The following is a 57,671-nucleotide window of genomic DNA, read 5'->3' on the forward strand; positions in this document are numbered from 1 at the left end:
CGGCATAGAGCCCGACTTTATGCCAATGGCCAAGGGGTTGTCCTCCGGCTACATCCCGGTTGCGGCGGTGGGCGTCCATGACCGCATCTTCGACGTGATTGAAAAGGGCGGACTGTGGCCGCATGGCTATACCTATTCCGGCCATCCCGTGGCCTGCGCCGTGGCTTTGGCCAATATCGGGATCATCAAACGCGAAGGTCTGGTCGGGCGCGTACGTGACGATATCGGCCCATATTTCCAATCCCGGCTGGAAGACCTGGCGCAGAACCATCCACTGGTTGGTGAACGCCGCGGCGTCGGCCTGATGGCGGCACTGCAACTGGTGCGCAACAAGGCGACGCGTGAAGTCTGTACCCCAGAGGACAACGCCGCCATCTTCTGTCGCGAGACCTGTTACGACAAGGGGCTCATCGCGCGCGCCGTCGGGCAATCCATGGTGATGAGCCCGCCCCTGACCATAACTCGGAACGAAATTGACGAGATGGTCGCCATCCTGACCCGCGCGCTTGATGCCACGGCCCAAAAGCTTGGATATATCTGACATGACGTCTCCGCATAACCTGTCCTCCGCCGGCGCCAAACTGTTGTTCGAGACCTCAGCCTTTGCCGAGGGGCTGGGCATGAGACATCGAACCACTGCCACCTTCGCGGTCATCAATCCGGCGGATGACAGCCATATCGCCGATGTGCCCGATATGGGCGCGGCGGAAGCCGAGGCGGCGGTAGTCGCTGCGAAGTCAGCCTTTGCCGACTGGTCTGCCCTGACGGCGCGGGCCCGGGCCGATATCCTTAGGCGTTGGTACGACCTGATCCTCCAAAGCAAGGATGCGCTGGCTGAACTCCTCACTCTTGAGCAGGGTAAGCCGCTGGCCGAGGCTCTCGGCGAAATCGTCTTCGGTGCGCAGTTCATCGAGTGGTTCGCCGAAGAGGGTAAGCGCCTCTATGGCGACATCATCCCGAGCCATGCGTCGGACAAGCGCTGCCTGGTGCTGAAACAGCCGATCGGCGTGGTGGGTGCCATCACGCCGTGGAATTTCCCAAGCTCGATGATCACACGCAAGGTGTCGCCGGCGCTGGCGGCGGGCTGTACCATCGTCATCAAGCCAGCCGAGGATACGCCCTTATCGGCGCTCGCGCTGCAAATGCTGGCCGAGGCCGCCGGCTTTCCGCACGGTGCCCTGTCGGTTGTGACCGCCAAACGTGCAGAAGACGTTGCCGATGTGCTGACTACGCACCCGGACGTGCGCAAGATATCCTTCACTGGCTCGACCCGCGTTGGCAAGCTGCTGATGCAGCAATGTTCTGGCACGGTGAAGAAGCTGTCGCTCGAACTGGGCGGTAATTCGCCCTTTATCGTGTTTGACGATGCTGATCTCGACGCGGCCGTGGCGGGGGCGATTGTCACCAAGTTCCGCAATGCCGGTCAGGCCTGTGTCGCTGCCAACCGCATCTATGTCCAGTCGGGTGTCATGGCGGAATTTGCCGCACGGCTGAAGGCGGCTATCGCGGACATGCCGGTTGGGCCGGGCTTGGAAGCGGGCACACGCATTGGGCCGCTGATCAACCAGGCTGCCGTCGATAAGGTCGGCAGTCTGGTGAAGGATGCCGTCGAGAAGGGCGCCTATCTGGCGCTCGGCGGCGCCCTGCATGAACGTGGCGGCCAGTATTTTGCCCCGACCTTGCTAACGGGGGCTACGCGGGAGATGGACATATTCAGCACCGAGATTTTCGGTCCCGTGGCGGCGCTTTATTCCTTTGAGACCGAGGCTGAGGTTATCGCACTGGCAAATGACACCCCCTATGGCCTGGCCGCCTATTACTGGACGCGCGACATTGGTCGGGTCTTCCGTGTGGGTGAGGCGCTGGAATATGGCCTGCTGGGCGCGAACGAAGTCCTGACTTCCAATCCGGCCACGCCTTTCGGAGGCATGAAGGAATCCGGTCTGGGTCGTGAGGGTTCCAAATACGGCCTCGAAGACTTTATCGAGATCAAGTACCTCGCCTTGGGTGGAATCTAGGGGCGGCATCTAACTTCTTAAATTACGGACACAAATCATGACCACCAATGCCGAACTATATACCCGCCGTATCGTTGCCATTCCTAAAGGCGTGGTCAACGGTCTTCAGGTGTTTGCCGCCCGGGCTGAAAATGCCGAGATATGGGATATCGAAGGTCGTCGTTATATCGACTTCGCCGCTGGCATCGCGGTTTGCAATACAGGCCACCGTCACCCGAAAGTGGTCGCGGCGGTTGAAGCCCAGCTTAAGGCGTTCAGCCACACTGCGTTTCAGGTCATGCCCTATGAAGGCTATGTCGCACTGGCCGAACGGCTGAATGCCATCGCGCCCATTGCGGCCCCCACCAAGACCATCTTCTTCAATACCGGCGCCGAGGCGGTTGAGAATGCGGTGAAAATTGCCCGCGCCGCCACCGGCCGCACTGGCATCATCGCCTTTTCCGGCGCCTTCCATGGCCGCACCCTGATGACCACGGCACTCACTGGCAAGGTGGCGCCCTATAAAAAGCGGTTCGGCACCCTGCCTGCTGAGATCTGGCGCGTCCCGTTCCCGGTGTCACAATACGGTGTGACTGTCGAAGACAGTCTCAAGATGCTCGACAGTATCCTGCGAACCGACGCCGATCCCGATCAGGTGGCAGCGATCATCATCGAGCCGGTCCAGGGCGAGGGTGGTTTTCATATCGCCCCACCGGAACTGCTCAATGCCTTACGTAAGGTGTGCGATGAGCATGGCATTCTGCTGATCGCCGACGAGGTCCAGACCGGCTTCGCACGTACCGGCAGGATGTTCGCCATGCAGCACAGTGGCGTCGAACCCGACCTGATGACCATGGCCAAGGCGCTGGGCGGCGGTTTCCCGATTTCGGGTGTCGTCGGACGGGCGGAGATAATGGATACGGTGGATGGCGGCGGTCTGGGCTCGACCTATGGCGGCGCGCCTCTCAGTTGTGCGGCGTCGCTGGCCGTTCTGGACGTCATCGAAGAAGAAAATCTCGTGGCGCGTGCCACTGCTATCGGTGAGCGCCTGCGCAATCGCTTTACGCAGTGGTCGCAGCGTAATGATCTCCAGCCGGTCACGAATATACGCGGCCTCGGTGCCATGAACGCCTTTGACCTGCCGGATGCGACCACGGTCAAGACCGTCATCGGCAAGGCCTTTGAGGCGGGCTTGATCCAAATTTCCTGCGGGGTCTTTGGTGAAACCCTGCGGTTCTTGCCACCCTTAACTATCTCAGACGCCCTGATCGATGAGGGACTGGATGTGTTGGAAGGCGCACTTGTCCGATGACTGAGGGGCTGCTTAGGCAAAAAACAGCCATCATCGGCTGCGGCCTGATTGGTGACAGCTGGGCGGCCCTTATGACCGCTCACGGCCACGACGTTGCCGCTTGGGATCCGTCTCCGACGGCGCTGGCCGATTTCGAGAAACGAGTTGAAAAAGCCCGCCAGCAAGTGTGGCAACTGATGCCGACAGGGAGACCCGATACCGGTCGCCTGACCCTCACCGATGAGCTGGAAACAGCGCTTGTCGGTGCGACATGGGTGCAGGAAAATGCGCCGGAAAAGCTGGAACTCAAGCAGGACCTTTACGCGCAGATCGAGGCGGCTGTCGGCGATGAGGTTGTCATTGCCAGCAGTACCTCGTCCCTGACCTGGTCAGAGCTTACGGTCGGGATGAAGCGACCGCAACGCCTGATTACGGCGCATCCGTTCAATCCGCCGCATCTGATGCCGCTGGTGGAAATCTACGCCCGCGATGAGGATATCCGCGCCCGCAGCGTAACCTTCTATGCCGGCATGGACCGCCAGCCGGTGGTTCTGAAACGCGACGCCGTGGGGCATATCGCCAACCGGCTGGCTTCAGCCTTGTGGCGCGAGGCGGTCAATATCGTGGCCGAGGACATAGCCGATGTCAGCGCAGTGGATGCCGCTTTGGTGCACGGGCCCGGTCTTCGCTGGTCGGTGGTCGGCGCGCATATGGCCTATCACCTGGGGGGTGGCGTTGGTGGCATGGAAGCTTATCTCAAACACCTCGGCCCCAGCCAGGAACGACGCTGGTTTGCCCTGGGTTCGCCCAAGCTGACGCCGGAGGTATGCGCAAAGCTGGTGGCGGGTGTCGCCGAGGAAGCCGCCGGACGCTCTGTCGATACTCTGGCCGGTGAACGCGATGCAGCGCTGATCCGCATCCTGAAGGTCAACCCATGACGGGGCCGGTGCGTATTGCCTTGATCCATGCCCTGGAAGAATCGGTCCTGCCTATTCGGGCGGCCTTCGCAAACCTGTGGCCGGAGGCTTATACCTTCGATCTGCTCGATACCTCACTGGCAGTCGATCTGGCGCATGCAGGTAAGCTGGATGACGCCATGATGACGCGTTTTCAGACCCTGGCTGACTATGCCCTGGCTAGCGAGGGCAAGGGTGGTCGGACCCAAGGCATACTTTTTACCTGTTCGGCCTTCGGTCCGGCGATCGAGGCGGTGAAAGCGCGCGTCTCAGTGCCGGTATTGCGGCCGAATGAAGCTGCCTTCGAAGCGGCGCTGGAGCTGGGGAACAGGATCGGTCTTGTCGTGACGTTCGCGCCGTCTCTGGACGCCCTCAAACGAGAACTGCTCGACATGGCGGCTGTCCGTGGTCGAAAAATCGATGTCCACGCTGTTCTGGCGGACGGCGCCTTGGCAGCTTTAAAATCCGGCGACGCAGACCGTCATGATCAACTGGCAGCGCACGCCGCCGCAAGCCTTGGCGATGTGGATGCGATCGTTCTGGGCCAGTTTTCTTTGGCGCGCGCTGGCTCGGCAATTGAGATCAGCACGGGTCGTCCTGTGGTTACCACGCCGGAAAGCTCAGTTGAGAGACTGCGGCGAAGGGTTTCTGACATCTGACGGGACAGCGACCGTCCCCGCAACCCGTTTCCCACACAAGTACGATGTTGAAATAAAGCATATGGCTAGTTTCAACGTTCAAAATCATGCCCAAGTTTCAGCATCGCGGTCTTACGCTGTTCGACGGCAGATGTTTCAAGCGCCTTTTGAGCTTCCGCCATCTCGGTCGTAGATCCTTGCCTGCAACGATCGGCGAAAGCTGTCCTGAATACATACGCATTTTTGAGCCTTGCAGATATGGCCTATTTACAGGCTTGCAAAAGGCAACGGCACAGGTTTATCTACATTAAGTCAGACAAAAAGCCCAGGTTAGGTTTCCTGGGGGAGAGCCGGATATACCGGTCGTCACACAGGGAAGAACCATATGCGGAATCCATTGCAAAATGTTAGCGCTACCTTTATTTTCGCGATCGCTTTATCAGGCGTCGTGCGCCCCGCTTTCGGGGAGCCCTCGGCGGTTGCGCAAGTATTTCCCGTTCGGGCGGGCATAGATGTCTCAAAGGTGTCGAGACCCATCAGCCGCTATGAATACGGCATGTTTATCGAGCCTATCGGACGCGCGATCGATCGCAGCCTGTGGGCCGAAATGCTGGATGACCGGAAGTTTTATTTCCCAATCGTTGCCGAAGGGCAGGACGCGCCGCCCAAACGGCCGTCGTTCACCGGCCCTGATCGCCATTGGCGCGCTGTCGGGCCGGCTGACTCCGTTAGCATGGACAAGACAGCGCCCTTTGTCGGCGACCAGAGTGCGAAAGTCGCGCTGGTCGGCGACAGTCCGCATGGCATCTCCCAGTCGGGTTTGAGCCTTGTCGCCGGGAAAGCCTATTCCGGTCGTATCGTGGTCTCTATTCCCTCTGGGGCAAAAATATCGGTGTCTTTGGTGTGGGGCGACGGGCCGGCCGATCGTCAGACGCTACGTTTGCCCGTCAGTGGCAGCGCATGGAAGACAGTGCCTGTCACCTTTACCGCCGGGGCGTCTTCTGACGCCGCACGTCTTGAAATTACGGGCACGGGACAGGGGAGCTTTCGTATCGGTGCCGTTTCTTTAATGCCCGCCGACAATCTGGACGGTTGGCGCGCCGACGCCGTACGGGAATTGCGGACACTGAAATCAGGGATGTGGCGCCTGCCGGGCGGCAATTATCTATCCAACTGGGACTGGCATGACGCCCTTGGGCCGCGCGATCAGCGGCGACCAATGTATGATCATTCCTGGAGCGCCATGCAGACAAATGACATCGGCATGGACGAATATATGACGCTTTGCGCCCTTATCGGCACGGAGCCCTATGTGACGGTGAATGCCGGTCTGGGCGACGCCAATTCGGCCGCCGAAGAAGTTGAATATCTCAACGGCCCGGCAACAAGCTATTGGGGGGGCAAGCGCGCGAAGAATGGGCACGCGGCGCCATACGGTATCAAATACTGGAATATCGGCAACGAGCCCTACGGGGACTGGCAAATCGGCAAGACATCGCTGGAATACTATACGATCAAGCACATCGACTTCGCTCAGAGGATGAAACGGGCGGACCCATCGATTACGCTTCTGGCTTCGGGTGCCATGCCGGACCAGCGCAAATGGCCCGGGGTCGACAAGGAGAATGCCAATCTACAGAGCATTTTACCGAAATTCGGCACCGAACTGGATTGGACGGGCGGGCTGATTGCCAATGCGTCGGGCTATTTTGATGGGATCACCGAGCACTGGTATGACACGGCGGAAAAGCGTCCGAACGCGCCGCCTGAGGACGAACTTCTGGAATTTGCCCGCCAGCCTTCCAACAATGTGCTGATGAAGGCGGAGGAGTGGAAGATTTACCGCTCCAAATATCCGGTGATCGACAAGAAGGACATGTTCCTGTCGATAGACGAATATGCCTATTTCCCGGCGGCGCCAAACCTCAAGACGTCCTTGGCCTATGCCATGGTGTTGCAGGAAATGCTGCGTCACACCGAGGCTATTCGTATGTCGGCCTTTACCATGGGCAGCAGTACCATGGACATTACGCCAACCCATGCCACGCTCAATTCGACCGGCAAGGTGTTCCAGTTTTATGGTCAGCATTTCGGCGAGGGGGTAATCCCGCTAGACGTCGTCGGCGACACACCCTGGCCGTCACCCAAGTATCCGGTCGGTTTCGACCACCCCCAGGTCGTAGCGGGCAGCTCGACCTGGCCCTTGGATGTCGTCGCCGGTTTGAGCCCCGACCGCAAAAAGCTGATCGTGGGTGTCGTCAATGCGACCACGGCGACGCGGCAGCTCGTCCTGGATTTGAAGGGCATCAACATCGCCGCGAATGGCAAGCTATACAGCTTGAGCGGCCCCAATCTCGAAGCGGCCAATGTCGTTGGGAAAGAGCCCGGCGTAACCATCCAGACTGTCGACATCGCTATGGTCGGTCGCGGGCTTCCCGTGCCGCCCACCTCGGCAGTCGTATATGAATTTGAAATCACAGGCCAATGAGGATCGTTATGAAACCCGTAAATATAGTTGCCGCAGTCGTTTGCCTGGCCTTGCTGGCTGGGCCGCTTCACGCCGCGCCGTCTGTCGGTGTCGAACGCATCACGGTCCACAGTGTATCACTGGAAGGCAATCTGGAAGGCGAGTCGGCGGACCGGACCGTCATCGTCTATCTGCCGCCGGACTATGCGACCAACCCCAAAAAACGCTATCCCGTTGTGTATGCGCTCCATGGGTATTCGATCAATAACGATATCTGGAGCAAGGAAATAAAGGCGCTGGAAAGCATCGAAGGCGCCTATGCGAACGGAACCCAGGGCATGATCATTGTATTGCCCAATTCGCAAACCCTGCACAATGGGTCCATGTATTCCAGTTCGGTGACTATTGGCGACTGGGAAGGCTTTATCACCCACGACCTCGTCAGCTATATCGACTCCCACTATCGCACGATTGCGGATCGGGCCAGTCGTGGCCTTGCAGGGCATTCCATGGGCGGTTACGGTACGCTGCGCCTCGGCATGAAATATCCCGATGTCTATGCCGCGCTCTATGCGATGAGCCCGTGCTGCCTGTCGGCCCGTGGCGCCCCATCGCCTGAGGATGCGGCCCAGCTTGAGGCATTGAAGTCGCCCGAAGAGAGCCAAAAGTTGGGGTTTTTCACGCGCGGAACCCTGGCTGTTTCAGCGGCCTGGGCGCCGAACCCAAAGAACCCGCCCTTCTATCTCGACTTGCCGACCAAGGGCGGGGTGCCCCAGCCTTCCGTTTTGAACCGCTGGGCGGCCAATGCCCCGCTGTCGATGGTTGACCAGTATATTTTCAATTTGCGCCGCTACAAGGCCATTGCCATCGACGTCGGCGATCGCGACGGCCTGAAAGTCGACGCCGAGGATATACACACCGTCATGCAAAATGGCGGCGTGGCGAATAGCTTCGAGATCTATTCCGGTGACCATGTGAGCGGCGTGGCGGATCGCTTCCAGAACCACGTCCTGCCCTTCTTTAGCAAGACGCTCTTCTTTACCCAGCCGGCGGCGAAATAGAGGCGGGCGGGAGTCAGTGGTGACGGTTGAACGCGGCATCGAACACCTGGAGTATGGCGCAGTTGGCAGTTCAGCACATAAAAAATACAGGGAAAAAGGGAAACGAAATGTCTAACATATTACGCTCATGCGCATCCGGATTGGTATTGGCGGCCTGCCTGGCTGTGAGCGCTGCCGCCACCGCCACCCGTGCGGAGACACTGGCGGCACCCCCAGAGTCGTCCATACGGCAAGAGGCGACGGAAAAGGCGGCGGCTTTGGTGGCGCAGTTGACCCTGGATGAAAAGGTGTCGCAGTTGTTGAACGTGGCGCCGTCCATCCCCAGGCTGAACATTCCCGCCTACAACTGGTGGACGGAATCTTTGCATGGCGCCATCGGCGCTGTCCCGACAACCAATTTCCCTGAACCCATCGGGCTGGCCGCGACATTCGACAGCCCCCTGATCAAGGACGTCGCCTCAGCGATCAGCGTAGAGGTTCGCGCGCTTCACACCCTGGGCCGCAAAACCGGACAGCTTGGCCATATCGGGACGGGGCTGGACACCTGGTCGCCCAACATCAATATCTTCAGAGATCCGCGTTGGGGGCGCGGCCAGGAAACCTACGGGGAAGATCCATATCTGACGGCGCAAATGGGGGTGTCCTTTGTGCAGGGTATGCAGGGCAACGATCCTGAAACACCGGATGTCATTGCCACGCCCAAACATTTCGCCGTTCACAGCGGGCCGGAATCGACCCGTCACGTCGCCAACGTCTTTGTGTCGCCGCACGACATGGAAGACACCTATCTGCCCGCCTTCCGAGCAGCGATTGTCGATGGTCACGCAGGCTCGATCATGTGCGCCTATAATCGCATCGACGGCCAGCCGGCGTGTGGCAACGACTTTCTCATGAAGGATCGTCTTAGAACGGCCTGGGGCTTTAAGGGGTATGTCGTTTCCGATTGCGACGCCGTTGTCGATATCGCCAACCACCACAAATATGCCTCCGATCCGGCCGCGGCTGTTGCCGTCGCCCTCAAGACCGGGGTGGACAATGAATGTAATGGCGCCACGCTATCGGATACGCCGGGCCTGGGCGAGCGTTACAAGGAGGCCTATGCGCGTGGTCTGATCAGCATGACCGATATCGACACGGCGTTGGTGCGTCTGTTTTCGGCTCGCTACCGCAATGGCGACCTGGCAGGATTGCCGGGCCGGTCCTTGTCTGCCACACCGGTGTCGGCCATAGGCACGCCAGACCATCAGGCGCTTGCGCTCAAGACCGCCATTGAAAGCCTGGTCCTCCTCAAGAATGACGGCGTACTGCCGCTCAGGCCCGACGTAAAGATTGCCCTCGTCGGCCCGCTTGCCGATGCAACGCGTGTTCTACGCGGCAATTATTCGTCTTCGCAAAGTGCGCCGCCCATATCCGTAGAAGCGGGCCTTAGCGCCGCGATGCCGAAAGCCGCCATCACCCTTGTGCCATTTGGCGCTTCAATAACGGATGGCGACCCGGCCCCAAATGCCGTCTTTTTGACGCCTTCGGGAAAGCCGGGGCTGAAAGCCGAATATTACAATGCGGCACCGCGTCCCGCCGGATCGGAGGCGACATCGGAGACGCAGTTTGAATCCCGGCCGCTGGCTACGCGCACGGACGTTAATCTGTCGTCGCGCGCCAGCGAAGTCGCCGGACTGTCCGAGCAGAACAAGGTTGTCTGGAGCGGATATTTCGTCGCGCCCGCAACAGGCACCTACCGTCTCGGCCTGACGGGCGTAATGGGCGCGATTGAGCTCGACGATGGCGTACGATTGGAGGCCAAGACCTATTCGCGCTGGGCCGAACCGTTGAAGCTTAAGACTGTGACGCTGCAAAAGGGCAAACGCTACCCGCTGCAGCTACAAACCCAGGCGGGGGTCAGCGCCCCATCCGGTCTGGTGTGGAAACGTATATCCGCCACCCCGGAAGCAGACCTGGCTGAGGGCATCAAAAACGCCGATGTCGTGGTCGCCGTTGTCGGTCTGACCTCCGATCTGGAAGGGGAGGAGATGCCGGTCAAGATCGAAGGGTTCGAGGGCGGTGACAAGACCTCGCTCGATATCCCGGCGGACCAGCGCCAGATGCTTGAGCAGGTCAAGGCATCTGGCAAACGCCTGATCGTCGTACTGATGAACGGCAGCCCGCTCGATCTGTCGTGGGCAAAGGAAAACGCTTCGGCCATCGTCGAAGCCTGGTATCCGGGTCAGGCTGGTGGTCGGGCTGTTGGCGATGTCCTGGCCGGGGCCGCGGATCCGGGCGGCCGCCTGCCGCTCACCTTCTACAGCAGCGTCAGCGATCTGCCGCCGTTCGACGACTATGCGATGAAGGGCCGGACCTATCGCTATTTCACTGGCAAGCCGGTCTATGGCTTTGGATATGGGCTCAGCTACACCCAATTCGCCTATGAGACGCTCCAAATTCAACCGGTCGGTGGCAAGGCGGAGGACGGCCTGACCGTCACCGTGAAGGTAAAAAATGTCGGGCCGCGTACCGGAAACGAAGTGGCGCAGCTCTATCTGACGCCGCCGGCGTTTGAGGGCGCACCACGGCTCGCCTTGCGCGGATTCCAACGTCTGTCCCTGAAGGCCGGAGAAAGCCGGATGCTCACCTTCACCTTGTCGCCTCGCGATCTGAGTTTTGTTGATCGTGACGGCCATCGCTCCGTCATGGCCGGGCGGTATCAGGTGTCCGTTGGCTCAGGTCAGCCCGAAGCGGGTATCGCTTACCAGGCTGGGGATGTTGTCATCGCTAGCGCCCGTTCCATACCGGAGTAGGACGGGGGGACCGCAACGCGTAATACAAATAAGTCAGGAAAATGCGATGATGAATAGAGCAGTTTGGGGGCTGGCAGCGGGCGTGTTTGGTCTTCCGGTATTGGCCTTGGCGGCCCCACAGTTCGATCCGCTCTATGGCGATCACGCCGTCATACAGCGCGGTCGGCCGGTGTCAATCAGCGGGACAAGCTTGCCCGGCGAGACGGTTTCTGTTCGTTTTGGCGCAAAGGTTGCCACCGCAGTCGCCGATTCCGATGGGCGCTTTGTTGCCGGCTTCGAACCCGTTGATACGCCTGGCTCGATAGCTCTTTCCGCAGAAGCGCCCTCCGGACAGGTTGTCGCCAAAGATGTTCAGATAGGGGATGTTTTTCTGTGTTCGGGGCAGTCCAACATGGAATTGCCGGTCAAGGGCGCACAGGATGCCTTTGGTCAGTCCTTTTCGTCCGCCGATCCGGACCTGCGCTTGATGACCGTCGAAAAGGCCGTCGCCTATACGCCGCGCGACGCCTTTGACCATCCTGCGGCCTGGCAGGTTGCGGGGCCGCAGACGGTCGCCGACTTTTCGGCCAACTGCTATTACATGGTCAAGACGCTGCGGCACAGCGAAGGCGTGCCGATTGGCGCCATCAACAGCAGTTGGGGCGGCACGCAGATCAGTCCGTGGATGGGTGAACGTGCCCTGGCCAGCGTGGGCCTGGGCGCGCGTTCCGATTTGCTGAAACTGTATGGCCGCGACCGTTCGGCGGCTGAACTGGCGGCAAATGGCCAGTGGGAGACGTGGTGGCGGCAGAATACGGGGGACACACCCGGTAAGGAACCGTGGCAGCCGAAAACGGCGCGGCAATGGAAGCCCGTGCCGGCGATCACTGTCTGGCAGAAATGGGGCGATCCCGCCCTGGCCAGCTATGTCGGCATGGTCTGGTTCCGTAGGGAGATTGACATCCCTGCGACCGAGGCCGGTCAGGCGGCCGTCCTGAACGTGGGCGGCCTGGATGATCTTGGCATGGCGTGGATAAATGGCACGTCATTGGGTGAGGCTGATCAGGCGGGCCCCTTGAAAGCCTTTGTCGTGCCAAAGGGGCTGCTCAAGGCCGGCAAGAACGTCATCGTCGTCAATATCAACAACACCTACGCCGATGGCGGCATGCGGGGGCCGGCCGAGGCTATGACGCTGCAAATGGCGGGTGGTCAATCCCAGCCCCTGGCTGACAAGTGGCTGTATTCCATTGCGCCAAAAACGCCGCGCAATCCGCCGCATACGCCATGGGAAGACATGGGGGGCGCCGGCACGGCCTATAATGGCATGATCGCGCCACTGGGCGCCTACGGCCTGAAAGGCGTTGCCTGGTATCAGGGGGAATCGGATACGGACTTTCCCGGTTACGAGGGGCGTCTCAAGGCGATGGCCACGGACTGGCGACGTCAATTTGGCCAACCGGACCTGCCCTTTGTTATCATCCAACTGTCCAGCTATGGCACCCCGGCGACAAAGCCGTCGGAGAGCGGATGGGCCAATGTGCGTGATGCCGAGCGCAGGATGGCCGAAACCGATGGCCACGCCGCCTGGGTCTCGACGATTGACCTCGGCGATCCATTCGATATTCACCCCGGCGAAAAGCACGAGGTCGGGCGGCGGATGGCGCGGGCCATGCGAGCGCTGGCCTATGGCGCGACCTTGCCGCCTTCGGGCCCTCGGATCGCTTCGGCCCGTCTTGACGGTGGTGATGTCGTCCTGCACTTCACGGATGTGACCGGTGCCCTGCATACGCGCAGCAGCGCCGTTGCGATCGGCTTTGAGCTGTGCGGCGAGGCCCCCGGCACCTGCCGTTATGCTTCGGCCACCGCAGAGGGTGCGACGGTTCACCTCAAGGGAGACGTAAATCCGATAAGCCGGATCAGGTACGCCTGGAGCGATTTTCCGGTCGTCAACCTGTTCGACGAGGCCCAGTTGCCGGTGTCGACATTTGAGTTGCCGGTGACCAAATGAGCGGGGTAGGCGCAGATATCGCCGCCCAAACGGGACATCTGACGCGGCGCGGCGTTTTGGCCGCATCGACGGCGTTGGCGCTGGCGTCATCCCCGGGACTGGCTAAGGCACCGGCCACAGCACAGCGCAAAAATGTCCTGTGGTACAGGCAGCCGGCGCGTTTCTGGGAGGAGGCCTTGCCCTTGGGCAATGGCCGGCTGGGCGCCATGATCTTTGGACGGGTGGCTCAGGAGCGCATCCAGCTTAATGAAGATACGCTCTGGTCCGGCGCGCCCTATTCGGCGGACAACCCGCAGGCCTATAGCGCCCTGCCGGAGGTTCGCCAGCTGATCGCCGACGGCAAGTATGCGGCCGCCACGGATTTGGCCAGCCGCAAGATGATGGGACAACCCCTTCACCAGGCGGCTTATGGCACCCTCGGCGACTTGCTGCTGACCTTCGACGGCGCGTCGAAGCCCAAGCACTATGAACGCCAGCTTGATCTGGCCACGGCAATATCAACGACACGGCTATCCTCTGAGAACGGACACGAGTCGGTGCGGGAGGCTTTTGCATCGGCGCCGGACCAAGTGATCGTCTTGCGCCTCGAGGCGCGCAACGGGTTGATCGGCTTCGATTTGAGCTGGCGCGGGCCACGGTCTGTCACGGTGCCCGGTGCGGTTTATGGGGGCCACGACGAAAAACTGACGCCGCCCGTGAACACCGACTGGCTGATGATGGAAGCCAGCGACCCGTTGCCGGCCGGAGCGGCTATGGTTGCGGACGGAGACGGCGCTCTCTTGTGCACCGGACGCAATGAGGCGGGCGAAAGCACGCCGGCCTCCGTGACCTTTGCGGTTCGGGTAAAAGTCCTTTCAGATGGCCAGGTGACGGTTAAAGAGGGCAGCCTGAAGGTGCGCGGTGCCAAGACGGTGACCCTGCTGATCGCGGCGGCGACCAGTTTCGTCAGCTATGCCGATGTCAGTGGCGATCCTGTCGCGCGGGTGCGCAAACAGACGGAGGCGGCAGCGCGAAAATCCTACAGCGCCCTGAAGCAGGCCCATCTGGCGGACTATCAACCGCTGTTCCAATCGGTCTCTCTCGATCTGCGGCCGGAAGCGGCCGATTTGGCGCCGACCGACCACCGCGTTCAGGCAGCGGCGACAACCGATGATCCGGGCCTCCAGGCCCTATATTTCCAGTACGCGCGCTATCTGATGATTTCATCATCCCGGCCGGGAACTCAGGCGGCGAACCTGCAAGGCATATGGAATGAATCCACGACCCCGCCGTGGGGCAGCAAATACACCATAAACATCAATACCGAGATGAATTACTGGCCCGCCGATCCGGCTGGGCTTGGGGTTTGCGTTGAACCGCTGGTCCGGCTGGTCGAGGAGCTGGCCGTAACGGGAGCAAGGACCGCCAAAGCGATGTATGGAGCCAGGGGGTGGGTGGCGCATCACAATACCGATATCTGGCGGGCCACCGCGCCGATCGATGGGCCGATGTGGGGCCTTTGGCCGTGTGGCGGTGCCTGGCTGTGCAACAGCCTGTGGGATCACTATGACTATAGCCGTGACGACGCCTTGCCGGCCCGGCTGTATCCGCTGATGAAGGGCGCGGCCCTGTTTTTTATGGATACGCTAATCGACGACCCAAAGGGGCGCGGCCTTATCACCTCGCCCTCCGTATCGCCGGAAAACCAGCATCCGTTCGGCTCGTCCGTTTGCGCCGGGCCGGCAATGGACAGGCAAATCATTCGTGATCTGTTTGCGCACACGCTTGCCTGCGGGCAATTGACGGGAGACGAGGCCGGCTTCCTCGCTCAGCTGAAACAACGGCATGACCGGCTGGCGCCGGATCGGATCGGGCAGGGCGGCCAGCTGCAAGAATGGCTTGAAGATTGGGATGCGGCGGCGCCTGAACAGCAACATCGCCACGTCTCGCACCTCTATGCCGTCTATCCGAGCGATCAGATAAATGTTCGTGATACGCCGAAGCTGATACGTGCGGCGCAGACAAGCCTGACTATTCGCGGCGACATGGCCACGGGGTGGGGGACGGCTTGGCGCCTGTGCCTATGGGCCAGGATGGGTGAGGGCGACCACGCCTATCGCGTCCTGAAAGACCTGGTGGGACCGCAACGCACCTATCCCAATCTGTTCGACGCGCATCCGCCGTTCCAGATTGACGGCAATTTTGGTGGCGCGGCCGGCATAATGGAGATGTTGCTGCAATCCTGGGGCGGGGAGATTCGGCTGCTGCCGGCCCTGCCATCTGCCTGGCCGTCCGGCGAGGTGCGCGGTCTTCGGGCGCGCGGGGCTCTGACGGTCGATCTGGCCTGGCGGGCCGGTGTCCTGACCCATTGCCACCTGAAGGGGCGCGCTGGGCAAGACGTGCGGATCATCTATCGCGGCACGGAAAGGACCCTTACCCTGGGGCCGGACGGAACGGCCGTGTTTAAGGTTTGAAGGTCCGTTTGCGAGAGAGGCCCCGCCCAAGCGATTGCTAGTTCGGAGACTGATGTAACCAGGGCGCCACGCGGCCTAGGGGTTTTTGCAATATGGTCAAAGTCCGTCGATCGGTCGGTAGTGCTTTTACCAAAGAAGGCTCAAGTCAGCCAATCACCTGACTGCGCTTTTCAGCCATAAAAGCCTCGGCCTCGGCACCGGAAATGCCATGACCGGCGGCAATTGACATCCGGGCTTTGTCAACTTTTGTCTGCAAAAATGCTTCGTAAGCACGCGCCTCTTGTGGCTTCGAAATAAAATCGCGATGGGTCGCCTCTGCCTTAAGGGTTTCGTGCCGTTCAAATTCCAGCTTCATCGTAAGTTGGGACGCTCCATTATATGGATCTTATATCTCTTCTATATAGGTCAGGCAAACTTAGTCTCATCTCGACATAAGTCGTAACTGGCTCTGATTTTCAGCTCGCGCCAGCTACTGCGCCTCAGCCGCAGGTTCAGGCTGGATACCGGCGCGCGAGATGACCGCCTTGGCGTCCTCTGGCCAGGCCTCGCCCTTGACGGCGGTATTGTTAAGGTACTGATTGTTCAGGTAATCGGTCCACGATCCGTGGCGGACGCCCGAATTGTACCAATTGTCCTTTGCGATATTGTCCATGGCCGTGCGCCGGGGGGCCAGGTTGTCCTGCGAGTTGAGGTTCAGCCAGACGCCGACATTGCTGACCACATTGTTGCGAACGGTGATGTATCGCGACCCCTCGTCGAGATAAAGGGCAATGCCGCCGGGTACGTCGTAGACATAGTTTTCGGCGATCAGGGCGCCGGGATCGGCGGACAGGTGATATATGGCGCCGCCGTCAGGGAAGGATTGCTTCACCTTGTGCACGCGGTTGGCGAAGACCACGGTGTCGCGAAGGATCGTCGGGCTGTTATAGACCAGATTGCCCGGCTGGTCGTAATAGGCGCGATTGGCGGTACGGTAAGCTGGTGACCCGCCGGGGTCGTTGGCGCCCCAGCCCCAGCCAATATCAATGCCGTCATAAGGCGCCTCCGAGACATCGTTGTGGATGACGGTCGCCCCGGTCGCGTAAGTGACCATGATGCCGGCTTGTTCGTGATAGTCCTGGGAGATGTTCTGAACGAGGTTATTGGCAATCAGAATGTCAGCGACGGTCATTTCCGGGCGCGAAGGATGATGCGCATCGGGTGTAACGCCACCGACCATTATGGCGCCACCTGCAAGGTCTACGAACCGGCTACGCACAACGTTGATAGTGCTGGCACCGAGCCCTATTCCGCTGGCATTGGCTTCGGCATTGTTGCCGATGCCAAGCCCAATCTGGCCCAGGTGCGTAAATTCGTTATGCGAGAAGGTGATACGCTCGGCGGCCGCGACCTGGACGGCGGCCGGTTGCTGGCTCCATTTGTTGCGGGAGGCCTCGAAGGCCGTGCATCCCCAACTGCAGTCGCGGATCGGATCTTTTGGATAGTTGGGCAGATTGCCGGCCAGATAGGCGCCGCTTTGCTGGCTGGCGTAGCCTTCCGGCCCGGAAGGGCGCAACCAGCTCGTATATTGGAAGCTAAGGCCTGTGAATTCAAGGTCTACAATCGGACGCTCATACGTGCCGCTAATCGACATCAGCCATTCCAGTCGCGGCGCTTCGACTGTCGCCGACGCCATGTCCTCACCCTTGCGCGGCTTGTAATAGATTTTACCCGCTTTCGGGTCGGCATACCATTCGCCTTCGGTGCGCAGGAAGGCCAGCGCGTTGACAAATTCCAGACGGGCAGTGTCCGGTGAGACCGGCCGGGCCAGGGTGTCGTAGCCGACGATATTGTTGCGCCAGCCGGGTTGCTGCATGATGATACGGTCGCCGTCGATGCGCGCGATCGTGGCGTGGCGGTCCGTGAACCAGCCGAGGCCTTCGACTTCCATACGGTTCTGGTCGGGCAGATCGGCCAGGAAGCGCCAGGCCGGATCGACGATCTTCAAGCCCCAGTCATAAAATTCGAAGGCCTGGCGAGGTGCCACGACGGCAGCGCGGCGTGACAGCTTTTCGTTTACCCAAATCTGGCGCGGGTCCATGCCACGGGGCATGTCGGCGACCCAAATATTACGGGGACCATCCGCCAAGGTCCAGCCCTGTATGCGCACGGCCCCGGAAATAACTGGGTGTGCGCCGGGCGCGGCCCTGTAGCGCACCGCGAATCCGTTTTGGCCGCCGTCGGCGGCGGCAAATCTCAGGGGCGCGTCCAGTCGGTAAACGCCATCGGCCATAGTCACCGTCACGTCATTGTCCTGGCTGAGGGCGCGCACCGCGGTCTGAGCGCGCGTAAGCGTGGCGAATGGACGGGCCGATGAGCCGTCCCCCTCATCTGAACCTGTTACGGAGACGTAGACAATCGACGGCACGGGTTTAGGGCGATGCGCCAGGTTGACCGAGCCGGACAATCGGTCAGACTTAGGAGGCGTGACGGCGGGAATGTCCGGCATGGGGGGCAATTGCGCAAGGGCAGGGAGCGCGATCAGCAAAGTACTGGCCATTGACAAGATGAGGCCGCAGACCAAGACGGTGTCTTTTGGGGTTTTCATTAAGGCGTATCCTTCCGGTCATTTTTAGGCGCAACAGAGGGGCTCTGCGTCATTATTTATATCATATGTATTATGTCTTAAATACCGTCTCGTCCATTCCCAATCTGGAAAATCTTCGATCAAGGGATGCTCTTCGATGAGTGCTCTCTCTAAGTATTTCTTTTTGTTATGTGAGCGAAATAAATCGGCGATATGAGCCCGTTCCGGGTCGGTTCTGAGCAAGGTCAGCAAAGGGCAATCGGAATTGCTTGATACCCATTCACTCTCCATTTAAGTGGCCGTCACCGAAATATGAAAGGGATTCCGTTGATAAAGATCGCACCAAACAGCCGCCGCTTCATAGATATGCAACCCGCTGCTCTTGCTGTCGTGGTCCTTTTCCTGTTTGGCCTTTTTCCGTCATCAAGCCGGGCGTCTAATGCTCTACCTGCGGCGTCTGACTTCAACTTTCATTTTCAAAGCACATTTACGCTTCAGGGGAATGATCGGTTTAAAGCCCCATATTCGGGTGCCAACAGTCTCTCGCCAAAAGCCAACGGCAAGGAGACCTTTGATGCGACGCTTTATATCGGATATCGGCCGTGGTCTGGCGCAGAAGTTTGGATAAATCCTGAAATTGACCAAGGGTTCGGGCTTTCCAACACCTTGGGATTGGCCGGCTATTCGAGTGGCGAAGCCTATAAGATTGGTGCCAAAAAACCTTACCTGAAATTGCCGCGCTTCTTCCTGCGCCAGAATTTCGATCTGGGCGGGGAAAATGAAGCCATTGACGCTGATCTCAATCAATTCAAGTCTGTCCGCTCAAAGGACCATGTAACGCTTACGGTGGGTAAATTCGGTGTGCCGGACATCTTCGATGCGTCCGTCTCCGCCCATGATCCGCGCCATGATTTCTTGAACTGGTCGGTCATTGATACCGGCTCTTTCGATTATGCCGCCGACGCCTGGGGCTACACGTATGGCGTCGCGGCAGAAGCCTATGTCGGCCGTTTTGTGACACGCATTGGCGCGTTTGACATGTCAAATGTTCCCAATTCACCGACGCTTGATAATTTTCACCAGGTTCAGGGCGTTTTTGAAGTCGAGGAACACCATTCGATCAATCATCTTGACGGCGCCTTGCGCATGACGAGTTTTGTCTCGCGTGCTCGCATGGCATCGTTCTCTCAGGTTCTTGCGCAGACCCCGCCGGGTCAGGTCCCCAATACTGCAACGTTAAGGCGCTACCGATCCCGTTCCGGCGTGGCTATCAGCGCTGATCAGGTGTTGACGCCGGATGTCAGTCTCTTTGCGCGCCTAGGCGTTTCGGATGGTCATGTTGAGACCTATGAGTTCACGGATATTGACCGGACGGGCGCTATTGGTCTCTCCGTCGTGGGCTCGGCATGGCACCGGGGCCAGGATCGCGTGGGCCTAGCCTTGGTCGACAACGCCATTTCTCGTCAACACGCGGCCTATCTGGCGGCGGGCGGATTGGGTCCGTTGATCGGAGACGGCGCGTTGCCGCACAAGCGTGATGAGCATATATTTGAAACCTATTACAGCATGCCTCTGACGAAGACGGTCGTGGCCGCGCTTGACTATCAATACGTCCAAAATCCCGCCTACAACAAGGATAGAGGGCCGGTGTCGATCCTGGGACTAAGGCTTCATACCCAGTATTAGAGCGCTTTTTCGATCGGATCGGCGCCGATTGTTTTGCGATGTTGCGCCCTAGGCGCCTAAGTCCTACTGTGGTGATACGTCCAGACCACTGGCTGTTACGGGTGGACGATGGAGACCGTTTTGAAGTGTTTGCTGATTGAGGATGACGTCAAAACCTCGCAATACATTTGCAACGGTCTGAAGCAGGCTGGGCATATCGTCTATGCCTGCAGCGATGGCGTGAACGGCCTGCATCAGGCCATAAACGAAACCTGGGATATTGTTATTCTCGATCGCATGCTGCCCGGAGGCGTCGACGGGCTGTCTATTGTCGCAAAGCTCCGCGATCTGCGAAAGAAAACCCCCGTCCTGATCCTTAGCGCCTTGAACAGTGTCGATGAACGGGTACGCGGACTGAAGACGGGCGGGGACGACTATCTCTCCAAACCGTTTGCTTTTTCGGAATTTCTCGCCCGTGTGGAGGCCCTGCTGCGTCGCGGCGAACCCCAAACCGATGCCGATCAGTTGCAGGTCGCCGACCTGGTTCTGGACCGCAGTTCGCTGCGCGCCACCCGGGGGGGACGTTTGATAAACCTGCAACCGAGAGAGTTTCGTCTTCTGGAGTATCTGATGCGTCATGCCGGGCAGGTGGTCACGCGCACCATGCTGCTTGAGGCTGTGTGGGATTGCCACTTCGACCCGCAGACAAATGTCATTGATGTTCAGATTAGCCGCCTGAGGACGAAAGTGGACAAGTCGTTCTCGCCGGCCTTGATTCATACCGTGCGCGGCGCCGGTTATATGATCGGCATCAATGATTAAGCTTACGCGTTCCATAGCTTCGGGATTGGCCATAGGTTATGGCGCTGTGCTGGCTGGCGCCATTGCCTTACTGGCGATTGCCTTCTACGCCGGAACCATCGGTGTGCTCAACCAAGCCACAGATACAAAGATAATCACTATTTCCAGGCGCCTGAGCGCACAGTTTGCGCGCGGTCAGGACAGCGGCTTGGCCACGGCGATCCGGAAGCAGCTTAACGACGGCGTCGATAGCGATACGGAAATCTTTCTGCTTCTTTCGCCGGACGACAAACCGGTCGCCGGCAATCTATCGCGATGGCCAGACGCCGCGACGAAAACCGATTACCCCCTGACGCGTACAGTATCGCGCAACGACGAACAAACGGAGGCCCGGCTTATCATCCGCCGGTTGTCTGACGGCTACCGGCTGATCGTTGGAAAGGACCTCCAAGAGCAACAGATGATAGGCGAGTTGGTTATTCGCTCTATTCTGGTCGGAATGGTGTTGTCGATATGCCTGGTTGTTGCCGGCGCTATCTTGTTCCGGAGGCTTATCGAAAGCCGCATTGGCCATATTCGTCACATTGCGCATGAAATCGAACGCGGCGATTTGAGCCGCCGTATTCCGGCATCGAACAATGACGAGTTCGGACGGCTGGGCGTCGATATCAATCGGATGCTTGACCGTATCGAGCACCTGATGGAGGGGGTTCGCCACGTCTCAAACGCCATCGCCCATGACCTGCGCACGCCCTTGACCCGCCTGCGAAATAAACTCGATGAGGCCATCGGGCCGGATGCGGATCTGAATACCCTCCCCGAAACGTTCGTCGAAGCGGTGCAGGACATCGATGACTTGATCCGGCTCTTTGAAAAGTTGCTTCAGATTGCCGAAGCTGAGTCGGGTGTGCGCACCCAGGTGGCTGACCCAATCGATCTGGCGCGTATTGTCCAGGATATGGTGGAGCTCTATGACGCCACAGCCGAAGCCGCAGGCGTGGTGTTGATCGCGCACTGTGCCGTGTCCGTGCCAGCCAGCGGCGACCGGAACCTGTTGGCCAATGCCTTGGCCAGTCTGATCGACAACGCCATCAAGCATACCGCGGCGGGTAGCCATGTCCATGTTAGTGCCTTTCTAAATGAAACGGGTGCATGCCTGGAAGTGCGTGACGACGGCCCAGGCATTCCCGCCGATGCCCTTACGAAAGTGACCGAGCGCTTCTTCCGTCTGGACCAAAGCCGGCATTTGCCGGGCAACGGCATCGGCTTGTCCGTTGTCTTGGCCATTGCCACCCTTCATGGCGGTAGCCTTCAATTGGAATCGGCATCGCCGGGCCTTGTTGCCCGCCTCTTTTTGCCGGTGATCTGACGGCTACCTTTCCAATCTGTAATATTCCAGCCATCACCCGGCAAGGTCAGCAGATATAGTGTCGCTGCGCTGCCGCATCGCAACTGTTGCACTGCGGCATGAGGTGGAATTCACGATGCGCATGAAGCCTGGGTCACTTTTTCAATCCGTTGCCAGGCGGGATCTTTGGCTATTGGGGTTGGCCGTTGCCGTCTGCCTTGCCGGCATACTGATGTTGTGCCTGGGCAAGGGGCATGACGAAGCCGCAGCAACGGAAACAGCCGCTCAAACGGGCACGGTCCAATTGACACCCGATCAGTACGGCGCATTGACGTTCGCAACGGCCAGTCAGCGCGATTTTCACGATATCGCGTCGGCGGATGGCAAAATAACGACAAACGACGATCAAACCGTATCGGTCTATTCGCCCTACACAGGGCGCGTCGTTGCCGTCATGGTGGAGCCAGGCCAGCGGGTCGCCAAGGGCCAGCCCTTATTTGCCATTGCCGCCAACGAGTACGTCCAGGCGCGGTCGGATGTTGCGGCGCTTGAGGCGAATCTGTCGGCCGCGCGCTCGCAGGAGGCGTTGGCGGACGCCGCCGAGAAACGCGCCGAAGGGGTGTACCGGACGGCGGGCGGCGCCTTGAAGGACTATGAACAGGCACAACATGACCTCATTACAGCTCGCGGCGCAGCACAGGTGGCACAGGCGGCATTGCAGAGCGAAAAGGAAAAGCTGGGCATTCTGGGCGTTTCGTCCAATGAGCTGGGCGGCACCGCGTTTGGTGGCAAGGATATAGTGGTCGTGCGCGCGCCGATCTCTGGCGTGGTCGTGCAGCGCGCCGTGTCACCCGGCCTTATGATTACGGGTACGGGAACGCTCACCATAACCCTGACCGATATTTCCAGCGTGTGGCTCCAGGCCCAAGTATCGGAGAGCGACGCAGGCAAGATTGCTGTCGGTCAAACGGTGTCGGTGCATGTCACAGCCTATCCCGATAAGCCCTATACGGCCCGGATTCGCTCGGTCGCCCCCAGCCTGGATCCGGACACACATCGGTTGCCCGTCCGTGCCGAAATCGCCAATACGGATGGTGCGCTGAAACCGGAGATGTTCGCCAGCTTCGACATTTCGGGCGAGCGCACCCAGACCGCCTTGGCCATACCTGTCGATGCCGTCATCCGCGAGGGCGATCAGGCGCGGGTCTGGGTTGTCGACAAAGCCCGTACCGCACACTGCCGTCCCGTGACAATCGGTCTCGTCAACAGCGGTTTTGCTCAGATTTTGACCGGGTTGGCACCGGGTGATCGGGTCGTCGTCAAGGGCGGGCTGTTCGTTGATAAGGCCGGACTGGGCTGAGGCTTGGCGGTTACAGCACTCCAGTCGATTTCCCGAATTCAAGGCATTTCATAATGAGATATATCGTCAACTTCGCCCTGCAAAAGCGCGTGCTTATCCTTATGGGGCTCGCCGCCATGATGGCCGTTGGCGTCTTTGCCTTTACACAGCTGAACATCGAAGCCTATCCCGATCCGGTGCCCCCCACCGTGGAAGTGGTGACGCAGTCGACCGGCTATTCGGCGGAGGAGATGGAGCGTAATGTCACCATCCCGGTGGAAATACAGATGGCGGGCATACCGCACGTGTCCAGCGTGCGGACGATTTCCCTGTTTGGCCTGTCTGACGTCAAGGTTCAGTTCACCTATGACCTGACGCACGAGCAGGCGCAGCAGCAGGTCATCAACAAGCTGAGCCAGATGGATGCGCTGCCCGGTGGGGCGCATCCGGGCATATCGCCCGTCAGTCCGATTGGCGAGATCATGCGATACCGCGTGGTGGGCCCCAAAGGGTACAGCCTTACAGATCTGAAGACGATCGAAGACTGGATGCTGGAGCGTCGCTTAAAGGCGGTGCCCGGTGTGATCGATGTGACCGGTTGGGGTGGCAAAACCAAAAGCTACGAAGTCGTCCTGGACCGGCAAAAGCTGAATGCCTACGGCATATCCGTGCAGCAGATATTGGCTGCCATCGGCAACGCCGATGTCAATGTCGGCGGTCAAACGGTCAATTTCGGCCCTCAGTCGGCGATTGTCCGCGGGGTCGGCCTGGTTCAATCGATCAACGATATTCGCACCACGGTGGTTACCTCGGCAAAGGGCATTCCCGTCCAGATAAAGGACTTGGGCGAGGTGGTCGTTTCCAACCTGCCGCGTCAGGGCATCGCCGGACAGGACAAGGATGACGACATCGTTCAGGGCATCGTCCTAATGCAGCGCGGCGCAAAAAGCACCCCGACCATCAAGCTTGTGGAAGCCGAGATCAATCACATAAATGCCGGCAATATATTGCCTTACGGCGTCCATATCGAGCGTATCTACGACCGTAGCGATTTGATTAAGATAACGACGGAGACGGTTTTCCACAGCCTCGTCGAAGGCATTCTGTTCATCTTCATCGTGCAATGGCTGTTTCTCGGCAATGTCCGCAGCGCGCTCATTGTGGCGGCAACAATTCCATTCGCCCTGTGCTTCGCGGTCATAATCATCGTCGTCAAGGGCGATTCCGCCAATCTGCTGTCGGTCGGCGCCATTGACTTTGGGCTTGTTGTCGATGCGACCGTCATCATGATGGAAAACATCTACCGTCACCTGTCAGAGTTATCGACGACGCATAAGGCGCAAGTCCTGTCCGGCGGCGTGCGGCGCTCCGCCATATTGGAGGCGGCCAGCGAAGTCGGAAAGCCGATATTCTTTTCCGCCGTCATCATAATTACGAGCTTCCTGCCGCTGTTCACCCTCACCGGTGTGGTCGGACGGATTTTCGGTCCCATGGCCACGACCTACGCCTATGCCATTATTGGCGGATTGATCGCGACTTTCACCATAACGCCGGCCCTCAGCGCGGTCTTTCTGAAGAAAAACCTTGAAGAAAAGGATACGTGGCTGGTCGCGCGTCTCCACCGTGTGTTTCGTCCGCTTTGGGCGCTGTGCATGAAGTCACGCCTGAAGACCTTGGCGATCGCCGGCGGATTTGCGCTGTTTGCCGCTGTAGCGGTACCATTTTTGGGCATGGAATTTCTGCCGCATCTCGAGGAAGGCAACATGTGGATACGCGCCACCATGCCTGCTTCGGTCTCGCTCGAAGCCTCGAACGGCTACGTCAACGATATTCGGCGTATTCTGAGTTCATATCCGGAAGTTCAGACCGTAATTTCGCAACACGGCCGTCCCGACGATGGAACCGACGCCACGGGCTTTTTCAACGCAGAATTCTTCGTGCCGCTCAAACCGTTCACGGACAACGCCGCCTGGAAAGGGCTGTCCAAGGAAAAGCTCATCGAACAGATGAACGCGAAGCTCGCGGGCCGCTTCCCCGGCATTGAGTTCAACTTCTCGCAATATATACAGGACAATGTCGAAGAGGCGGCCTCCGGCGTCAAAGGCGAGAACTCCATCAAGTTGTTTGGCCCTGATCTCGATACGCTGCAAAAGACGGCGGGACGCATACAAGAAGCCATGTCTCACGTGCGCGGTATCGCAGACCTGGGTGTGTTCAACTCTCTGGGTCAACCCACCTTGAACATTACGGTCAACCGTGAAAAGGCGGCGCGCTATGGTCTCAATACAGGTGATGTAAATGCTGTCGTTCAGGCGGCTATCGGCGGCGCAAACGCAGCGGCCTATTACGAGCCGGGAACCGACCGCAACTATCCGATTATCGTTCGATTTTCGCCGTCTGACCGCAATGACATCGCCGCTATTTCCCGCATTCCCGTCACGGGCACATCGCCGACGGGCCTTCCCATTTCGGTGCCCTTGGGCGATGTCGCGGACATAAAGCTGGTCTCGGGGGCGTCGTTTATCTACCGGGAAGGCGGGGAGCGGTATGTGCCGATCAAGTTCTCCGTGCGCGGGCGCGATCTGGGCGGCGCGGTCAAGGAAGCGCAGGCACGGATAGATAAAGAGATCAAATTACCGCCCGGCTACCACATATCCTGGGCGGGAGAACTGGGCGAACTCGACCAGGCCCTGGCCAGACTTTCGGTTATCGTGCCGGTGGCGATTGGCCTTATCCTGGTGCTTTTGTTCATGAACTTCGGATCGGTGAGGGATATGGCGATCGCCGGCGCGGCCATGCCGCTTGCCATGATCGGGGGTGTGGCCGGACTTCTGCTGACCCATACGCCGTTTTCCATATCCGCTGCCATCGGCTTTGTCGCCTTGCTGGGCATATCGGTGATGGATGGGATTATCGTTGTCTCGACCTACAATCAGGCGATAGATGATGGCCTGTCACGGACACGCGCCATGCAGTTGACCTTGAAACACTGCCTGCGTCCGGTCGTCATGACCTGCTTCGTTGCCTTTGTCGGGCTGCTTCCGGCCGCAGTCGCCAACGGCGTTGGCTCGCAGGTCCAGAAACCCCTCGCCATCGTCGTTGTCGGTGGGGCCAGCCTGGCGCCCCTGCTGATATTGACCGTACTTCCCGTTCTTCTGAGCCTTTTTTCCAAACATGTCAGCCGTCACCTGATTTCGGAAGAAGCGGACGAAGCCGACCCCCTGACCACAAGTGCGCAGGTCGTGAAATGACTCATATTCGTGTTTCGTCTTCGCTTCTCGTCTTGTCTGCCTCTCTGGCTGTCGCTTCCCTGCTGGGGTTAAGCGGTTGCGCGGTCGGTCCGGCCTATATCGCGCCGTCCGCGCCCGCACTCAAATCCTACGCCAGCTCCGGCGATGCGCGAGCGCTCCCGCATGCTGACGCGGCAACCCAAGCCCTTGGTACGCAAAGTCATGACACTGAGTGGTGGCGCGCTTTTAAGTCGGATGAGCTGAATCAGCGGGTCGCGGAAACCCTGGCGCAAAATCCGGATCTGAAGTCCACAGCCTTCAGCTTGGCGGCCGCCAAGGAAATGTATGCGGCGCAAAAAGCGTCACTGTTGCCCCAGGTCGGGATAAACTACGCGCTACAGCGCAGCAAAAATTCGGATACGCTTGCCAATCCCTTATCCGGCAATGAACCTCCGCCAACCTACACATTGCATACGGGCCAGGTGGCCGTAAGCTATGCCGTTGATCTTTGGGGGCAAAATCATCACAGCCTGGAGCAAGCCAAGGCGCTTGTTGCCAGCCAGGCCTATCAGACAACGGCCGCGCGGGAGATTCTTATCGGCAACACGGTGGCGGCTGAACTGACGGCGGCCGGCCTTCAGGACCAGCTGGCAGATGCTACAGCCGCACGTCATGCCAGCCAGGAAACGCTGCGACTGATGCAGATCCAGGCAACTCTGGGCGCCATCGGCCAAGCCGATCTTGTTCTTTATCAGACCACCGCCGCTCAAGATGCCGCTCAGGAAGAGAGTCTTCGCCACCAGCTGAATGTGGCTCAGGACGTGCTGAAGCGCCTGACCGGTCATGAGCCGGCGGACCCTGTCGCGGCCCCCCTCGGTCTGCGCCTGTTCTCACTGCCCGATAATCTGCCCTATATCGCCCCTGCGGAACTGGTTGCTCAACGTCCGGATATATTGGCGGCCCAGGCCAATTTGCGCGCTGCCTATGCGGCCGCAGGCGTGGCCCAGGCGGCCCGCCTGCCCGCCATCTCGCTGGACGGAAGTGCGGGGGGAGCGGCCAGTCAATTGTCGCATTTGGTCAATCAAGGAAACGGATACTGGAACATCGCATTGGGTCTGACACAGCCCATAACGAACGCCGTGGCCCTAAAGCATCAGGCGAGAGCGGCAACACAACAACTGGAAGCCACCAAGGCCAGCTATCACTCCGTGGTCTTGCAGGCACTCTCAAATGTCGCAGATTGCCTGGATGCGTTGTATGCCGATGCCACGGGATTGGCGCATACCTTGGACGTCAAAAACGCGGCCGACAGAAATCTGGCCTTTAGCCAAAGCCAGGCGGCGCAAGGCGCTGGCGGTCAGATCCAGCTTCTGGCCGCTGTTCGGGCCAAGGCACAGGCGGATAGCGTGGTGGATGCCGCCCGATTGCAACGCTACCTAGATACAGTCGCCTTCTATGTTGCGGTCGGTGCGCCGACCGCAGATCGGTAGCGAAGATGGCGAAAAACCATGTCTGGATTTTGATAGGTTCGGGGACTTTGATAGGCTCGGGCTTACTGAGCGGGTGCGCCGCCGGTCTTCAAACCCCGCCGAACCTCGCCGGCATACAGGACATGTCTGTTCGTGAGCAAGTCGAGAGTGATTGCCGGCTTGAGGCGCGATGGCCCACCTATCAGTCAGCCGCCTATCGTGGCGGAGCGGGCCGGGTAAGGGAGCAACTGACGAATTTTCCGAGCGGTAACGAGGCCGCAACCATTGCCCTTTGCGCGCGCCTCGAACGGGCGACGCAGGCGAATGCGTCGTCATTGGCGGACGACTGCAAGTTACTGATGGAACAGCGACGGCTTAGATACGGCGACGCTGCCCTCTCCAATATTACTCGTTTTCAAGACGTGTGCAGACAACTGACGGGTCGTTAGAGTGACGGATCATGGGAGTGATCGGCCAGAGGAATGACGGGCGGTGGACAGTCAGGATCTCTTCTGTCCAGTCATAAAAATATGGTAAATTTTGTACGTCGTAGAGGGTCAGTTTTTGATATAGACCTTTACGTAAGCAACTGAATGAATCTGGGGAAAAAGATGGCCATTCAATCAACCGAGTTTGATTACTTTCTGAAGGTATTGCTCAGGCTGGCGGAGCAGATGATACCTCAATATGATATTTGGGCCGACATCGAAAAATGGAAAACAGAATGTACGCCGCTGCAACAGCGCAGGGGGCTTGAAGCTGGACTCGGAGATCTTGTCGAGAATAGTTTTCAACTATCTGCGGAAGACTGCCAAGGAATCGACGATGTCATGCGCGCCGAAGGCCTCATGACGTTGTCAGAGTTACAGGTGCTGTATGGACAGCGAGTCAGGCGGCTGCTGAAAAAGAAAAGGCTTGTTCGTGAGGAAGACGCCATCGCATTGAAAGGGGCTCTGGATGCCGATCTGTTTGACACGCAGGAATTGGAAATCGCCAAACACCTGATAGCAAGCTACGGATCCTAGTGATGGGGCCGCCCTGATTCGGTCAGATCGGCCCCTGAAAACATTTTACGTTTTTTCCGTTCGAAGAGAGCGCTGCGTACAACACATCGGGAGCGCCAGTTCCGGTGACAAAGACATAGGGATCAGGTCCATAGACTCCGACGGCCGTCTCAGTTTAGCATATCGTCTCCCGCCTTTTAGAGGCTGGGCCGCCGCGCAGTGGGGACAAAACCTGACGGCGGGGCTGACCTTGGCGGCCATAACCCTGCCTGAGCAGATTGCCACGGCACACCTGGGGGGATTTGCACCGCAGGCGGGCATATTCGCCTTCGTTGCGGCGACCTTAGGGTTTGCTCTGTTCGGTGGTAATCGCCTCCTGACGGCTGGTGCGGATTCCACCACGGTGCCGATTTTTGCCGGCACGCTGGCGGCGCTTGCGGTTACCAACGCAAGTTCTCTTCCGGCCGAAGCGGCGGCCTTGGCGATACTGGTCGGCGGCATGCTGATCGTCAGCAGTTTAATGAAGCTGGGATGGGTGTCGGGCCTTTTGTCCGTTCCTATTATCACCGGCTTTCTTATTGGCATTAGCGGGCACATTGTCGTGTCGCAGCTACCTGAGCTTTTAGGGATTTCAGTCTCTGGCGACACCTTGCCGGCGCACGTGGGATATATCATCGCGCATATGGCGGCGCTTAACCCGTACACGTTGGCGACGGGGTTGGGCGTGCTGGCAATAATGCTTGTCTCGGAAAAGCTGAGCGGCCGCCTTCCGGGCGCGCTCATCGCCATAGTGCTGGCGACACTGGCCGTCAGCATTTTCAAACTGACCGGACATGGCGTATCCGTTATGGGTGCCGTACCGTTTGGGCTGCCTCAGTTGACCCTCCCGGATTTTTCAGGATGGGCGCGATTGGTGCCTCTGGCCCTTATCATTACCTTGATCGTCATGATGCAAACCGCAGCCGTCAGTCAGTCGATGTCGTCGCCCGGAGGCGACGGACCGGACATCGATCGCGATTTTCGGGGCATGGGTGTGGGAAACCTGATCGCTGCCCTGGTGGGCGCCTTTCCGGTCAATGCCAGCCCGCCGCGCACAGCTGTGGTGGCACAGGCCGGGGGTACGTCGCAACTCGCCGCCATTGTCGCGAGCGTCTGTGTGGTGATCGTCATCTTTTGGGGAGGCGATCTGTTCACCCTTGTCCCGCAGGCGGCCTTCGCCGGTATTTTGTTGTTTGTTGCCCAACGCATTTGTCGTGTTGGCACTGTCATTAAGGTGATCAAACAGACGCCGCTAGAGGGCGGTCTGGTTATCTTGACCGCTGTGGCGGTTATAGCGCTTCCGATACAGACTGGTGTTGCCATAGGCATCGGTCTGTCGCTGCTGCATGGCGTCGCCATGATCCTTCAGACCCGACCGGTTGAATTGTCCAGATTGCCCGGTACGACGATCTGGTGGCCTCAAAAAGGGAATGCCTCGCCGCCGGAAGATGTGGCCATTTTGGTTGTGGCGTTTCAGGCGCCTCTGCTGTTTGCCAATGCTGACGTGTTCCGGCGGGGCATGATCCATAAAATAAGCGCGGCGAATCCTCTGCCTCAGGTCGTCATTTTAGAAGCCAGCGGGATAGCCGATATTGACTATTCTGCAGCGCAGGCATTCATAGATGTCATCGCCTATTGCCGCCTTCACCAGGTCCGTCTGGCCTTGGCGCGACTTGAATCCCTCAAGGCGCAGGACGCGTTTGAGCGCTTCGGTATTATGCGTGAACTGGGCGAAGGGTGCTTTTTTCACAGTGTCGATGAGGCGGTAAATACCTTGAAGCCTTCACTCACTATGCCTACGGGAGATGTGAATGCATCCGGTTCGTGAACCTCGGGTCAAGCCCACACCCATCCGTGATCTGCGCCCGACCCAGATGACGGTCGGTATGCGTGAAGTTGCCGCCAAGCGCGAGAGATGGCAGAGCGAGCGGGACGGCAAGGGCGAGGTGTTTCTGGGCCGCCATATGATCCCTGTCGTGCTGGGTCCCAAACAGCGCGCCTACATCATCGACCATCACCACCTTACGCGAGCCCTGCATGATGAAGGTGTCGAGGATGTGCTCGTGTCGGTCGTCAGCGATCTTAGCCACCTCACCAAGGACGCGTTCTGGGTTGTCCTCGACAACCGTAACTGGATGCACCCCTTCGATGAATCGGGCCAGCGGCGCAAATACGAGGATATTCCTACGTCTGTCCAGGATTTGGTCGATGATCCGTACCGGTCTTTGGCCGGGGCTTTGCGTCGGGCGGGCGGCTACGCGAAGGACACGGTGCCATTCAGCGAGTTCCTATGGGCCGATTTTCTGCGACGGCGTATCAAAAGTTCGGCCTTGGCGAAGAACTTTGAGACCTGTCTTGCTCAGGCGTGCGAGATCGCCAAAACACCTGAAGCCAGTTACCTGCCGGGGTGGTGCGGTCCGACGGACTGAGGCGTGAAAGAGCCGGTGCAGACTGGACGGGCGAAACGCGTCGAGGTGCGGCTGTCTGCATCTGTCCACACGTCTGCCCGTCATGTAAGGTTTGACCGATTCCCCTCAGGATGCCGCTTATGAAGATTGTCTCTATTGTCGCCGCTCTTGTCTGTGTCGCGGGGCTTCAGGCGATGCCGGTAGCCGCTAAGGCGCCCCGGCAGCCGTCGGCCAATCAGGCGGTCTGGATACCCGCCTGGTATGCCGCGCCGGAGCCTGCCGGCAGCGCCTTGCAGATCAAGGACACGACCTTGCGTCAGATTGTGCGCGTCAGTGCTGGCGGTAGCGCCGTGAGGGTGCGCCTGTCCAATGCCTATGGCAGCCAGCCGCTGCGGCTTGACGAGATACACGTGGCGCGCCGGGTGTCCGGCAGTCGCATTGACGTCGCCAGTGACCGCGCGGTGACATTCAATGGGAAAGCGAGCGTGACTTTGGCGCCCGGCGCCTATGTGCTGAGCGATCCTATCGCCCTGGACGTCACCGCCGATCGCGATCTGGCGGTCAGCGTATATGCCGCTGGTCCGGCGGCGCTATCCACGGTTCACGATATTCAGCGCGGCGTCCTTTACACGGCGCCAGGGCGGATGACCGACGCGGCCGAATTTACAGGCGCGTCCTCCGCGGACATTGGCTTAGGCCAGGCATTTCCCTGGATTGCGGAAATCGAAGTGTCGGGTGGTGAGGCCAAAAGCGCTGTTATTGCTTTCGGCGATTCCATCACTGATGGCTATGGTCTTACACCGGATCGTGGCGGTACGTGGCCGGAGGTTTTCGGGCGCCGTCTGCGTGAGGCAGGCATTCCGCTCAGCGTCGTCAACAGTGGCATCAGCGGTAATCGCGTGCTGCACCACGGCCAATGGGCACGGTTTGGTGACAACGGTCTGGCGCGTTTCGACCGTGATGTCCTGGCCCAACCGAATGTCTCCGCCGTGATTGTCCTTATCGGCATCAACGATTTGGGACATGCGCAAGGGCCTGGGTCTCTAGACTATGTGTCAGCCGAGGATATTATTGACGGCCTGAGCCAGATGGCGGCACGGGCTCATGAGCGCGGCCTCAGCATCTATGCCGGCACCCTTACGCCTTTCGAAGGTACGGTTTTTAGCGGCTACTATTCCGATGAAAAGGAAGCGCGCCGCGTGGCGATCAACACATGGCTAAGAACAAGCCATACTTTTGATGGCGTGTTCGATTTCGACCTGGCTGTGCGCCAGCCGGACGCTCCGACGAAGCTAAGGCCTGAGTTCGATGTCGGCGACCATCTTCATCCCAATGACGCAGGTGCCGCAGCGATGGCGAACGCGATTCCGCTGGGCTTTTTTGACGGTGCCAAGCGGTAGGAGAGGCCAGATCACGGCCGGTCAGGCCGCTTTTCGGTCAATGAACTCGACCGGCCGCCCCAGCAGGTAGCCCTGAGCTTCGTCGCACCCTTCTTCGCGCAGCAATCCCAATTGGCTTTCGGTTTCAACGCCTTCCGCCAGAACCGGTATACCCAGAGATTTGCCAAGCGCCAGGATAGCGCGGACGATGGCGCGCGCTTGTGGGCTCTTATCGGCCTCCATCAAGAAGGAGCGGTCGATCTTGATCTTATCGAATGGGAAGGAATTGAGGGTGTCCAGGGAGGAATAGCCGGTGCCGAAGTCGTCGATGGCTATGGTCACGCCCAGCGCCTTGATCTGGCGCAACAGGTGCAGGGCCCGGACTTTGTCGCCGATAATGGTGGTTTCCGTTATTTCCAGTTCCAGGCGCGAGGGGGACAGGCCGGTTTCAATGAGCACCGACTTAACTGTTTCTATCAGAGTGATGTCGTTAAGCTGAACCGGCGAGAGGTTGACGGCGATCTTGGCTGTGTTGGGCCAGCTCAGGGCTTCTAAGCAGGCGGCCCGCAGGACCCAGGCGCCGATAGCGACGATTGCGCCGCTTTCCTCGGCGATGGGGATGAATTCCGCCGGAGAAATGAAGCCGCGTTCCGGGTGTTTCCAGCGGATCAGGGCTTCGTAGCCGGTTATCTCCCCGGTGCGCACGGAATGCTGCACCTGGTAGAACAGCCGGAATTCTTCATTGGCCAATGCGATGTCCAGGTCTGCGGCCAAGGCACGCCGATGGCGTTCGGCCTCATCCATTCCGGAGTCGTAGAAGCAAACCTTTTGCGCTGCATTGTTCTTGGCACGGTTCAGCGCCAGGTCGGCGTTATTGAGCAAGGTTTCTCGGCTGCTGCCGTCACCGGGATATAGAGCCACGCCGAAGCTGGCCTGGATTGCAATCGGCCCTCCGTCGAGTGAAATGGGGACAGAGACTGCGTCGTTGAGCGCGGCTATCCTGGCCTCGACCGTCTCTCGCCGGTCGAAGCGTTTGACGATGGCGAATTCATCCCCGCCGAACCGGGCAATCAGCCCGCAACTGTTTGCCGCATCAGACAGGCGACGGGCCACAGCCTTCAGGACAGTGTCCCCGGCGCTGTGTCCGCGTTGGTCGTTTATGTCCTTGAAGCGGTCGAGATTGGCAATGATCACCGCGACCTGCTCGCCGTTGCGCGCTGCGGCAGTCAATTCCTGATCAAGATATTCGTTGAAATGCAAGCGATTGGGCAGCGCCGTCAGGCCATCATGGCGCGAAATATGGGCGATGCGTTGTTCGGACAACCGGCGCTCCGTCACATCTTCGAACGTCGATACCCAGCCGCCGTCCGAGGTCGGCCGATGCGAAATCGACATTGAACGCGCCTGGAACAGATCCGACACCATGGTCCCGCCGCCGGGTTTGGTGATCAATTCCATGTGGCGTGCATGGTGCATGGCCAGGGTTTCGGGATCCACCGACCTGCCCAGACAAATGCTGACGATATGGTCCGACAGCGCTCGAAAGGTCAGTCCGGGGGCCATGAACGCCGGATCCAGGCCATATAGCTCGGAAAAGCGAGAGTTGGCGAGGATCAGATGCTCGTTCCGGTCGAATAGCAGCAGGCCCAAAGGCATATTGGACAAGGCGGCGTCGAGATTTCTAGCGCTCGCTATCACACGATCCTGAGTTGTCTTTCGTTCGGTGATGTCTTGTGTGATGTTGGCGAAGCCCAGCAATTTGCCGTCGTCGTCACGCAATGCACGCAACAGGGTGTGGCTCCAGAAAATTTTACCGTTGGCGCGGCGGGCGGGACCTTCAATTTCGGCTCGGTCTTCCTTGGCGGCCTTTATCAGAGCCGCTCGGTAATCGTCCGGAAAGGCAGCATCTGCGGCACACACGTCGGCATAACAACGCCCGACTATGTCCGAAGCCAGATAGCCGTTGATGCGGTCCCCGCCGGCCTTCCAGTCGACGACGTTACCGCGGGTGTCGAGCATGAAAATGGCATAGTCTTCCATCCCCTCGAGCAGAACGCGGAAGCGGCGATCGGTGTCGGCGCGCAAGCTGTCCAAACGGCGAGCTGAAACGACCGCAAAGACGCACAGACTCAAGACAGCGATAGCGGTAACGGTGATGGCCAACGACATGGCTTGCGGCGAAAGGACCAGTCCGCTGATCTTGCGCGCCGCATCGAGCCGAATGGTGACTGCGCCCATGGCGGTAAAGTGGTGGCCGACAATCGTTAGCAGCAATATAAGCCCGCCGAGACGACGCAATGGGCTGCGTGCCGGCAGGGTTATGGTCCACAGAGCGAGGGCGCCGAGCAGGAGACTGATGAGGATCGATGCTATAACGAGGTCGGGCGCCCATTCAACATATCCTGGAACATCCAGCGCCATCATACCCAGATAGTGCATGGTGGCAATGCCGGACCCAAGGACGCTGCCCCCGACCAGACGGGCATGGGGAAAGGCGCGACTGACGGCAATTTCGATGCCGCCCGTGGTGATCGCCATGGCGCAAACGAGTGACACAAGGGTCAATGTCAGGTCGTAGGCCAATCCCATCTTGGGGTTGAAGGCCTGCATGGCGACGAAGTGCGTGGCCCAGATGCCGAAACCGCAGGCCATGCCGGCAGCGAGAATCCAGCGCAGGCGTTGTCCGCCCTGGGTAGTCTGCGCACGCCCGATGATGAGTGCCGATACAAAGCAAGAGATGAGGCAGATAACTCCGGCCAGGAGTACTAATCTCCAGTCGTGTTGATCCTTGAGGCAGTAAAGAACTCTAAACATAATCGAACGTGATTGTTATGCGCCAATTGTTAATACGTATTGCCCCGGCATTAACCTCGGCGATCTAATCTATAGAAGACAAATAATATGATATTCTTGTTATGCTGTTAATCGCGTGGCTTTCCGATGCGAGCAACGGCGATTATGTCAATCGACACCCTCGATTTGCCTTTATCCGGCCTTCGGCGGCATGGGCACGATATGGTTGCGTATCCAGCTTGCGAAATTTTCGGCGCTCAGTTCGCCGTCGGCTACAACCATGAGGCCGAGGAAGCAGGTGGTATCATCAGCACTCAGCATGTAACCGTTCAAGGTGAGGAACAGTTCAATCGTGATCAAGGCGACGGCCAGATTACCACCATGGAAGAGCTGATCATGTGCCAGGGCATAGCCGTAGCAGGCGGCCAGGCTGGCCAGGTCGGTTGCTGAACTCTGATTCAGGGCATGGACCCGGGCGTGCATCATCTTCATCATGCTGCGTTCGCGCAAACCCGTCGCGCGGTCGGCGTTGGCGCCGTGGTCCGCCACCAGTTCGGCCTGAACGGCCTCTATAACGCCCTCGCGAATGAGCAGAAAGGCCATGCTATTTGCTCAGTTCATGAACGACGTTGCGGCGTTTTTTCATCAGTTCGCGCGCGGTATGCATTTGTTCGGCAAAGGCGGGATCGTAAGGTGACAGGCGATAGCCGTCAGGCGTTTCGGTAATGAAGATGGTGTCGCCCTTTTCCAGCTTCAGGCGCGTAAGCAATTCACGTGGCAGGATAACGCCCAGTGAGTTGCCGATTTTGGTGATTTTAAGTTCCATGGCCCGCCTCGAATCAGGAGTTTCCTAAGCCTAGAACCTAATCGTCAAAAATCGGTGTATAAACGCCTGTATATACGCCAAGAGGTAACCAAAAACCGTATTCGGAGGCGTGGGCATGTTCACGCCTCCGCGCTTTGAGCCTACTGCGCCATGCGGAATTCAATCGACAGATTTGCGCCTCTGCCCGCCGCGTTTGCCTGGGACTGCGCATAGGACGCGACCTGCAACAGCGGCTGTCCGCCGGGGGCTTGTTGGCCGCGCATCTGCGCAAGCTGCGGCTGATGGGCGATGAGGGCGTCCCGTAAGGCCACGGATTGCTCCAGGGCGAGGGCTTGTGCCGCGCGGCCTTGCGGCGTGCTGACATCGAGATTCACACTGGCCACCACGTTGACGATGGCCATTTTCGTGTCGTTGGCGCAACTGCCGGCCGGGGTTACGCCATAGCTGTAGCAGGGCAGTTGCGATGCCAGGGTCTGGGCAACCTTTTGGGCGATAGTCTGACCTTCAGGCTTCAGGGTGGCTGTCCCTGTCACGAACAGCTGGTCGGCCGTAAAGGAGAGGGTGGCCGCGTTCAGGTCGCTACGGGCCACCTCGCCCAATTGTGCATTTAACGACGACATAAAGGCGGCGCGATCGGCGGCGGCAATTGTGGCCGTTGGCTTGACCGGTTCCGTGCCGCCCGAATAGGCGAAGCAGTGCCGGTCGCCCGACGAATCGCCGAGTACGCTGCCGGGTAGGCACACAATGCGGTTTTTGGTATCGACCTCCAGGGACGCATCGCGACGTTCAAGCGCGGTCGCCGTTTGCAGGAGCAGGGCCGTCTGGCTGTCCTTGGCGCTGGTGAGGGCCGCGGTCGTCGAGCGATAATTGAGGGCGAAATAGCTGAGCAAGATGATGAAGATGAAAAGAACGCCGACCATCATGTCGGTCATGGAGACATAATAGCTTTCGCCTTCCTCGACATCTTCGGCGCGCCGGTGACGGAACTTCATGCCGCCGCCTCGCGCGACAAGGCGATTTCCAGACGCTTCAGGCTCTTGAGTTGTTCGAGCATGACTTTTTCCGGCGGCATGAATTGCACGCAGGCATCCAGGCTTTCGAACAAGGTGGCTTCCAGGGACTGGATACGCTTGCGACGCAGGCGGGCGACGAAGCGCAGGATAATGGAGGCCAGAACACCGGCGATGGACGTCCAGAACTTGGTGGCCGCAATGGCCAGAAGGCCCATCAGGGCGGCTTCCATGCCGGCACCCTTGGTATCGGCCATGGCGGCGGTGGCCTCGCTGAGCGCCGCAACAATGCCGAGGAAGGTTACGACCAGACCGATGGCGACAAGGATATTGGCCCACCATTCCAGGCTGCGTGCCGGCTCGTCCAGACGGTCAAACGCTTCGGCCGCCCGTATGGAGGTGGCGTATGTGTTGTCACCGGTGTCGACCAGAAGGCTTCTGTAGTTCGACCATCCCAGCACCAGGGCGGCTGATGCAGAGGCATTGTTCGCAGTGCCGCCGAAACGGATATCCAGGTTTGAAAATTGGCTATAAAACGCGGTACGCGCTGCGCCCCCGCGCAGGGCCGAAATCAGGTTCCACCTTTCACGCAATTCTTCCTGCAAGGGGCGATATTCGCTGATGCTTGACCAGACAATCAAGCCTATCCCGAAGAGAAGAATGGCGCCGGCCATAAGAAGCGCCACACCCGGCGAACTGAACAGGGTAACAACGAGAGCGGTAACGGGGTCGTGCAAAACAGGTGTCCTTTTATGGTCTCCGTCCCGATCGCGACTTTGCCGACCGATGTGGCGAAAATAAGGACGCCGCGAATCCACCCGATCCGGGCTGCGCGATGGCGCGCGCCTCTACACCCTCGTCTTGGGCCGGACCCGCGCTAGTCCACCGTCAACCCCGAGGGTTTGACCGGTAATCCAATCATTCTCCGGATCGAGCAAGAAAGCGATAGCGGCTGCCACATCTTGCGGTTTGCCCAAACGCCCTAAGGCGTGCATCGATTCAGACACTTTGCGTGCCGCCTCGCTCCCCGTCAGTTGTGCGGTTAATGGCGATTGCACGAGGCCGGGTGCCACCGCGTTGATGCGCAAGTTCATAGGCGCATAGGTGGCTGCTGAAGACAGCATCAAGCCGATGACACCCGCCTTCGCTGCTGCAATCGCCTCGTGATTGGCGAGCCCTTCAAGTGCGGCGGCAGACGATATAAGAACAAGGGAGCCTCCGCCGGTCATATGCTTACCGGCGGCACGAACGCTTGCAAAAGCCGTCGTCAAGGATGCCGAGATGACAGCGTCGAATTGAGCGCGGGAGGTGAGGTGTGCCGAGCGCAGCAAAAGCGATCCACTGCAATTGACAGCGCCGTCTAACGGGCCCGCTTCGGCAAAAACATGCTCGACAGCGTCAAAGTCGGACACATCTATCATGTAATCCGGGGTGATTTTATCGGCAGTCCGCGCAGTGGTCAGAACGCGGTGGCCTTGCGATCTCAACCGTTCGGTGGTTGCCTGACCGATGGCGCTAGATGCCGCCAAAATGAGATAATTTGCCATGTTTTTCCCCATATGCCCTGTCAGCATGCCGTCAATACTTCAGGCCCCGATGGCGCCGGTGGCCACCAGTTCCATTAGGAAGGCCATGGCTGTCCTGCCTGTGCCGGCAAACGGGTCGAGCTTCGGTTTCGGAAAATACTTGAGCAATAGTCCCGGATTGACCAGGTCGATGTTTACCTGGCCCATGGTCCAGCCCGAAAAGGTACGTTCGGCGATTTCTTCGAACAGCAGAACGGTTACGGTCTGATGCCTGTCGTCCTGCATCAGTTTTGCCAGCAGTATCGAGACCTGTTCACGATCGCCTTCCAGCACCTGGACAAAGACAGATTGGGTGTAACACAACAGCCCTGTTATGCCGCGGGCGGGGTTGTTGCGGCGCGATTGATCGAGGATGTCGGAAAGAAGCGACGCGGAGGGTTGTGACGTCGGGCGGCTGGCATAGAGACAACGAACAAGCATGATATGCCTCAGCGGCTGGGGGTGATAAGCGATAGAAATTCGCGTCGTAGAGCCGGGTCCTTTAGAAAAGAGCCCCGCATGACACTATTGATCATTTTCGATTCATTGTCTTTGACGCCGCGCCAATGCATGCAGAAATGGTCCGCTTCCATGACGATAGCTAAGCCGTCTGGTCGCACGCGCTCCATGAAGTGATCAGCCAGTTGAGTGACAGCCTCTTCCTGAATCTGCGGACGGGACATGATCCATTCGGCAACGCGGGCATATTTGGATAGCCCGATCAGGTTGGAGTGACCATTGGGCATAAGGCCGATCCATAGCCGACCCATGATGGGGCAAAAATGGTGGCTGCAGGCGCTTCGCACGGTGATGGGCCCTACGATCATGAGTTCGTTGAGGGCGGAGATATTGGGAAATTCCGTCACCGGTGGCGCGGGCGAATATCTGCCGGCGAACACTTCCCGCAGATACATCTTGGCGACGCGGCGCGCTGTCTCACGCGTATTGTGGTCCTGCTCGACGTCTATCACAAGGCTGTCCAGCACAGCGGCAAATTTCTCGGCCACCTCATTTTCAATCTCTATGAGTTCGCCGGTCTCTATAAAGGCCGAGATATTGTCGTTGGCGAAGAAGCGTGTTTTGGCAGCCTGCAGACGTTTGCGTATACGCGTCGATACCGGGTCAATGTCCTCGCCGGGGACGGGCAAATCTGGATTACTCATTCTCTCACTTCCTCAGATATTCAGGCGCGTCATGGGCCGCCTGTCTCGCCACCGGTTGGGAGGCGATACGCCCTAATTAGCGATTAAGACTCCAGACGCCGGCATTCAGCGCCGTCGCGAAACACACCCAAGCCAGATAGGGCACCAGACACAGGGCGGCCGGGCGGTCAAAACGTAGAAAACTGATCAGGGTCGCCACGATGGCGACGATCATCAAAGCTATGACGACGAGCGCGCCGGCGGGCGAATGCATGCCGAAGAACACCACAGACCAAGAGGCGTTCAAGGCAAGCTGGACCAGAAAGCTGGTAACGGCGAACCTTTTGTTTCGCGCAGTGTCGGGAAGCGTCAGGATGCGCCAAAAGGCCACCGCCATCAAAACATAGAGAGTGCCCCAGGCCGGTCCAAATACCCAGTTCGGCGGCGTAAAGGCCGGCTTGTGCAAATAGGCGTACCACGTCTTCAAATTGGCAAATGTTGCCGCATTGCCGATAGCAGCCGCCGTCAGCACCAGCTCGGCTGAGATAGCGGCGGCCCGCAATGGATTTCGTCTGGTCTGTCCTGTGGCGTCCATGGCCGTCCTTTGTCGTTTCGTACGTATACGTGCGAATGCGCGACCTGGTTCAGCGAAAGGCCGATTTACGTATATGCAATCCGATATCCGGGTTGGTCCGATGATGCAGCAGCGCGAGTCAGTCACGGCGCGACCGGATGCGTAATTGCCCCTCAGCACCCGTCAAGCACGTCTGTCTCAGCCCACGCCCTGTATATGAATTTCGGTTTTCCGCTTGTGCACGGTGCCAGGCGCTTACGCATAATGCCCGTTTCCAGTTTACTTTTTTCAAAGTAGGGCAAGATTAGCGAGACATGGCGCCGGGAAACATGATGCGATGCGCTTGTCGCGGCCTCAAATGACGCCACCTTATGTCCGCAGACTTCGCATACGACGTAGTCACGACCGTTATGGCGGATGAACACGGGGGCAGTAAGGCAGTCTGCACAGACTACATCATGATCCCGCGTAAAACGCTTCAAAGGTTTGTCGTTTGGTCCCATAGCATATGCCCTGACGCTGCATACGTAATTACCCCAGGCATGGATCACGTCGATCTATCGGGGGGCTGGAGGCCGCATTCCAAAAACAACCGTCCACGGTACAGTCGGTTGTTTGCGTCGATAGCTTCCCTGATCAAAGGCACAAGTGGGTTTAAGTAGTTTCCGAGGCTGGCCCGAGGCAAAAATGGAAGGCAGAACCACCTGTCCGCTGTTAGCGCGCTCGCGGACGCCGTTAGCCCCAAAAGGACTCCCCATGAAGACCTCCGACGTAACGATTGCCATTTTTGACGATCACCCCGCAGCCGATACCGCCGTCAAAGTTCTTGGCGAGGCGGGGTTCGACATTAAAAACCTCAGTGTTGTCGGCCAGGGATACCATACCGACGAGACGGTCGTTGGGTTCTACAATATCGGCGATCGCGTGGCTTTCTGGGGCTCTCGCGGCGCCTTCTGGGGCGGTCTGTGGGGCCTGTTTGTCGGCGGTCTGTTCGTGACGGCGCCGGTTGTCGGGCCGCTCATCGTTCTGGGCGCCTTTGCCGGCGCCATAATCATGGCCGTAGAAACGGCCGCCGTGGTTGGTGGGATCAGCGCATTGACGGCTGCCTTGGTCAGTCTCAGCATCCCCAAGGACAGCGTAATCCGCTACGAGGAGGCCATCAAGGCCGATAAGTTTCTGGTCATGGCGCATGGGTCGGCGGAAGACATGCGTCGTGCCAAATCTATCTTGGCGAACGCCAGCGCTGCTCATGTCGAGGTCTTTTCCGAGTCCGAAAGCCGGCGTGAGGCACTGGCCTCGTCGATCGTACATGGCACCGCCTGAATTGAGTAGTTTCCGAGCCTGTATCGCCGGTTCGGGCAGGCTTAGCGTCCGCCCCGCAGCCTCTTCCTGAGGGTGTATCCGTCGCCTCAAGCCATTTCAAACCTTTTGGCGATGGTTCAACGAGCCCGTTATGGAGACGAATATGGCTTCCGATAAAGATCTGAAACAGAACGTAGTCGATGAGTTGAACTGGGCGCCAAACGTAAACAGCGCCCATATCGGCGTCGCGGCACGGGACGGCATCGTTACGCTGACGGGCCACGTCGAAACCTACAGCGGCAAGATCGACGCTGAGCATGCCGTGCGCCGCGTCAAGGGCGTAAAGGCCATCGCCAATGAGATAGAGATCAAACTGAACTCGCACGCCAAGCGGGACGACGAGGATATCGCCCTCGCGGCGGTCAATGTACTGGCCTGGGATGGTAATGTGCCGAGTGATGCGATCAAGGTCGCCGTCAGCAAAGGGTGGGTAACGCTCAGTGGTCAGGTCGAATGGTACTTCCAAAAGGAAGCCGCCGCACAGGATATCCGCCGCCTGATGGGCGTCATCGGCGTGTCTAACGAGGCTGTTGTCAAGCCCAAGATCGATACGGACGTGATCGCGGAGGATATTGAATTCGCGCTCAACCGGGCTTGGTTCGACACCAAACGCATCAAGGTCGCGGCGGACGGTGGCAAGGTTACGCTGACCGGCAAGGTCGAGACATGGAGCGACTGGGAGGAAGCCTCAGAAGTGGCCTGGGCTGCAAAGGGCGTGACGTCGATCGAAAACGATATCATTATCGCTTAGAACTACCGCTGGTGTCCGCGCCGGTTCGGGCGCCGCAGACACCAGCGGCGGCGTCTGACCAGGATCTGGCGGCAGGCGGGAAGAGATTTAAGGATGTCCGCGTTGGAAACTGACTCGTTGTGCCATTTTGATCAGGTTCTGCTGACCCCCGCGCAGATGAATGCTGCGGACCAGGCCACGATTGCTTTGGGTATTTCCAGCCTTGATCTTATGGAACGGGCCGGTGCGGCCGTGGCGACGGCCATACAGGCGCGTTGGACACGGCAGCCTATTTTGGTTCTGTGTGGTCCAGGGAATAATGGCGGAGATGGCTTTGTTTGTGCGCGACACCTGGACGGCGCTGGGTGGCCTGTCAAGATCGCGCTCCTGTGCGAATTAAGCGAACTCAAGGGCGATGCCGCCCATCAGGCCCTATTGTGGACGGGCGGGTTCGTCCCCTTTTCGTCAGGCAGTCTTGAGGGGTTTCGTCTGGTGATAGACGCCATCTTCGGCGCCGGCCTCTCCCGGCCGGTTGAAGGCCAGGCGAGAGACATGGTTGAAGCGCTTGTTAATCTCGACCTGGATATCTGCGCGATAGACGTTCCCAGCGGGCTTGACGGCGCGACCGGGCAAATTCTGGGTGGGGCTGCTGCTGCCGATCTGACCGTAACCTTTTTCCGCAAGAAGCCGGGGCACCTGCTTCTGCCGGGGCGTCAGTTGTGCGGTGATCTGGTTGTCGCCCAGATCGGCATTCAAGCGTCCGTGCTTGACGCCATTGCACCCATGACCTTTGAAAACCACCCGGCGCTCTGGCTCAGTCGCTATCCCTGGCCGGAGATAAATGGAAACAAATATCAACGCGGCCATGTGCTTGTCCTGGGGGGAGATACCGTCACGGGTGCCAGTCGCCTGACGGCGTGCGGCGCCATGCGCGCCGGAGCCGGGCTGGTGACGTTGGCCTCTCCGCCCGATACATGGATGATTTATGCCTCCGCGCTCACCAGCGCGATGGTGAGGCCGTTCAATGGGTTGGCCGGGTTTACGGAACTTCTTGCCGACGCGCGCCGCAATGTTATCGCCATCGGGCCGGGGGCCAATGTCGGAGACGCGACGCGCCAGTATGTTCTGGCTGCGTTGGCGGCCCGTCGCACAACCGTTCTGGATGCGGATGCCCTGACCGCGTTTGCTGAAACCCCGCGCCGGTTGTTCGACGCTATTGACGGTCCTTGCGTGCTGACGCCGCATGAGGGCGAGTTCGACCGCCTCTTTACTGCGGGAGGCGACAAGTTGTTACGCACCCGTAGGGCAGCCGTAGAAAGTGGCGCGGTCGTCCTTCTCAAAGGGGCCGATACCGTAATTGCCGCGCCCGATGGACGTGCGATTGTCAATGCGAATGCCCCCGCACACCTCGCGACAGGTGGTAGCGGAGATGTCCTGACCGGCTTCATCGCAGGCCTTCTGGCCCAAGGGCTAGACGTCTTCCACGCCGCCGCAGCCGCGGCATGGCTTCATGGCGAGGTTGCAAATTACTTGGGTATCGGACTTATTGCCGAAGACCTGCCGGACGCGCTTCCCCATGTGCTTCAAGCCCTCAATGAACGGATGAAGCAGGCCCTCCGGGAGGGGGCATGAAGGCCATGGTGCTCAACAGGCCTGGGGAGGCGCTTGTGTGGACGGACCTTCCGGATCGTACCCCGGCCGCCGGTGAAATCCGTGTGCGCGTCACCGCCTGCGGCGTATGCCGGACGGATTTGCACGTGCTGGACGGTGAATTGCCCGACATGATTTACCCTATCATTCCCGGCCACGAGATTGTCGGTCGTATCGATCGCCTTGGGGAGGGCGTAGACGGCCTCAGGCTGGGTGAGCGGGTCGGCATTCCCTGGCTTGGCCATACCTGTGAGTACTGTCCATACTGCGTGGAGCAGCGGGAAAACCTGTGCGACCATCCGCTTTTTACAGGCTATACGCGGGACGGGGGTTTTGCGACCTCGGTCATTGCCGATGCGCGCTTTGCCTTTCCCCTGGGCGAAGAGGGTAGCGACGTAGCCCTGGCGCCTTTGCTCTGCGCAGGCCTGATTGGATGGCGATCCCTATGCCTGACCGGCCAGCCTGACGGGCGCACAGGCAAGCGTCTGGGGCTTTACGGCTTTGGCGCAGCCGCCCACATCATCGCTCAGGTGGCGCACAGTGAGGGCCGCGACGTCTATGCCTTTACGCAAGCGGGCGACAAGGCGACACAGGCCTTCGCCTTGTCCCTGGGCGCAGTTTGGGCGGGAGGATCGGATGAGTTGCCCCCTGAGCCACTCGATTCCGCGATCATATTTGCGCCGGTGGGGGCGCTTGTGCCTTTGGCCCTCAAAGCCGTGCGTAAAGGAGGGCGCGTCGTATGCGCCGGCATCCATATGAGCGATATCCCAAGCATGCCCTACCGTCTGTTGTGGGAGGAAAGGCAGCTCGTTTCCGTCGCCAACCTGACCCGCCAGGACGGGCTCGATTTTCTGCCCCTGGCGCAGAAAATCGGCATTACCACCAAGACCACGACCTATGCCCTGACTCAGGCCAATCAGGCACTGTCCGACTTGCGTGCGGGGCGTTTCGACGGAGCCGCCGTACTGGTGCCTTAAGCAACGCGACGTCCATTTGGCTTACGGTCAGTATGCAGACGGCTAACGGGGCGCGGCCGACCATGGGCCGGTTTGCCCAGCTGGACGATGCGGTCTTGGTCTACGCTTTCAGCCATGGTCAATTCATGCAGGCCGCTCATTTGCTGCTCCTGAATTCTGGGGGCAGCGAGATGGATATCATGCGCGCCTTTGCCGCTGTCACGACTTGCACCCTGTGGCTAACGGGGAATGTATGACGTTCACACAGGCGGCAGGAGCGCCGTGGCATGTTGCAACCGGCGCCACGCATCGAGAGCCGGCGATCGCGCTGGAAGCCCAGCTTTAGACCCATCAGAGACCTCAACAGTCTCAGTTCGTCTGGTCGCCGACCGGGAAGGGGACACCGGTGAGGTCTTCGCAGACTTGCCACAGATGCTTGGCGACGGTCACGTCCAGCGCCTGATCTGCAATTTGGGCTTTTCCCACATGTTTGCCGCGGACCTCCAGGAGGCCTTGCGGACCGTAGTAACCCCCGCCCTCCACGGCATCCGCCGTCGCCGCATAGAGCGTGGGTAATGCGCCCGCCGCATCGGTATTGAGGGCCAAGCCAATCAGAGGGCCCATGGCGTTCCGCACGGCTCTTTCGATGCCGTGGTAATCCCCCGTTTTGAAGAGGTTGGTGCTGGCGACGCCAGGGTGGGCGGCGACGGATAAGATATCCGTACCCGCCGCACGCAGTCGCCGGTTCAGTTCCAAGGCGAACATCAGATCGGCCAGCTTCGACTGCGCATAGGCTGCCATTGGCGAATACCCGTGCTCGGATTGCAGATTATCAAAATTGATGCGGCCACGCTTATGGGCGATAGAGGCGAGCGTTACTATGCGGGGCGCATCAACTGTATTGGCGCTAATGGCATTTTGAAGGGCTGGCATTAAAAGGGCGGTCAAAGCGAAATGCCCCAGCACATTGGTCCCGAACTGCAATTCGAAGCCCTCTGCGGTTTCAAGCCGGCGCGGCGGCGTCATGACGCCGGCATTGTTTATCAGGCAATGTAGCGGTAGGCCTTGGCTCAGTACGCTGTCTGCAAAGCGTTTCACCGATGAGAGGGAGCCCAGATCGAGATGACCAAGGACGAGGCGGGCATCGGGCACGCTTTGACGGATAGCCTGAAGCGCAGCGTTTCCCTTAAGTTTGTCACGGCAGGCAAGCGTAACCTGTGCGCCCTTCGCGGCCAGGACCAGCGCCGCCTGATATCCGATGCCACTGTTCGCGCCGGTTATAATAATGTTGTGGCCGGTCAGTGAAGGAATGTCCGCGGGTGTCCATTCTCTCTTCGCCGCACTGTTCGCTGTCATAGCTGTACTCCCGGTTGGCGGTGTGACACCGCTATTAAGCAGTATAGCTGTTTGGCCCTGGCTAGGCAGATTTATCTGCCAAGGCATCCGATCTGGTTCGGCTATATCAATATGTCCGCGACGGCGGTGATGGCCAGGCAGAGAGCGACAATGGTTGTTATGATCTGTCTCAAGCGGAAGAAGCGTTCGGGGATAAAGCCGCCACGCGAAAGACGGCTGTCCACCCACAAGGCAAAGAGGAACCCTATAGCCAGACACAGGCACACGCCCGCCGGATGGGCTGAAAACAGGAGCACGCACACCCAGCCCAGAAGGGCAATCAGGTTGCTTGCCACGATCACCCAGGGTTTCGGCACGGCGCCCTGCAGGAACGTGCTCCACTGAATGCCGCTCAGGAAGGACAATATGACGGCGCCATAGACCACCGCGACATAGGCCGGATCAAAGGACAGTGGCCATAAACGCCACGCCCCTATGGCACAGCCGATAAACGGGAGGGCGCCCCCCAGGGTAAGGGGGGCGATCAACGGATGCAGGCGCGGTTCGGCGGACAGATTAGACATGTGCGCTACAATTCGCATCTGTCGTAGCCGTGAAACCGAAAGCGAAGCGCGCCGAAAACCGCATAGACCCAACGCGCCAGGGGTCTGACTATGGGCGCTGAGACGATCCGGCCCAACCACTGAAAGCCAGGCAAGGCTTTCCAGATTGTTGCGAAGGCATCGGCGCCGGTCAGGCGGTCACCCACGTCGTCGATGACATGGATCGCCACTAGGGCGTCTTTACGGGAAATATTGAGGCGTGACAGCGCATCATCGTCCGCCATGACGTCGATCCATTGGAAGCGATCTGCGGGCGCCATGGTGCGATAAAAGCCGATCTCGCGTCGGCACAGGCCACATTTGCCATCAAACAAAACAGTGATCATTTGAGTACTCCCGGCCTTGGATTACGTCACTTGGCGGCTATTGGAATGAGCAATTCGTTGCGCCGCAGGAACCATAGCGTCCAGGGCGGGTCATAGCGCGCCAGCGTCACATCGCCCTCCGTCGTCAGATGTCTGGCGTTTAGCCATGCCTTCAGCTGCTGCGTCCGTGTCGTAATGTCGGTCTCTCCGGCCAAGCCAGAGAAACGGATAACGGCTACGCGTTGAGGCGCAATGGTCACGAGCGACACCCGTGCATTATTGGGCTGCGGAAGGGTGGCCATCGTATATCGCGACGGCATGATGAACCGCACCACCCAGGTCTTTCCATCGCCTGCCTGCGTCACCGGCGCCGTCATGGCAATCTTCTCGCCGCCGGAGGCCGACTGGGTGACGGGAGCGGTCATAGCGACCTTCGATTTTTGCCGGTTGTTGCCAAAGATGTAGTCAGCGATTAGTCGAAAGCCCTCATTGATGGCGGGCTGGCGATCTCCACTGACGTGCGCTTCGGCTGCGATCAGCGCCGGGTAGTCCCGTATCTCGATGTCACTGTCTTTCGTGACCAGCTTGAAGGCAGGTTCTTCAACGGCCATGGCGGATCCCGCCGACAGCGCGACCAAGGCCATAGATAGGTAAAAGCTGAGAGCGCGCCATAACATGTACATCCGACTATCCAGAGGGTGTGTGTTATAGCGTATACGTCCACTGGACCGTTTCGGATTTAACGACGTGTGCGCAACTCATCGTATGACGGCTGGGTCTCCGAATTGAAGCGCCCGCCAGCGAAGCGTAGGGCGCGGTTCGGAAAGTGATTGCGGCATACGGGGCTTAGTATTGACTTCGGGTCACAATTTAAGTTGCTGAAAATTAATGATTATTTAGGCTCGAGACAAGTTGCTCTACTCTTTTGGACAGCATGCTTGTTCCGTGTTTAGTTTTTCATCTCAGAGGGGGGGAGAGCATGAAGTATTTTAATCCTGCCAGATATATGGCCGTGGTGCCGCTGATTTTTGGTCTGACGCAGTGCGATGTGATCGAAGCTATTCACAACCCAAAGCCGAAGGAAGGCCCCTACAGCTTTGACCTGATCCTAAAGACGTCACCAAAGGCGGAGGTGACATTGAAAAGCGCTGAAAACCTATACGTCGATGCCTTTTACTATGGTCACGCCAAGCCCGCCTTTATTGGCGAAGCCGACAGGCTTCATCGCATCAGTCTCGGCCGGGAAATATTTGAATATGCCAATAGCGCTCGTAGGATCCATCTGTATGGAAGCCCGCTCGATGCGAAAAAATTGTCGCAAACGAGCGAGGGTGAACCTCAGGTTCTTGTGTCCGTTGACAGCACCGGCCTGCCCGGCAAGGCGGTAACATGCCGCACGTTCACAGGGTCGATCCGACTGGCTCGCCAGAAACCGCCGGTGCTTTTTTGTGAACTCGAAACCGAGAGCTATTGGGCAAACGAAGCGGCAAGCCACTGAGGTAAATAATAAACTCCACGGCTATTGCCGGGTCTGGTGACCATCCGCTGCCTCCCATCGCTTCGGGAAGTGGCGCAGGGTATATCTGCCTATATCTAAGGCCCGCATAGATGCGATCACGGGCACCCGTTTACCAGGTGCCCGCGGGTGGTGGTTAGGATTGAATGAAGGCGAGCAGGTCCGGGTTGATAACGTCCGCGTGGGTGGTCAGCATGCCGTGCGGATAGCCCTCATAGATTTTCAAGGTGCCGTTCTTGACCAGCTTGATCGCTTCCAGGGCGGCGGCTTGATAGGGCACGATCTGATCGTCATCGCCGTGCATGATCAGGACCGGCACGTCGATCGCCTTCAGGTCTTCGCTCTGATCGGTTTCGGAGAACGCCTTAATGCCTTCGTAGTGGGCCTTTGCGCTGCCCATCATGCCCTGGCGCCACCAGTTGTCGATCACCCCTTCAATAGGTTTTACCCCTTCACGGTTGAAGCCATAGAACGGGATGGGCAGGTCCTTGAAGAATTGGGTCCGATTGTTGGCGGTCTGTTCGCGCAGGCCATCGAATACGCTTATCGGCAAGCCCAGCGGGAAGGCCTCTGTCTTCAGCATGATGGGGGTGACGGCGCTGACCAGCACGGCCTTGGCGACACGGCCATTGCCGCCGTAGCGGGCGACATAGCGGGCGACCTGACCGCCACCCGTCGAGTGCCCGATGTGGACCGCGTTGTTCAGGTCCAAAGCCTCAACCACTGCATTGGCATCGGCGGCATAGGTGTCCATATCGTGACCGTCGCTGACCTGGGTCGAGCGGCCGTGCCCCCGGCGGTCAAAGGCGACGACCCGATAACCCTTACCCAGGAAATAGAGCATCTGGGTGTCCCAGTCATCGGATGACAATGGCCAGCCGTGATGGAAAACGATCGGTTGGGCGGTCTTGGGGCCCCAGTCCTTATAATAGATCTGGGTGCCGTCTTGGGTGGTGACATAGCTATTGCTGGTCATGGTCGTATCTCCGATTTGCGATTGGGTTGAGGGTTTGGTGTACGCTTGAGCGTCCCGATCTGATGGTCGGTGCTCTAATTCTTTGCTTTTATGCGCTTTTTTCATACCAAAAGCGCTTTGGGCGACTAAAACAGCAGTTAGGCGGCGTCTACGAGAACAAGTTCCGAGTCTTCCAAGGCGGTGACGCGGATAAGGGGCTCATCCGCAATCGCGGCACCGTCGCGGGTATCAATGCGTACCCCGTTAACGGTAACCGATCCGGCCGATGGCACAAGATAGCCATTGCGGCCGGCCAGACTATATTCCGCTGTTTCGCCAGCTTTCAAGGTCGCTCCCAGCACACGGGCGTCGGCGCGAATGGGCAGGGCGTCGTCATCATTGGCAAAACCACTGGCCAAGGCCACGAACTTGCCGGACCGGTCGCCCTTCGGGAACGGCTTGGTGCCCCATGCGGGTCCTTTGCCGGTTTCGCTCGGCAGGATCCAGATCTGGAAGATGCGGGTGATGCCTGGCTCCTGGTTATACTCGGAATGACGGATGCCGCTGCCGGCACTCATAACTTGGACATCGCCCGCTTCGGTACGGCCTTTGTTACCCAGGTTGTCCTGATGGGTGATGGCACCTTCGCGCACATAGGTGATGATTTCCATATCGGCGTGCGGGTGGGGCGGGAAGCCTGTTCCAGGGGCGATCGTATCATCGTTCCAGACGCGCAGATTGCCCCACTGGTCGCGGGCGCGATCCCGGTAGCTGGCGAACGAAAAATGGTGTTTGGCGTCCAGCCAGCCGTGGTTGGCGCCGCCGAGGCTGTCAAAAGGTCTACGTTCGATCATGGTCATATCTCCACTTGCTAAAATTGCCGGGCGCCGTGTGCGTCCTGTCTGAACACACTATGGACTTTTGCCAAGACGTCTGAAATACAAATGATAGAAAGAAACCATTTCAAAAAATGACATCATGAAGCTGCCAGACTTTGAGGCCTGGGCCGTTTTTGCCAAGGTGGCCGAAACCGGCTCGTTCGTTGCCGCCTCCCAGGATCTGGGGCTGTCTCAGGCGACGGTATCAAAAGTCATCGGCCGGCTGGAGAAGAAACTGGATGCAACCCTGTTTCATCGCACCTCACGCCGTGTTGCCTTGTCAGAAAGCGGTCTGGCGGCGCTGGACGGTGCCACACGCTTGCTGGCCAGTGCAGAAGCCCTGGAAACGGAAGCGTCGGCCCTGGCCGCGCGGCCGCGCGGCACTGTACGCATGACGGCGCCCATGTCGTTTGGCATTGCGCATCTCGGGGCCATGCTGCCGGAATTTTTCGCCCTCTATCCGGAGGTGACGGTCGATCTGACCTTGGCCGACCATTTTATCGACATTGTCGAAGACGGGTTTGATCTGGCCTTGCGGATTTCCGATCTTGAGGATTCCAGTTTGATGGCCCGGCGATTGGCCCCGGTGCGTATTCTGCTTGTCGGGGCGCCGAGCTATTTTGACAAACGTGGACGCCCAACTCACCCCAAAGACCTTACCGACCATGTCGGTCTTGTTTATACCAACGGTCGCGCCAAGGGCATGTGGCGGTTCCAGCACGCTGCCGAGGGGCAGTATTCCGTAACCGTGCCGGGCCCGTTGCGGGTGAACAATGCCGATATTCTCCGTCCCGCCCTTATTGGCGGTGCGGGCATAGCCATGCAGCCAGATTTTCTGGTGTGGGACGATATCCAGGCGGGGCGTCTGGAGGTCGCTATTCCAGGCTGGGCGCCCCCGCCCTTGTCTCTTTATCTGGTGACACCTCCCGGCACGCTGCGTCCGACCCGCGTTCAGGCCCTGATGGCCTTTCTCGTAGGAAAGATCGCCAAAGCTAATTGGACACAAGGCGGAACATAGGCGTCGGGGGTAGTGAGGCCATCGTTCGAGTGAGGCAACGACCATTAACGGGCAACCTTTCAGGCATAAACCTTGCAGGTAAAGGTATTCCTGACGCAGGAATGCCGAAAATGAGACACATCAGGTACGCAGAAACGAAACCGCCATACGCGAAAGCGAAGGCGCACAAGATCACGACCAGGCCGACGGCTTACGACGATGTCGAGCAGACGAAGGCGCCTTTGGCGCACATCTGGCTGTATGTTGCTGGCGTTGCGTTAATACTGACCGGCATGGCTCTTATTATCTGGTGGCCATGACGAGCCGCACACGTGGGCATTTGGCGCAATCTCGAGAGAGTGCTGACAAAGGTGGGATATTACTATAGCCTGTCAACATGGCTGTTCATGACCGCGCAGAACTTGAACATGTTCGTCGTTGTGTACGCCGCACGACGATCGGTTCGCTTATGTCGGACACGAAGTGGCGAAAGGTGTTTGCTGCGATTCAGGCGCATCAAGAATTGGAACTGCGCCAATGCATATACAAGTTCATTGAAAGCCCTGATGAACGAATAGGCAATCCAGGCGCCAATTTGCACGTCCCCCGCCCCTGGCTCGACACGATTTCATTGGGTCCAATCCCGCTTCGATCAATCGAATGGCTGTTGTTTCCACGTGTCGCGGAGCATCGGACCAGTCACAAGACCCCTGTCCGCCGTGTTCGACAGGACTTGGACTTGGCCATGAGGATTCTAACTGGTCTGGGGCAGTTGCCGCTGGAGATGACCGAACGGGGCTTGATTGTACGCGGGTATATCCGAACGGCTTAGGTGAGCCGCCCGCTATTGAGTCAATCTGCTAGACATTTGCCCTAGTTCAGACTCGTGTCGTCCCCTAGGGCCCTATACAACGCCACTAGATTGGTGGCGCGCAAGGCCTGAAGGCTAATGAGCGTTTGCTGGGCGCTGTAGAGGGTGCGCTGGGCATCGAGCAGGACGAGATAGCTGTCCGAACCATTGTCGTAGCGCGCTTGTGACAGGGTCAGGCTACGACTGGCGGCATTGGTGGCGGCGGTCTGGGCGCTCAGGCGTTCGTCGATGCGCGACCTTACGGCCAAGGCGTTACTCACATCCGAAAACGCCGATTGAATAGCCTTTTCGTATTGCGCCACGGCGATATCGCGGTTGATCTTGGCGCTATCCAGGCCCGCACGATTGGCGCCGCCGGCGAAGATCGGCACGGTAATGGCGGGCGAGAAGCTCCAGGTATTGGTACCCGATTTGAACAAACCGTCGAGGTCGGAACTGGATGAGCCGGTCGAGCCCGTCAAGGTAATGCGTGGGAAGAAAGCGGCGCGGGCCGCGCCGATATTGGCATTGGCCGATTTCAGGTCGTGTTCAGCCGTCAGGACATCCGGGCGCGCCAGAAGCACATCGGAGGGCAGGCCGACCGGCACGGTATCGGTCACCAGGCCGGAAGCCAGGCCGTCGGGCAACAGGCCCGGTGTCAGGGGCGCGCCGACAAGCAATGTCAGGGCGGCTTTGTCCTGGTCGATGACGGTTTCAAGGCGTGCGACATCCGCGCGGGCGGTTTCAGCCTGAACTGTGATTTGGTTGAGATCAAGATCGCTCAGGACGCCGATGCGGGCGCGACCTTCGGCGATATTCAAGGTGTCCAACTGTCCGGCCTGGGTCTGCTTTGCCAGGCGCAAAGCGTCCTGATCGGCAGCCAGCGTAAGCCATTGCTGGGCGACCGCCGCGATCAGACTGATCTGAACGGCGTTGCGGTTTTCACGTTCGGCGAAGAAGGTTTCGAGGGCGGCATCCTTCAGCGAGCGGACGCGCCCGAAGAGATCCACTTCGTAAGCGGCCAGACCGAGATTGGCGCTGTAGGTATCGGTGGTCTTGGTACGTGCACCGACTATCGATGCGTTGATGTCCGGCAGGAGGGCTGAGCGTTGGATGCGATACTGGGCCTGAGCATGATCGATATTCAGAGCCGCAACACGCAGGTCGCGGTTTTGGGCGATTGCCAGGTCGATGGTCGCCTGCAGGCGCTTATCGAGGAACAGGTCACGCCATTTCAGATGAACGTCCGCCGTGGTCGGTGTGTCGATCGGCCACTGCGACGCCACGGGCGGGGCGGGGCGGACATATTTAGGCGCCAGGGTACAGGCGCTCAATGTCACGGCGCCGAGCGTGAGCATCAGGGTCAGTTTAGCGTTTTGCATTTTTCGCCTCCTCACGCGCCGCGATGTCTTGTGGCTTATTGTCATGACGGAACAGGCGTTGCACCAAGACGAAGAAAAGCGGCACAAAGAAGATGGCCAGGAAGGTCGCCGACAGAACGCCGCCGATCAGGCCGGTGCCGATGGCGTGCTGCGAGGCAGAACCGGCCGAATTGGCCAAGGCTAGGGGCATGATCCCGAAGGTAAAGGCCAGCGACGTCATGACGATGGGGCGCAGGCGGATACGGACGGCTTCGAGGGTGGCGTCGATCAGGGTGCGCCCTTCCTCGTGCAGCAGCTTGGCGAACTCGACGATCAATATGGCGTTCTTGGCCGACAAACCCATGGTGGCCAGTAGGCCGACCTGGAAGTAGATGTCGTTATCGAGGCCACGGAACCAAGTGGCCAGAAGGGCGCCGAAGACGCCGAGAGGCACCACAAGAATGACAGCGAACGGGATTGACCAGCTTTCATAAAGCGCCGCCAGCAACAGAAAGACGACGAGGATGGAAAGCGCATAGAGGGCAGGGGCCTGGGCGCCAGATTCCTTTTCCTGCAGCGAAATGCCTGTCCATTCAAATCCAACGCCTGCCGGCAGTTGTTTGGTCAGTTCTTCCATTTTGTCCATAGCCTTACCGTTCGATTGGCCAGCTGCGGCAGTGCCCTGGATCTCCATCGAGCCCGCACCGTTATAGCGCTGGAGCTGTGGTGGTCCGAAGGTCCAGCGTGACGTGCCAAAGGTCGAGAAGGGCACCATCTCGCCGGCGGAATTGCGCAGATACCAACGGTTGATGTCCTCAGGCTGGCTGCGGAACTCCTTGTCCCCCTGAACATAGACGCGCTTGATGCGGCCGCGATCGATGAAGTCGTTGACATAGGTGCCGCCGAGCGCGGTGCCGAGCAGGGAATTGATGTTTGCCACCGAAACGCCCATAGCGCCGGCGCGAGCATTGTCGATATCGAGCTTGAGTTGCGGCGTGTCATCCTGAATGTTGGCGCGGACATTGCTCAGAAGCGGGTCCTTCGCCGCCATACTGATAAGCTGATCGCTGGCCGCGGCCAGGGTGTCGTGACCGACGCCGCCCACATCCTTAAGCTGGAGGTCGAAACCTGACGAATTGCCCAGTTCACGCACCGCCGGCGGAATCATCGGGAACACGCGCGCGTTGTGGATCTGTGAGAACTTCTTGTTGACGCGCTCAACGAGCGCAAACACCTTCATATTGTCGTCGTGACGCTCCTTGAAATCCTTCATGCGCACGAACGACATGCCCTGGTTTTCACCCGAGCCGGAGCCGCCAAAGCCGGCGATCGTAAAGACATATTTGACGGCGGGGTCGTTCTGATAGACGTCCTGCACCTGCTTCAGTACGGCAATCGTCTTGTCGGTCTTCGAGCCGACCGGCAACTGTACCTGCGTCATCAGGGCGCCCTGGTCTTCATCGGGCAGGAAAGAGGTCGGCAGGGTCATGGCCAGCCCTACCACAGCTGCAATGATAGCGGCGTAGACGATCATGAAAAGGCCGGGCGTGCGGATAATGCCCTTGACCGATTTTTGATAACGATTGGAAAAGATCTGGAAGCCGCGGTTGAAACCGGACAAGAAGCCCTTGACCTTGACGTCCTCTTCGGGAGCGTGTGGATCATGCGCGGCCGCGCCGTCGACTTTTTGGGGCGCTTTCAGCAAGGTGGCGCAAAGAGGCGGCGTCAGGACCAGGGCGACGACAACTGACAGGCCCATGGCCGAGACGAGGGTGACCGAGAACTGGCGGTAGATGATACCCTGCGTGCCGCCAAAGAAGGCCATGGGCACGAACATCGCGGCCAGAACCGAGGCCACGCCGACGAGGGCGCCGGTGATCTCATCCATCGATTTCTGCGTGGCTTCGAGCGGGCCCAAGCCCTCTTCGTGCATGACGCGCTCGACGTTTTCGACCACGACGATGGCGTCATCGACCAGAAGGCCAATGGCCAGCACAAGTCCGAACATGGTCAAGGTGTTAATCGAATAGCCAAAGACGGCAAGGATGCCGAAGGTGCCCAAAAGAACCACCGGCACGGCGATGGTGGGAATGAGCGTGGCGCGCCAGTTCTGCAGGAACAGAAACATGATCAGGAAAACCAGCACGATCGCTTCAATCAGGGTCTTGACCACGTCCTCGATTGCCAGCTTGACGAAGTCGGTCGAGTCATTGGGGATCGCGTATTTGACGCCGGCAGGGAAGGAGGGTTCCAGTTCAGCAATCTTCTTCTTGATGAGATCTGCCGTTTTCAGCGCATTGGCGCCGGTGGCAAGGGTGATCTGCATGCCCGATGCGGTGTGGCCGTTCAGCCGGGCGATATTGCCGTAGGATTGCGGGCCAAGCTCGGCGCGGCCGACGTCACGCAGATAGACCGGCGTGCCAGCCGTGTTGTTCTTGACGATGATGTTCTCAAACTGCGCCGCCGTCTGGAGCTGCGATTGCGCCGTGATGGTGGCGGTTAGCGCCGTATCCGGCTTGGCCGGATCGGCGCCGAGATTGCCAGCGGAGACTTGCGTGTTCTGGGCTTGGATGGCGGCCACGACGTCGGCGGGTGTCAGGCTGAAACTGGCAAGTTTATCGGCGTTGAGCCAGATGCGCATGGCATATTGCGAGCCGAACACGCGGGTGTCGCCCACGCCTTCGATGCGCGAGATTGGATCGTTCAGGTTGGAGGCGATCCAGTCGCCCAGGTCGGCATTGGAAAGGCTCTCATCTTCCGTATAGAGCGAAATGGCCATCAGGGTCGAGCCTGAGGCCTTGTTGACGCGCAGGCCCAAGGTCTGCACATCGGTGGGTAAGCGGCGCAGCACCGAATTGGCTTGGTTCTGCACCTGAACCTGAGCCACGTCGGGGTCGGTGCCGGCCTCGAAAACCAGCGTGACGGAGCCCGAGCCAGTCGAAGAGGTCGAGGTCATGTATTTCAGGCCGTCGAGCCCGGTCATACCCTGTTCGATCACCTGCGTCACCGAGTCCTCAACCACCTTAGCGGAGGCGCCGGTGTAGGTGGCGGAGACCGTCACCTGCGGCAGGGCGATCTTCGGGTATTGCTCGATCGGCAGAGTGAAGATTGCCAGCGTGCCGGCCAGCATGATGACGATGGCGATGACCCAGGCAAAGATCGGCCGGACGATAAAAAAGCGCGACAGCATAACTTATTGCTCCGTTGCAGGAGCGGGCTTGACGGGCTTCGCCTTGATAGCACCCTTGTCCTTCAGCTTCATGGCGCCCTCGGCGATCACCTTGTCACCGGCCTTGAGGCCGTCCATGACCTGCCACTGGCTGCCCTGCATCTGGCCCAGCTTGATGGCCTGC

The 57,671-nt window shown here is 59.1% G+C and carries 50 protein-coding genes (2 of these 50 cut by a window edge); 30 read left to right on the forward strand and 20 right to left on the reverse strand.

Translation table 11 applies throughout. The features are described from left to right. From AEAC466_RS40130 to AEAC466_RS40175, 10 genes are all read left to right on the forward strand, one after another. A protein-coding gene (locus AEAC466_RS40130) for an aspartate aminotransferase family protein (protein ID WP_023459603.1) crosses the window boundary here: on the forward strand, window positions 1–541 show its 3' end. It extends 848 nt beyond the left edge of the window; the window shows 541 of its 1,389 coding nt (coding positions 849–1,389); the start codon falls outside the window, past its left edge; the stop codon is at window positions 539–541. Window position 542: 1 nt separating this feature from the next. Continuing rightward, the gene (locus AEAC466_RS40135) at window positions 543–2,018 is read left to right on the forward strand and encodes an NAD-dependent succinate-semialdehyde dehydrogenase (protein WP_023459604.1); all 1,476 of its coding nucleotides are present in this window, start codon (window positions 543–545) and stop codon (window positions 2,016–2,018) included. 37 nt (window positions 2,019–2,055) lie between these two features. Continuing rightward, window positions 2,056–3,309: a 4-aminobutyrate--2-oxoglutarate transaminase gene (gabT, locus tag AEAC466_RS40140; protein ID WP_023459605.1), complete on the forward strand. Its 1,254-nt coding sequence runs from the start codon at window positions 2,056–2,058 to the stop codon at window positions 3,307–3,309. Next, window positions 3,306–4,226 carry a 3-hydroxyacyl-CoA dehydrogenase NAD-binding domain-containing protein gene (locus tag AEAC466_RS40145; protein ID WP_023459606.1) on the forward strand — a complete coding sequence of 307 codons (921 nt, stop codon included), beginning with the start codon at window positions 3,306–3,308 and terminating at the stop codon, window positions 4,224–4,226. Before gabT ends, AEAC466_RS40145 begins: the two co-directional genes overlap by 4 nt. Continuing rightward, entirely contained in the window at window positions 4,223–4,903 is a 681-nt protein-coding gene (locus AEAC466_RS40150; RefSeq protein WP_023459607.1) for an aspartate/glutamate racemase family protein, read from the forward strand. Before AEAC466_RS40145 ends, AEAC466_RS40150 begins: the two co-directional genes overlap by 4 nt. A 502-nt stretch (window positions 4,904–5,405) precedes the next feature. Continuing rightward, window positions 5,406–7,370: an alpha-N-arabinofuranosidase gene (locus AEAC466_RS40155; protein ID WP_235074338.1), complete on the forward strand. Its 1,965-nt coding sequence runs from the start codon at window positions 5,406–5,408 to the stop codon at window positions 7,368–7,370. Between the two features lie 8 nt (window positions 7,371–7,378). Then, complete coding sequence (locus tag AEAC466_RS40160) at window positions 7,379–8,410, forward strand: alpha/beta hydrolase (protein WP_023459610.1); 1,032 nt, start codon at window positions 7,379–7,381, stop codon at window positions 8,408–8,410. A gap of 107 nt (window positions 8,411–8,517) precedes the next feature. Next, window positions 8,518–11,202, forward strand: coding sequence for a glycoside hydrolase family 3 C-terminal domain-containing protein (locus AEAC466_RS40165; RefSeq protein WP_081714715.1), 2,685 nt, complete (start codon window positions 8,518–8,520; stop codon window positions 11,200–11,202). A gap of 46 nt (window positions 11,203–11,248) precedes the next feature. Then, entirely contained in the window at window positions 11,249–13,189 is a 1,941-nt protein-coding gene (locus AEAC466_RS40170; RefSeq protein ID WP_023459612.1) for a sialate O-acetylesterase, read from the forward strand. Next, complete coding sequence (locus AEAC466_RS40175; RefSeq protein ID WP_023459613.1) at window positions 13,186–15,642, forward strand: glycoside hydrolase family 95 protein; 2,457 nt, start codon at window positions 13,186–13,188, stop codon at window positions 15,640–15,642. Before AEAC466_RS40170 ends, AEAC466_RS40175 begins: the two co-directional genes overlap by 4 nt. Before the next feature lie 145 nt (window positions 15,643–15,787). Here AEAC466_RS40175 and AEAC466_RS40180 read toward each other — a convergent pair whose 3' ends face one another. Continuing rightward, on the reverse strand, window positions 15,788–15,997 hold the full coding sequence (locus AEAC466_RS40180; RefSeq protein ID WP_023459614.1) for a hypothetical protein: 210 nt from the start codon (window positions 15,995–15,997) through the stop codon (window positions 15,788–15,790). A 114-nt stretch (window positions 15,998–16,111) separates the two neighbouring features. Then, window positions 16,112–18,229 carry a right-handed parallel beta-helix repeat-containing protein gene (locus tag AEAC466_RS40185; RefSeq protein WP_023459615.1) on the reverse strand — a complete coding sequence of 706 codons (2,118 nt, stop codon included), beginning with the start codon at window positions 18,227–18,229 and terminating at the stop codon, window positions 16,112–16,114. Between the two features lie 345 nt (window positions 18,230–18,574). Between AEAC466_RS40185 and AEAC466_RS40190 the strand changes: the two genes are divergently transcribed. The 11 genes from AEAC466_RS40190 to AEAC466_RS40240 all read left to right on the forward strand — a co-directional run bounded on the left by AEAC466_RS40190 (window position 18,575) and on the right by AEAC466_RS40240 (window position 32,911). Next, window positions 18,575–19,894, forward strand: a complete 1,320-nt coding sequence (locus AEAC466_RS40190; protein WP_023459616.1) for a carbohydrate porin — start codon at window positions 18,575–18,577, stop codon at window positions 19,892–19,894. Between the two features lie 120 nt (window positions 19,895–20,014). After that, the gene (locus AEAC466_RS40195; RefSeq protein ID WP_031239356.1) at window positions 20,015–20,695 is read left to right on the forward strand and encodes a winged helix-turn-helix domain-containing protein; all 681 of its coding nucleotides are present in this window, start codon (window positions 20,015–20,017) and stop codon (window positions 20,693–20,695) included. Further along, complete coding sequence (locus tag AEAC466_RS40200) at window positions 20,688–22,043, forward strand: sensor histidine kinase (protein WP_023459618.1); 1,356 nt, start codon at window positions 20,688–20,690, stop codon at window positions 22,041–22,043. The genes AEAC466_RS40195 and AEAC466_RS40200 overlap by 8 nt, the downstream gene beginning before the upstream one ends. A gap of 115 nt (window positions 22,044–22,158) precedes the next feature. Further along, window positions 22,159–23,382 (forward strand): efflux RND transporter periplasmic adaptor subunit, encoded by a 1,224-nt coding sequence (locus AEAC466_RS40205; protein WP_023459619.1) that lies wholly within the window; start codon window positions 22,159–22,161, stop codon window positions 23,380–23,382. A 53-nt stretch (window positions 23,383–23,435) separates the two neighbouring features. Next, window positions 23,436–26,612 (forward strand): efflux RND transporter permease subunit, encoded by a 3,177-nt coding sequence (locus tag AEAC466_RS40210; RefSeq protein WP_023459620.1) that lies wholly within the window; start codon window positions 23,436–23,438, stop codon window positions 26,610–26,612. Then, window positions 26,609–28,081, forward strand: coding sequence for an efflux transporter outer membrane subunit (locus AEAC466_RS40215; RefSeq protein ID WP_023459621.1), 1,473 nt, complete (start codon window positions 26,609–26,611; stop codon window positions 28,079–28,081). Before AEAC466_RS40210 ends, AEAC466_RS40215 begins: the two co-directional genes overlap by 4 nt. 5 nt (window positions 28,082–28,086) lie before the next feature. Next, entirely contained in the window at window positions 28,087–28,509 is a 423-nt protein-coding gene (locus tag AEAC466_RS40220) for a hypothetical protein (protein WP_023459622.1), read from the forward strand. Window positions 28,510–28,671: 162 nt separating this feature from the next. Further along, window positions 28,672–29,085 carry a hypothetical protein gene (locus AEAC466_RS40225; protein WP_155913805.1) on the forward strand — a complete coding sequence of 138 codons (414 nt, stop codon included), beginning with the start codon at window positions 28,672–28,674 and terminating at the stop codon, window positions 29,083–29,085. 211 nt (window positions 29,086–29,296) lie between these two features. Continuing rightward, the gene (locus AEAC466_RS40230; protein WP_255346298.1) at window positions 29,297–30,931 is read left to right on the forward strand and encodes a SulP family inorganic anion transporter; all 1,635 of its coding nucleotides are present in this window, start codon (window positions 29,297–29,299) and stop codon (window positions 30,929–30,931) included. Continuing rightward, on the forward strand, window positions 30,915–31,532 hold the full coding sequence (locus AEAC466_RS40235; RefSeq protein WP_023459625.1) for a ParB-like protein: 618 nt from the start codon (window positions 30,915–30,917) through the stop codon (window positions 31,530–31,532). Before AEAC466_RS40230 ends, AEAC466_RS40235 begins: the two co-directional genes overlap by 17 nt. 119 nt (window positions 31,533–31,651) lie before the next feature. Next, window positions 31,652–32,911: an SGNH/GDSL hydrolase family protein gene (locus AEAC466_RS40240; RefSeq protein WP_023459626.1), complete on the forward strand. Its 1,260-nt coding sequence runs from the start codon at window positions 31,652–31,654 to the stop codon at window positions 32,909–32,911. 21 nt (window positions 32,912–32,932) lie between these two features. Here AEAC466_RS40240 and AEAC466_RS40245 read toward each other — a convergent pair whose 3' ends face one another. From AEAC466_RS40245 to AEAC466_RS40285, 9 genes are all read right to left on the reverse strand, one after another. Continuing rightward, a complete protein-coding gene (locus AEAC466_RS40245; protein ID WP_031239359.1) occupies window positions 32,933–35,704 on the reverse strand; it encodes a bifunctional diguanylate cyclase/phosphodiesterase in 2,772 nt (923 codons plus the stop codon). 171 nt (window positions 35,705–35,875) lie between these two features. Further along, window positions 35,876–36,286: a hypothetical protein gene (locus AEAC466_RS40250; protein WP_023459628.1), complete on the reverse strand. Its 411-nt coding sequence runs from the start codon at window positions 36,284–36,286 to the stop codon at window positions 35,876–35,878. A 1-nt stretch (window position 36,287) separates the two neighbouring features. Beyond that, on the reverse strand, window positions 36,288–36,509 hold the full coding sequence (locus tag AEAC466_RS40255) for an AbrB/MazE/SpoVT family DNA-binding domain-containing protein (RefSeq protein WP_023459629.1): 222 nt from the start codon (window positions 36,507–36,509) through the stop codon (window positions 36,288–36,290). A 140-nt stretch (window positions 36,510–36,649) separates the two neighbouring features. Further along, window positions 36,650–37,501: a hypothetical protein gene (locus AEAC466_RS40260; RefSeq protein ID WP_023459630.1), complete on the reverse strand. Its 852-nt coding sequence runs from the start codon at window positions 37,499–37,501 to the stop codon at window positions 36,650–36,652. After that, window positions 37,498–38,256, reverse strand: coding sequence for a hypothetical protein (locus AEAC466_RS40265; protein WP_023459631.1), 759 nt, complete (start codon window positions 38,254–38,256; stop codon window positions 37,498–37,500). Before AEAC466_RS40265 ends, AEAC466_RS40260 begins: the two co-directional genes overlap by 4 nt. A 111-nt stretch (window positions 38,257–38,367) precedes the next feature. After that, window positions 38,368–39,093 carry an SDR family NAD(P)-dependent oxidoreductase gene (locus AEAC466_RS40270; protein ID WP_023459632.1) on the reverse strand — a complete coding sequence of 242 codons (726 nt, stop codon included), beginning with the start codon at window positions 39,091–39,093 and terminating at the stop codon, window positions 38,368–38,370. Window positions 39,094–39,105: 12 nt separating this feature from the next. Continuing rightward, window positions 39,106–39,525 (reverse strand): BLUF domain-containing protein, encoded by a 420-nt coding sequence (locus AEAC466_RS40275; protein WP_023459633.1) that lies wholly within the window; start codon window positions 39,523–39,525, stop codon window positions 39,106–39,108. A gap of 8 nt (window positions 39,526–39,533) precedes the next feature. After that, window positions 39,534–40,247, reverse strand: coding sequence for a GTP cyclohydrolase I (gene folE / locus AEAC466_RS40280; RefSeq protein ID WP_023459634.1), 714 nt, complete (start codon window positions 40,245–40,247; stop codon window positions 39,534–39,536). A gap of 76 nt (window positions 40,248–40,323) precedes the next feature. Then, complete coding sequence (locus AEAC466_RS40285; protein WP_023459635.1) at window positions 40,324–40,821, reverse strand: TspO/MBR family protein; 498 nt, start codon at window positions 40,819–40,821, stop codon at window positions 40,324–40,326. Between the two features lie 735 nt (window positions 40,822–41,556). On the opposite strand from AEAC466_RS40285, the gene AEAC466_RS40290 reads away from it, so the two are divergent. The 5 genes from AEAC466_RS40290 (at window position 41,557) to AEAC466_RS40310 (ending at window position 45,755) form a co-directional block, all read left to right on the forward strand. Then, the gene (locus AEAC466_RS40290) at window positions 41,557–42,123 is read left to right on the forward strand and encodes a hypothetical protein (RefSeq protein WP_023459636.1); all 567 of its coding nucleotides are present in this window, start codon (window positions 41,557–41,559) and stop codon (window positions 42,121–42,123) included. A 142-nt stretch (window positions 42,124–42,265) separates the two neighbouring features. Further along, the gene (locus AEAC466_RS40295) at window positions 42,266–42,913 is read left to right on the forward strand and encodes a BON domain-containing protein (protein WP_031239362.1); all 648 of its coding nucleotides are present in this window, start codon (window positions 42,266–42,268) and stop codon (window positions 42,911–42,913) included. 93 nt (window positions 42,914–43,006) lie between these two features. Next, entirely contained in the window at window positions 43,007–44,524 is a 1,518-nt protein-coding gene (locus AEAC466_RS40300; protein ID WP_052025181.1) for a bifunctional ADP-dependent NAD(P)H-hydrate dehydratase/NAD(P)H-hydrate epimerase, read from the forward strand. Next, a complete protein-coding gene (locus AEAC466_RS40305; RefSeq protein ID WP_023459639.1) occupies window positions 44,521–45,519 on the forward strand; it encodes a zinc-dependent alcohol dehydrogenase family protein in 999 nt (332 codons plus the stop codon). Before AEAC466_RS40300 ends, AEAC466_RS40305 begins: the two co-directional genes overlap by 4 nt. A 32-nt stretch (window positions 45,520–45,551) precedes the next feature. Further along, window positions 45,552–45,755 (forward strand): hypothetical protein, encoded by a 204-nt coding sequence (locus AEAC466_RS40310; RefSeq protein ID WP_023459640.1) that lies wholly within the window; start codon window positions 45,552–45,554, stop codon window positions 45,753–45,755. Between the two features lie 112 nt (window positions 45,756–45,867). Here AEAC466_RS40310 and AEAC466_RS40315 read toward each other — a convergent pair whose 3' ends face one another. The 4 genes from AEAC466_RS40315 to AEAC466_RS40325 all read right to left on the reverse strand — a co-directional run bounded on the left by AEAC466_RS40315 (window position 45,868) and on the right by AEAC466_RS40325 (window position 48,372). Further along, a complete protein-coding gene (locus AEAC466_RS40315) occupies window positions 45,868–46,854 on the reverse strand; it encodes an oxidoreductase (RefSeq protein WP_023459641.1) in 987 nt (328 codons plus the stop codon). A 101-nt stretch (window positions 46,855–46,955) separates the two neighbouring features. Continuing rightward, window positions 46,956–47,417, reverse strand: coding sequence for a DUF3429 domain-containing protein (locus AEAC466_RS43950; protein ID WP_023459642.1), 462 nt, complete (start codon window positions 47,415–47,417; stop codon window positions 46,956–46,958). Window positions 47,418–47,422: 5 nt separating this feature from the next. Next, window positions 47,423–47,782 carry a thiol-disulfide oxidoreductase DCC family protein gene (locus AEAC466_RS40320; protein WP_023459643.1) on the reverse strand — a complete coding sequence of 120 codons (360 nt, stop codon included), beginning with the start codon at window positions 47,780–47,782 and terminating at the stop codon, window positions 47,423–47,425. A 26-nt stretch (window positions 47,783–47,808) separates the two neighbouring features. Then, entirely contained in the window at window positions 47,809–48,372 is a 564-nt protein-coding gene (locus AEAC466_RS40325; protein WP_155913807.1) for an SOUL family heme-binding protein, read from the reverse strand. Window positions 48,373–48,695: 323 nt separating this feature from the next. On the opposite strand from AEAC466_RS40325, the gene AEAC466_RS40330 reads away from it, so the two are divergent. Beyond that, window positions 48,696–49,259: a hypothetical protein gene (locus tag AEAC466_RS40330; protein WP_235074339.1), complete on the forward strand. Its 564-nt coding sequence runs from the start codon at window positions 48,696–48,698 to the stop codon at window positions 49,257–49,259. Between the two features lie 154 nt (window positions 49,260–49,413). Here the strand turns inward: AEAC466_RS40330 and AEAC466_RS40335 are convergent, their stop codons facing one another. Together AEAC466_RS40335 and AEAC466_RS40340 are read right to left on the reverse strand one after the other, a co-directional pair. Next, entirely contained in the window at window positions 49,414–50,253 is an 840-nt protein-coding gene (locus AEAC466_RS40335) for an alpha/beta fold hydrolase (protein WP_023459646.1), read from the reverse strand. A gap of 137 nt (window positions 50,254–50,390) precedes the next feature. Next, window positions 50,391–51,086, reverse strand: a complete 696-nt coding sequence (locus AEAC466_RS40340) for a pirin family protein (protein ID WP_031239366.1) — start codon at window positions 51,084–51,086, stop codon at window positions 50,391–50,393. A 124-nt stretch (window positions 51,087–51,210) separates the two neighbouring features. On the opposite strand from AEAC466_RS40340, the gene AEAC466_RS40345 reads away from it, so the two are divergent. The 3 genes from AEAC466_RS40345 (at window position 51,211) to AEAC466_RS45260 (ending at window position 52,939) form a co-directional block, all read left to right on the forward strand. Continuing rightward, window positions 51,211–52,128, forward strand: a complete 918-nt coding sequence (locus AEAC466_RS40345) for a LysR family transcriptional regulator (protein ID WP_023459648.1) — start codon at window positions 51,211–51,213, stop codon at window positions 52,126–52,128. A 110-nt stretch (window positions 52,129–52,238) separates the two neighbouring features. After that, window positions 52,239–52,427 carry a hypothetical protein gene (locus AEAC466_RS40350; protein WP_155913809.1) on the forward strand — a complete coding sequence of 63 codons (189 nt, stop codon included), beginning with the start codon at window positions 52,239–52,241 and terminating at the stop codon, window positions 52,425–52,427. 77 nt (window positions 52,428–52,504) lie between these two features. Beyond that, entirely contained in the window at window positions 52,505–52,939 is a 435-nt protein-coding gene (locus AEAC466_RS45260) for a DUF6678 family protein (RefSeq protein WP_369794542.1), read from the forward strand. A gap of 41 nt (window positions 52,940–52,980) precedes the next feature. On the opposite strand, the gene AEAC466_RS40360 is transcribed toward AEAC466_RS45260, so the two are convergent. The 3 genes in view from AEAC466_RS40360 to AEAC466_RS40370 are tightly spaced (at most 3 nt apart) and all read right to left on the reverse strand, a layout consistent with a single transcriptional unit that may run on beyond the window. Further along, on the reverse strand, window positions 52,981–54,339 hold the full coding sequence (locus AEAC466_RS40360; RefSeq protein WP_023459651.1) for an efflux transporter outer membrane subunit: 1,359 nt from the start codon (window positions 54,337–54,339) through the stop codon (window positions 52,981–52,983). Then, window positions 54,326–57,508 (reverse strand): efflux RND transporter permease subunit, encoded by a 3,183-nt coding sequence (locus tag AEAC466_RS40365; RefSeq protein ID WP_023459652.1) that lies wholly within the window; start codon window positions 57,506–57,508, stop codon window positions 54,326–54,328. The genes AEAC466_RS40360 and AEAC466_RS40365 overlap by 14 nt, the downstream gene beginning before the upstream one ends. A 3-nt stretch (window positions 57,509–57,511) precedes the next feature. Beyond that, a protein-coding gene (locus AEAC466_RS40370; RefSeq protein WP_023459653.1) for an efflux RND transporter periplasmic adaptor subunit crosses the window boundary here: on the reverse strand, window positions 57,512–57,671 show its final stretch. Its footprint extends 998 nt past the window's final position; the window shows 160 of its 1,158 coding nt (coding positions 999–1,158); its start codon lies off the right edge, out of view; the stop codon is at window positions 57,512–57,514.

It is taken from the genome of Asticcacaulis sp. AC466 (assembly GCF_000495815.1).
GTDB lineage: Bacteria > Pseudomonadota > Alphaproteobacteria > Caulobacterales > Caulobacteraceae > Asticcacaulis.

Excerpts from the sequence above, each read along its gene's own strand:
- AEAC466_RS43950 (WP_023459642.1), bottom strand. The coding sequence starts at position 47,417 with ATGTCTAATCTGTCCGCCGAACCGCGCCTGCATCCGTTGATCGCCCCC.
- AEAC466_RS40190 (WP_023459616.1), top strand. The coding sequence starts at position 18,575 with ATGCAACCCGCTGCTCTTGCTGTCGTGGTCCTTTTCCTGTTTGGCCTT.
- AEAC466_RS40145 (WP_023459606.1), top strand. The coding sequence starts at position 3,306 with ATGACTGAGGGGCTGCTTAGGCAAAAAACAGCCATCATCGGCTGCGGC.
- AEAC466_RS40350 (WP_155913809.1), top strand. The coding sequence starts at position 52,239 with ATGAGACACATCAGGTACGCAGAAACGAAACCGCCATACGCGAAAGCG.
- folE (WP_023459634.1), bottom strand. The coding sequence starts at position 40,247 with ATGAGTAATCCAGATTTGCCCGTCCCCGGCGAGGACATTGACCCGGTA.
- AEAC466_RS40340 (WP_031239366.1), bottom strand. The coding sequence starts at position 51,086 with ATGATCGAACGTAGACCTTTTGACAGCCTCGGCGGCGCCAACCACGGC.
- AEAC466_RS40170 (WP_023459612.1), top strand. The coding sequence starts at position 11,249 with ATGATGAATAGAGCAGTTTGGGGGCTGGCAGCGGGCGTGTTTGGTCTT.
- AEAC466_RS40185 (WP_023459615.1), bottom strand. The coding sequence starts at position 18,229 with ATGAAAACCCCAAAAGACACCGTCTTGGTCTGCGGCCTCATCTTGTCA.
- AEAC466_RS40255 (WP_023459629.1), bottom strand. The coding sequence starts at position 36,509 with ATGGAACTTAAAATCACCAAAATCGGCAACTCACTGGGCGTTATCCTG.
- AEAC466_RS40135 (WP_023459604.1), top strand. The coding sequence starts at position 543 with ATGACGTCTCCGCATAACCTGTCCTCCGCCGGCGCCAAACTGTTGTTC.
- AEAC466_RS40285 (WP_023459635.1), bottom strand. The coding sequence starts at position 40,821 with ATGGACGCCACAGGACAGACCAGACGAAATCCATTGCGGGCCGCCGCT.
- AEAC466_RS40310 (WP_023459640.1), top strand. The coding sequence starts at position 45,552 with ATGCAGACGGCTAACGGGGCGCGGCCGACCATGGGCCGGTTTGCCCAG.
- AEAC466_RS40245 (WP_031239359.1), bottom strand. The coding sequence starts at position 35,704 with ATGTTTAGAGTTCTTTACTGCCTCAAGGATCAACACGACTGGAGATTA.
- AEAC466_RS40215 (WP_023459621.1), top strand. The coding sequence starts at position 26,609 with ATGACTCATATTCGTGTTTCGTCTTCGCTTCTCGTCTTGTCTGCCTCT.
- AEAC466_RS40325 (WP_155913807.1), bottom strand. The coding sequence starts at position 48,372 with ATGGCCGTTGAAGAACCTGCCTTCAAGCTGGTCACGAAAGACAGTGAC.
- AEAC466_RS40365 (WP_023459652.1), bottom strand. The coding sequence starts at position 57,508 with ATGCTGTCGCGCTTTTTTATCGTCCGGCCGATCTTTGCCTGGGTCATC.
- AEAC466_RS40220 (WP_023459622.1), top strand. The coding sequence starts at position 28,087 with ATGGCGAAAAACCATGTCTGGATTTTGATAGGTTCGGGGACTTTGATA.
- AEAC466_RS40235 (WP_023459625.1), top strand. The coding sequence starts at position 30,915 with ATGCATCCGGTTCGTGAACCTCGGGTCAAGCCCACACCCATCCGTGAT.
- AEAC466_RS40335 (WP_023459646.1), bottom strand. The coding sequence starts at position 50,253 with ATGACCAGCAATAGCTATGTCACCACCCAAGACGGCACCCAGATCTAT.
- AEAC466_RS40250 (WP_023459628.1), bottom strand. The coding sequence starts at position 36,286 with ATGGCCTTTCTGCTCATTCGCGAGGGCGTTATAGAGGCCGTTCAGGCC.
- AEAC466_RS40150 (WP_023459607.1), top strand. The coding sequence starts at position 4,223 with ATGACGGGGCCGGTGCGTATTGCCTTGATCCATGCCCTGGAAGAATCG.
- AEAC466_RS40225 (WP_155913805.1), top strand. The coding sequence starts at position 28,672 with ATGGCCATTCAATCAACCGAGTTTGATTACTTTCTGAAGGTATTGCTC.
- AEAC466_RS40175 (WP_023459613.1), top strand. The coding sequence starts at position 13,186 with ATGAGCGGGGTAGGCGCAGATATCGCCGCCCAAACGGGACATCTGACG.
- AEAC466_RS40160 (WP_023459610.1), top strand. The coding sequence starts at position 7,379 with ATGAAACCCGTAAATATAGTTGCCGCAGTCGTTTGCCTGGCCTTGCTG.
- AEAC466_RS40300 (WP_052025181.1), top strand. The coding sequence starts at position 43,007 with ATGTCCGCGTTGGAAACTGACTCGTTGTGCCATTTTGATCAGGTTCTG.
- AEAC466_RS45260 (WP_369794542.1), top strand. The coding sequence starts at position 52,505 with ATGGCTGTTCATGACCGCGCAGAACTTGAACATGTTCGTCGTTGTGTA.
- AEAC466_RS40165 (WP_081714715.1), top strand. The coding sequence starts at position 8,518 with ATGTCTAACATATTACGCTCATGCGCATCCGGATTGGTATTGGCGGCC.
- AEAC466_RS40260 (WP_023459630.1), bottom strand. The coding sequence starts at position 37,501 with ATGAAGTTCCGTCACCGGCGCGCCGAAGATGTCGAGGAAGGCGAAAGC.
- AEAC466_RS40320 (WP_023459643.1), bottom strand. The coding sequence starts at position 47,782 with ATGATCACTGTTTTGTTTGATGGCAAATGTGGCCTGTGCCGACGCGAG.
- AEAC466_RS40200 (WP_023459618.1), top strand. The coding sequence starts at position 20,688 with ATGATTAAGCTTACGCGTTCCATAGCTTCGGGATTGGCCATAGGTTAT.
- AEAC466_RS40345 (WP_023459648.1), top strand. The coding sequence starts at position 51,211 with ATGAAGCTGCCAGACTTTGAGGCCTGGGCCGTTTTTGCCAAGGTGGCC.
- AEAC466_RS40210 (WP_023459620.1), top strand. The coding sequence starts at position 23,436 with ATGAGATATATCGTCAACTTCGCCCTGCAAAAGCGCGTGCTTATCCTT.
- AEAC466_RS40205 (WP_023459619.1), top strand. The coding sequence starts at position 22,159 with ATGCGCATGAAGCCTGGGTCACTTTTTCAATCCGTTGCCAGGCGGGAT.
- AEAC466_RS40270 (WP_023459632.1), bottom strand. The coding sequence starts at position 39,093 with ATGCTGACAGGGCATATGGGGAAAAACATGGCAAATTATCTCATTTTG.
- AEAC466_RS40240 (WP_023459626.1), top strand. The coding sequence starts at position 31,652 with ATGAAGATTGTCTCTATTGTCGCCGCTCTTGTCTGTGTCGCGGGGCTT.
- AEAC466_RS40290 (WP_023459636.1), top strand. The coding sequence starts at position 41,557 with ATGAAGACCTCCGACGTAACGATTGCCATTTTTGACGATCACCCCGCA.
- AEAC466_RS40180 (WP_023459614.1), bottom strand. The coding sequence starts at position 15,997 with ATGAAGCTGGAATTTGAACGGCACGAAACCCTTAAGGCAGAGGCGACC.
- gabT (WP_023459605.1), top strand. The coding sequence starts at position 2,056 with ATGACCACCAATGCCGAACTATATACCCGCCGTATCGTTGCCATTCCT.
- AEAC466_RS40330 (WP_235074339.1), top strand. The coding sequence starts at position 48,696 with ATGCTTGTTCCGTGTTTAGTTTTTCATCTCAGAGGGGGGGAGAGCATG.
- AEAC466_RS40360 (WP_023459651.1), bottom strand. The coding sequence starts at position 54,339 with ATGCAAAACGCTAAACTGACCCTGATGCTCACGCTCGGCGCCGTGACA.
- AEAC466_RS40275 (WP_023459633.1), bottom strand. The coding sequence starts at position 39,525 with ATGCTTGTTCGTTGTCTCTATGCCAGCCGCCCGACGTCACAACCCTCC.
- AEAC466_RS40295 (WP_031239362.1), top strand. The coding sequence starts at position 42,266 with ATGGCTTCCGATAAAGATCTGAAACAGAACGTAGTCGATGAGTTGAAC.
- AEAC466_RS40305 (WP_023459639.1), top strand. The coding sequence starts at position 44,521 with ATGAAGGCCATGGTGCTCAACAGGCCTGGGGAGGCGCTTGTGTGGACG.
- AEAC466_RS40315 (WP_023459641.1), bottom strand. The coding sequence starts at position 46,854 with ATGACAGCGAACAGTGCGGCGAAGAGAGAATGGACACCCGCGGACATT.